Source organism: Pseudoalteromonas sp. NSLLW24, assembly GCF_015864725.1.
GTDB lineage: Bacteria > Pseudomonadota > Gammaproteobacteria > Enterobacterales > Alteromonadaceae > Pseudoalteromonas > Pseudoalteromonas arctica.
In genome coordinates this window covers 1-57,671 of sequence record NZ_JADYWQ010000002.1, presented here as the reverse complement: position 1 = coordinate 57,671, position 57,671 = coordinate 1, and the positions used below count along the sequence as shown (strand labels likewise).

Below are 57,671 nucleotides of genomic sequence, written 5' to 3'. Positions count from 1 at the left end.
TAACTATTTAATCTTAATTTTATGTGGCAATTATAACGCTAAAATTATAAATCTTTACATTTTTCTGCATCTTGTTCAGGTGCGATATTAAATTAGTTTGATATACTTGCGCCTCTTTTTTAAGCGATTTTAGGATTTGTCGTGACAAGGCGTGTTTATCAAGCAATTTTTTTAATCAGCATAGTAGCTTTTACCTTTTTATTTGCCAAAGAAATAAAAGGTGGCGTTGTAAATTTATTTCCTCATGTTGATAAAGTCGCCCATTTTGGGATTTTTTTTATACTAGCCATAATAATGGATAAAGCGTTTAAGCTTCCTTTATATGCGCAAATACTTTTATTGGCAGGTTATGGCGCCTCTATAGAAATAATGCAAGACGCACTTCCATATAGGCAAGCATCACTCGGTGATTTTTTTGCTGATTTTGCAGGTGCCGCAAGCTACTTTTTACTTAGAGTAATTTTTACACCTCGAAAAAAGAACCCATATGGCTAATATTTTAATTGTCGGCGATGGTGCTATTGGCTTATTGATGAGCCACTTTCTAAGTGCGTCGCATAATGTCAGTATTTTAACTCGTAAAAACCCAACAAACACTCGCTTTTACAGCAGAGGAAAGGGTGCATCTAAAAAAATTGACGCACAATTTATTGCATTAAATCAGCTAAATAAAGCGGCTGAATTTGATGTTGTTTTATTTACCGTTAAAGCCTTTCAAGTACTTGATGCATTTACACAAATAAAGCCATTTTTACCAAATCATTGCTCTGTTGTACTTTCGCATAACGGAATGGGTAATGTTGATGAGGTAAATAGCCAGCTAAGCACTCACCAAGCACTCTACTTTTTAACGACAAGCATAGCGGGCTTTAAATCAAACCAATACATTGTGCAGCACACTGGTGAGGGACAAAGTGTTATTGGTGCTTGTAATGAATTAGCTTTTCAAAATAGCGCGCCAATAGCTGATATTTTTAAAGTAATACCCAGCCTAAAGTTTACTAATAACATTCAGCAGCTTCGTTTTGAAAAACTACTCGTAAATATTGCCATTAACCCATTAAGCGCTTTAAGTAATGTAAAAAATGGTGAGTTACGCGCACCTAAGTACAACGCTATAATTTTTAATGCACTCACTGAAGCATGCAATATAGCAAACGTACAAGGGCTTAATATTCCATTGATTAAAGCACTTAATACCGCTTATAAAATAATGGAATTAACGTCTGACAATTACTCTTCAATGCAGCAAGACGTAGCGCATTGCAGAGAAACTGAAATATCAGCTATATGTGGCTATATTAGCCAACAAGGTAAACTTCACGGTATTCCTACACCTTACAACGATGAGTTGTTTGTTAAAATTCAGGCAAAAAAAAGCGTGGTATAAACCACGCTTATATTAATTCTTAACTTTAAGACGACAAACCTTATGGGCGGTAAACTTTTACAGTTTCAAAGCCTTGTTCGTGCAGCATAAGTGCCTGTAGTTGGCTCATTACGCCTCTATCACAATATAAATAGTAGTCAGTGTCTTTTGGTAAATCACCAAACTTAGTCGCCAGACGGAAGAACGGTAAATGAACCACTTCAACACCGTCGATTGCAAGCGGTGCAGCTTCTTCTTCCTCTGGTGAGCGAATATCAACTACCACAGAGCCTACAGGCAAATCAGCAACCGATTCAGCTTCTTTAAGTTCTTGTTTGGCTTCTACGTCAATATCACGCACGTCCATTATACGTGCGTTGTTTACAACGGTATCAAGTACATCAAAGTCGAACTTTTCTTCTTCACCAAGAATAACGTCTATTTTGGCTTTAACCGTTGGCTTTTTAGAAATAACACCACAGTATTCAGGCATTGTTTCTGCCATTTCAGCCGTACCAATTTGGCGAGCAATATTAATAATTTCTTGCTTATCGTGTTGAATAAGCGGGCGTAAAATAAGCGTTTCAGTAACACGGTCAATCACGCTTAAATTCGCTAATGTTTGACTAGATACTTGGCCAATACTTTCACCAGTGACAAGTGCCTGAATGTTTAACTTTTGCGCAACTACACTACCCGCGCGCATCATCATACGTTTAAGTACAACACCCATTTGGCTGTTTTCAACGTTTTCTAAAATTTCAGCAACAACAGGTTCAAAATCAACCGTTACAAATTTAACTTTATGTGTAGAGCTGTATTTTTTCCATAAGTAGTAGCTTGCTTGCTTAACGCCAATTTCGTGCGCTGCGCCACCTAGATTAAAGAATAAAAAGTGTGTGCGTGCGCCTTTACGAATCATTTGGTAACTTGCTACACCAGAGTCAAAGCCACCCGACATAAGCGAAAGCACATCTTCTTGAGTTGGCAGAGGAAAACCAGCCATACCAAAATGTGTATGAGAAACAATGTAAGCTTTATCGTCTTTTACTTCTAAGCGTATTGTTACTTCTGGGCGGCTAAGCTTTACGCTTGCGCCTTCAATATGCTGATTTAATCCACCACCAACATAACGCTCTAAATCAGTTGAGGTAAAATCGTGTTGCCCTATGCGCTTAGCACGAACACAAAAGGTTTTACCTACAATAGTATGACCAACTAAAGCGATGGTTTTTTGATAAATATCATCAAGAGTTTCGAATTGTGTTTCGGTTACTTCAATAAATTGAACAATGCCAGGGATGCGTTTAAGGCTATCGATAAAATCAAGGCGAACTTGCGCGTCTTCAAGTTTTGTAACAACTGAAATGTTATCCCAGTTATTTCTTACTTGTACTTTTTCGTCAACACGGCGCAATACAATTTTAATGTTATTTTCTAACACTTTAGTAAAGCGTTTACGGACTGAACGGCTTTTAATGGCTATTTCAGGATGTAGTTTGACGATAAATTTAAGCATAGTTCACTCTTAGACTGCGGGAATTCGCGCTCCCAGGCATTTGGCGCGGGATTATAGCAAAAAATTCAGCGCCTAGGAAACAGCCTATTACTATCGATTAAACTACAGCTAGGGCCTGTTTATCTTTCGAGGTTAAATTTGCAGCAGTGTGTTTGGTATTTAGGCAAGGCAGAGCCTATGTAGTGTGGTTATTCCCCATAAATAGGCGATAACGTAGCATAAATACCAAACAAGCGCTGCCCAAAGGGTTTAGCCTAGGGGCGATTAACTCTTTGTTGCTTGGTTTTTACTTAGCCCACTAGGTTACAAACCTCGCGTCGCGATTTAATCGCCTCTAGATTGAACAAATTTTAATCCTGAAAGGTCAACAGGCCCTAAGGCTTGTTGCGCTAATTCAGTATATTTTTCACGTAGCAGGTTCATTTTATCAATGCTTTTATCGGTACTGTACGCTCTAAATAATGTAAGTACTTTTAAAATGCCATGATATATATCTTGCTCAGCAAGCGTACCACTTGGCCTACGGGCTTTAATATAAGGCGTCCAAAAACTAACCGTTAACTTTAGTGTATGTGCTAAATCAATGACATCTTGCTCATCAATAGCAATCATTTCACTGTCGCGAAGTCCTAAAATAATTTTACGAACTTGCTCTAACAACTCTAACTGAAAATCAATATAAGCTTGTTTTAAATCAGCATCTCTAGAGAGAATATCCCCGAGATTATCGTAAAAAAAATGATAGCGCCACATCAGCTCAAATAACGAATCTAGGTAAGCCGTTAAATGATTAAATGCATCATCATCTTTATTAATAGGTTTAAAGTGAGTATTTAAATGATCGCGATACAGCGCAAAAATATGACGGATAATGTCTTCTTTATTTTTAAAATGATAATAAAGATTACCCGGGCTCATCCCTAAGTTTGATGCAATATGATTTGTCGTTATTGCACGCTCACCATTTTCGTTAAACAACAAAATACTGGTGTGTATTATTTTATCCTTGGTATTCATATGCTAATACTCAAATTATCTATAGGCTACATTACACTCAAAAGAGGTAAACAGTATAAACAAATATGAATCATTAAAACACTCCCACCATGGACTGACCTGTTTAAAGAAAGTAAGTGTTTATATGCTTTTTTAGCTAGGCTGCTTTGTGGCATAAACACTGTTAAACTAGCGCTAAAATAATAAATAGTGAACATTATGAAAGTTATTGCAATTTACCCTGGCACCTTTGATCCACTAACTAATGGGCACACAGACCTTATTCAACGTGCAGCTAAAATGTTTGATACTGTATTAGTTGCGGTTGCTAATAACCCAAGTAAAAAACCCTGCTTTAACCTTGAAGAACGTGTTGAGCTTGCAAACTCTATTTTAAGCCACATAGATAATGTTAAGGTGATTGGTTTTTCTGGTTTATTGGCTGACCTTGCACGCGATCACAATGCTAATGTGCTTATTCGCGGTATTAGAGCTGTATCTGATTTTGACTATGAATTTCAATTAGCTAACATGAACCGCCGCCTGAACCCCGACTTAGAAAGTGTATTTTTAACACCCGCAGAGCGAAATTCATTTATTTCATCAACACTCGTTAAAGAAGTAGCTCGCCACAATGGTGATGTAAGCGAGTTTGTAGATCCTGTAATTGTTAAAGCTCTAAAAACTAAATTGGGCTGTGGTGCCCAATAACACTTCCCGAATTAGCGCATAACTTGTATGCGCTAATTCGGCTTTTGTATAGATGATTTTAATTTTTTAATTAACCAAACAAGTTTTAGCAAATCTTTATTGATAATTAGTATTAGCGCCATAGTGATATCAATAATAGGCATAAGAAAACCATACAGCATCCACAACCACCAAAAATCCCAATTGCCATAAAGAGTATTATCAATATACATCCCCATAAACAGTGAGGCATTGATAGCAAGCCCTACAATAAGATAATAAAATCCGTACGGTATTTTACGTCCTAAAAAAATACGCCACATAAAAATAACGGCAATTGTTAGTACATCAAATATAAACAACTTTAAATGCGGAGCCGCAGTAGTTATGTCCATAAACAAACTAAATGTATACGAAGCCATCATAATAAAGCAAAGGTGAACTCGGCTTTTATCTTGCTTATTAATAGCCGCTGATAGAGTGAATAAAAAAGAAAAAACAAAAAGCCATGTAATAAATATTCCAAAATATTCGTTAACTGAATTTAATTGCCAAAATAGCTCCTCCATTTTATTCAACCTTTTTATGAGTGTTTTTTATACGATTAAGTAAATGCCGTTTTAATGCAACCAAACCTAAAAAGTCTTTATTAATTAGGAGAACTAAAAGCATCGTTAAATCAGAAATTATTTGCCCTATTACATATAAGGCCCAAAACCACCAGTAATCCAAATTTCCTAAAACAATACTGTCGTAGTGCATTCCAAAAAAAACAAATGCGTTAAAGCTAAGTCCAACTAAAAGATAATAAAAGGCTACGGGGAGGTTTTTACTAAAGTATATCCGCCATATAATCAGAAAAAACATAGTTACGATATCAAATATAAAAAGGGTCAAATGGGGTGTGTTGCTCAAGGGATCCATAAAAATACTTGAGGTGTAAGATACCATCATAATGAATGCAAGTTGTGTGCAGCTTTTGTCAGACTTGTTAATGCTTGCAGACAAATTATATAAAAAAGCGAGTACAAAAGACCATGTAGTAAAAATAGTTATATAGTCGTATAAACTAGCCAGCTGCCATAAAAAATCATGCATTGCGTGACCTTTTAAATTTTTCAGTTAAAAATTTAGTAAGCTTAACTAGACCTAAAAAATCTTTGTTAAAGATAAGCGCTAATGGCATTATCAAATCTGTAAAGTACATACCAAATACATAAACGTTCCAAAACCACCAATAATATAGAGTACCTAAAATCTCTATATCGTAATGCATAGCTAAAAATAAAGATGCATTAATACTCAGACCAAACACAAGATAATAAAATGCGTTAGGAATTGGGCTTTGGCTGTAGTACCTAAACGTAAAAATAATAATTAGAGTTACAATATCGAAGTAAAAATAGTTTAAGTGAGACACTATAACCATATCGAACAGTGTACTTAAGGTGTACGAAATCATCATAATACCAGAAAGGTACATTGTATTTTTATAGGGACTGTTTATGCTTGCTGACAAATTATAAAGAAATGCAATTACAAAGAACCATGTAATAAAAATACCTACATAATCTCTAATCGCTACCAGATCCCACAATATGTCAGCCATCATGCCCCTTTATGAATTTATTATTTCGTAACCACCCTTTTAGCTTATACAAACCTAAAATATCCTTGTTTATGATCAACACCAATGCCATTGTAAAGTCGACAAAATACATCCCAAAAATATAAACCGTCCAAAACCACCAATAGTAAAGGGTACCTGCAATTTCAATATCGTAGTGCATACCTAAAAATAAACATGCATTAATAACAAGCCCAACAATTAAATAGTAAAAAGCAATTGGTATAAATTTTTTATATATGAATCGCCAAAGTATAAGGGCGCTAATAGTAGCAAGATCATAATAGAAGTAATTTAGATGAGGATTTTCAATAAGTGGATCCATAAAAAGACTAGATATATATGAGACCATCATTATAAATGAAAGATGCGTTCTACTTTTATCATTTTTATTAATACTCGCTGATAAATTATATAAAAATGCGATTAGGAAGAACCATGTAAATAGTATTGCTACGTTATACCCTAAATCTACCAGAGCCCAAAGTATGTCAGCCACTACTATTATTCCTTTTCATAATACTATTGTGGAACCATGTTTTAATTGCAGCTAATGCTAAAAAATCTTTGTTTATAAAAAATATAGCTACCATCATAAAGTCGGCTAAATTAACAACAATTGAATAAAATGACCAAAACCACCAAGGTTCGTAATTTTCAAAAATATATACATCTAGATGCATACAAAAAAACAAAAATGCATTTACCGTTAGGCCTAATAATAAATAAAGAGATATAAAATTTTTAGTTAGGAAGTATTTAAAAGCAATGATGAAAAAAATTGTTATCACATCAAAAAAAAAGAGTTGAATGTATGATATTTGCTCTATATCTATAAAAAGGCTAGATGAATAAGAAAGCGACATAACCAACGATAACCAAACCGCTGTCTTATCTGATTTATTTATGCTTATAGCAAGTGAGTATAAAAATGCCATTAAGAAACCCCACTGTACAAAGGCACCTATGTACAATGAGACGATTGGACTAACCAAAAATTCACTCATTATTTTACGACTTTTTCAAGTTTAATTTGAAGGGTTTTAAAGGTAGCATCCGTAAAATGTTTCGATTAAGGACTAATGAAAGCATCATGAGAATATCTATAGTATTGATCCCTATCGAATAAAAACTCCAATACCACCAAGGCTCAATATTATATAAGACATATAGATCATAGTGCAGTATTAGGGTAAGTACTGCATTTATCGTTAACGAAATTATGATGAAGTGAAAAGCTGCAGAACGTTGGAGCACTTTGAAGTACTGTAAAGTTAACAGAACTAAAATTGTAATGAAATCATAAAGCGCCCAGCTTAAATATAAATTTTCTAATAAGTTTATATAACCACTAGAAATATATGAGCAGAGCATAAGCGCAGATAGATATACTGGAGACTTGTTTTCTTTATTTATACTGGAGGCCAAACAGTATAAAAGGGCCATTAAAAAGCCCCATTGAGAGAAAGCTTCTACATAATCCATTAAAGATTCAGTGACGTACATTTTAGTTACGTTGTTGGTTGTGTTTTTCTCGATTTAAACAATCGAGTTAATTTTCTTTTTATACCGTGTAGACCTAAAAAGTCTCTATCTACAATGAGAGCTACGACCATTAAAAAATCAATAATATTTACAGAAAACTGATAAACACTCCAAAACCACCAAGATTCAAGATTTTTATTAATATACACATCTAAATACATCAATAAGAAAAATATAGAATTAACAGAAAGACCTATAAGTAGGTATAAAAATGAAGGTGTAGTTTTTTTAATAAATAAAAATGCGATAGCTAAGCATAAAATTGTAGATAGGTCGTAAATTGCCCAATCAAAATAAGTCGTATCGTAATATGAAAGCCAAGTAAATATATAATCTGTTGCAGTATAGGAAATCATCATAATGAATGAGCTGAGCAATAGTGTGGTATCCCTTTTAACATCTAAGCTATATACAAAGATATTAAAAAAGAATGCCATCAAAAAAGCCCACATTGAGAAGGCTGACAGCGAAAACAAACCAAAAAACTCAGCTAAAAACATTCAATACCTTGTATTACTTAGGGCGAGTACCTGAACCACCTGAAAGGATTGCAGCGCCACCACGCTGTAAATCAGTACTCGCAGCAGTCATCGCCTCTTGAGAGAAGCTTACTGTATCAGATTGCAGGGTTTTAGGGCTAGCAGTTTGTTCCATTGCAGGCTTTAATTGTTGTGTTTTGTTGTATGCTTGCATTTGTACTTGGCTATTAGCTGAAACTTGCATGTGATTGATCCTTGTAAAAGTTTTAATTATATTTGGTGCAACTTTTAACCACATTATTATGTAGATAAATGCATCACCTGTTTAAAGTAGTGATAGCTATTTTGCTATCTACTTTATACAAAGCAACCAATGTGCCAACTTTTTTTGACACCTTAAAATTTACTCAAAACATACTTATATAATCAAACCAAACAGCTCCGACCAGTTTACTACAAACATAAAAAAACGCACAGGGATAACCGTACGTTTTTTGTATCCAGGGATTTTAAGCTACGTATTTACACGGGATCTCCGCACGTGTACTTAACTTCAAAATATATTCCATTGCTACTTCGTCACAATTTTCTTTACGAAGGCAAAGTTCACAATCTTTCATTACTTTTTCAGGCAAAGAGTCTTTGCTACAAAAAGTAAAACGTTGTTGTTCAAAAAAATCTGGTACGCGTGTTAATACAATAACTCGGTTAAGTGCCAATTTTTTGGCTTTAGTAAGTAGATGATCTACAAGCTGTCTACCCTGCCCCGACACTTTACTTTTTGGGTCTATACCCAATGAGCGTATTTCAGCAAGGCCGGTATCGTAAATGTATAACGACGCACAGCCCGACACTTTTCCATTTATTTCTGTTACTGCAAACTCGTTAATAGAGTGCACCATATCGCTTTTTGCACGAGGCAGGTTTTCACCTACCGTTGCCCAATGCTGTATAAGCGTGGCAATTGCTTCTACATCATCTAAATTTGCATCACGTACCGTTATTTGCTGTTTTTTTTTGGCTTCTTTAACAGCATTCGTTACTTGTTCAATAGACGTCCCACCAAGGGCTTTACGTGCTTTTATACATGCATCAATTTCAAGTACTGGGTAAACATCGTCTTCAAATACAGTGTTTACTGATTTGTACTGCTCAAGCGATAGCTCTTCAAGCGTTTTACCTTCGCTAATCGCAAGCTGTACAAGTACACCTACAATGTGATGCCCTTCTCTAAATGGCACACCTTTAGCAACTAAGTAATCAGCAAGTTCGGTGGCATTTGCATGCCCTCCTTTTGCTGCAGCAAGTGTCTTATCGCCATTTACTTTAACGCCTTTAATACATGCTTGCGCCATATGAATACATGCAAGCCATGTTGGCATAGCGTCGAATAGCCCTTCTTTATCCTCTTGCATATCTTTATTGTATGCAAGTGGCAGCGCTTTTAACGTCATCATCATAGCGCTAAATGCACCAAACACACGTCCGGTTTTACCGCGAATAAGCTCGAGTGCATCAGGATTTTTTTTCTGAGGCATGAGCGATGAGCCTGATGTTACGTTATCAGCAAGCTCTATAAATCCGGCTTCACCCGAATTATAAAAAATCAGATCCTCTGACATACGAGATAAGTGAATCATCGAAATAGACGCACAACTTAAAAGATCTAAAACAAAATCACGATCAGATACACCATCAAGGCTGTTTTTTGTAGCCGCTGTAAAACCTAGCCCATGCGCTAATGCTTGGCGATCAATCGGATAAGCAGTACCTGCTAATGCACCACTGCCTAATGGGCAAAAATTCATGCGCGCTTTAGCATCTTGCAGGCGGCTTTCATCACGCTCTAGCATCTCTACATACGCCATACACCAGTGGCTAAACAATACTGGTTGTGCGCGCTGTAAGTGCGTGTAACCTGGTAATATTGTGCCAAGCTCTCGCTCTGCAAGCGCTACAAACTCGCCTTTAAGCTGTGCAATAGCATCTAGTAAATGGTCAGCCGTATCACGGCACCATAATCTAAAGTCGGTGGCAACTTGGTCATTACGGCTTCGGCCTGTATGTAATTTTTTAGCTAAATCACCTACTTTTTCAATTAGAGCTGCTTCAACATGTGAATGAATATCCTCTGCACCTGAAGTAGCTACCGCTTGTGGATCTGCTTTAACTTCTTCAAGCAGCTCATTTAATGCAGCCACTAATCTTGTGTGCTCGTCACTTGAAAGTACACTTACCTGTTCAAGTGCACCAGCCCATGCCACAGAGCCAATAATATCTTGCTCTGCTAACTGGTAGTCAAAGGGAAGAGAGTCGTTAAATTGCTTAAACGCCTCATCTGGACCCGTAGAAAAACGTCCGCCCCATAATGCCATGAAATCTCTCCAAACCCTGTAGTGCCCGTTTTATAAGGGGCGTAATAAATTACTTTTTAGCGAGTGCTGAAATTCTGCTTGAAAGCGAGAATAAACGAATAAAGCCTTCAGCGTGTGATTGGTCGTACACATCATCTTCGCCAAATGTAGCAAATGCTTCGCTGTATAAGCTATTTGGTGACTGCTTTTGAACTGCAGTTACTTGGCCTTTGTATAGCTTAAGTACCACTTCACCTGTTGCCACTTTAGAAAGTGCTTCAGCACCGGCTAAAATAGAATCTTTAAGAGGCGTAAACCAACGGCCGTCGTATACTAAATGCGAGAACTCGCCACCGAGTACTTCTTTCCACTTACGGCTTGCTTTATCAAGCACTAGCTCGTCAATGGCTTGAAGCGCTGCCATAATGACTGTACCGCCTGGCGTTTCATAACAACCGCGTGACTTCATGCCAACTAAACGATTTTCTACAATATCAACACGTCCAACACCATGAGGCGATGCAATATCGTTTAATTTAACTAAACAATCGTAAGGTTTAAGCTCTACGCCATTTACAGCAACCACTTCGCCTTCAACAACTTTTAATGTTACTAGTTCTGATTTATCTGGTGCTTGCTCTGGAGAGTTAGTCCAAGTCCATACTTGTTCAGTTGGTTGACACCATGGGTCTTCAAGCTCACCACCTTCGTGCGAAATATGCCATGCGTTAGCATCACGGCTATAAATTTTTGTAGCAGATGCTGAACACGGAATGTCACGCTCTGCTAAGTAATCAAGTAATGATTCACGGCTCGATAAGTCCCACTCACGCCATGGCGCAATTACTTTTAAATCAGGGGCTAGTGCTGCAAAACATGATTCAAAACGAACTTGGTCATTACCTTTACCAGTACAACCATGAGAAAGTGCATCAGCACCTACTTTACGTGCAATTTCAACTTGTGCTTTAGCAATAATTGGGCGCGCCATAGAAGTACCTAATAAATAAGTACCTTCGTAAATTGAGCCCGTTTTAAGCGTTGGGTAAATGTAATCACTTACCATTTCATCTTTTAAGTCAACTACGTAACATTCAGATGCACCAGAGGCAATTGCTTTAGCTTCTACGCCTTCAAGTTCTTCAGCGCCTTGACCTACATCGGCAACAAACGCGATTACTTCACAGCCGTAGTTTTCTTTTAACCATGGCACGATAGCCGACGTATCAAGACCACCAGAATAGGCTAAAACGACTTTTTTAATTGAACTCATAGGTGTTCCTTAACAAAATTTGGATTTAGTAATGTAACTAGCAGAGCATTTTGCGCATGCATGCGATTCTCTGCTTGTTGAATGATTTTTGATGCTGGACCATCCATTACCTCAGAGGTAATTTCAAATTCACGGTGTGCCGGTTGGCAATGTAATACCGTAGTCGCACCTGTTTGATCTAGCAATGCCTGGTTTAATTGATAAGGCATGTATTTTTCTTTTACTTGCTCAAGCGGCGTTGTATCACCCATTGATACCCATGTATCTGCGTATACAACGTTTGCACCAACTGCAGCTTCAACTCTATCGCTCACCATGACTGATGCGCCATTCATTGCTGCAATTTGCTCTGCTTTTTTAAGTATTTGTGAATCTGGCGAACACCCTTTTGGTGTTACAGCAACAAAGTCAGTACCTAGCGTTGCGGCAAGTAACATCAATGAATGAGTCACGTTATTGCCCTCACCTAAGTAAGCTACTTTAAGCTGACTCACATCGCCATGTACTTCTTGAAGTGTTAAAAAATCAGCAAGCGCTTGGCAAGGGTGGTACAAGTCACACAAGCTATTTACCACAGGTACCGATGAATATTCACCTAACGTGGTTAATGTGCTGTGCTGATTTACACGCGCCACAATACCGTCGGCCCAAGTAGAAATATTAAGTGCAAAATCTTTAATTGATTCACGTGCACCCATAGCGCCATTTTGCTGATCTAAATAAACAGCATGACCACCAAGGCGATTAATACCTATATCAAACGATAAACGTGTACGTAAACTTTGTTTTTCAAACAATGTTACGATTGATTTACCCGATAATACTTGGCTGTATTTTTCTGGCTTTGCTTTTATATCTTGCGCTAACTTTAATAAATTAAGTGCGCCTTCTTGGTCTAATTCTAAACCCGTTAAAAAATTCTCAAACATAATAAACCTATGGTGTAATCTTTGTTCCGACATGCTCGCCTTGCAGCAGAGCAGTTAAATTTTCTGGCTTTTGCCAGCTGGAAATATACACACCGCGTCGTAAATGTTGGGCAGCGTGAAGGCTGGTCTTAACTTTGACCTCCATCCCGCCCACAATTACTCCATCTGTAATTAAAGTATCAATGTGTTTTGTGTCAAGTTGATGTAACGGTTGTTTATTTGCGTCAAGTACCGCTTCTACATCCGTCATAAAAATTAGTTCTGCATTTAAATTACTGGCAATAGCCGCTGCAGCTTCATCTGCATTTACGTTGTACCACAAGCCTTGTTCATCAAAGCCGATAGAGCTAACAATAGGTAAACGAGAAATTCTAAGTAAATCATTGATGATAGAATCGTCGTTACTTGTGCATTTACCCACTAAGCAAAGCGCTTTTAATTTTTGGGTTGCAGTCACACCCGCCTCAAAAAGACTTAAGCCGACAGGCTTATGCCCTGCGCTTATAGCTTGAGTCATTAATTGTTTATTAGCGCAACCTGCAAGCGCACCCACTATATAAGGCATTTGCTCTGCTGGACTAATACGTAAACCTTGGTGTTTAGCACTAGCAAAACCCGCTTGCTTTAGCCATGTATCTACTAAAGAACCACCGCCATGAACAATGACAAACTCATCATTTTTTTGCTCGCTTAGCACGTCAAATAACGCTTTTGCTGCATTTTCTGTATTAAGTACTGCACCACCGAGTTTAATAACCCACGTTTTTTTACTCATTTAAAACGCTCCTTTTAAGCCCGTAGTGTGATCTAAATTCATAGAAATATTAATACACTGCAAAGCTTGTCCAGCAGCGCCTTTTAATAAGTTGTCAATGGCAGACATTACAATTAACTGCGTGCCTTGTTGCTGCCAACCAATATCAACAAATGGTTGCTTAGCAACACCTTTAATTGACGGTATTTTATCGCCTAACAAACGAATTAATGGTTCGTTAGCAAGCACTTGATAAGCAGATGCAACGCTTTCCTTGGTAACGCCTGGCTTAAGTTGTACATAAATAGTTTCTAATATACCGCGCGGAAAGCTACCTAGATGCGGTGTAAATAATACTTTGTGGCCAAGGTGTTGTTCAATTTCAGGACCGTGGCGATGGTTAAACAAACCATAAGGTGCAAGCGATACCTCACAAAAATGTGTTCCTACACTCGCTTTACGCCCGGCACCCGTAACACCCGAAACGGCATTAATAATAATACTTTCGCTGCTCAATAAGCCTGCTTGTTTAAGCGGTTTAAGTGCATTGAGCGCCGCTGTTGGGTAACAGCCTGCAACAGCAATTAGCTTTGCGTTAGCGATAGCATCACTGTTCCACTCTGCTAAACCGTAAGCCGCTTCATTTAAAAGCTCTGGGTGTTGATGCTCAAAACCATAATAAGTAACGTAATCATCATTATTTGCTAGGCGATAGCCACCAGATAAATCAAATACTTTTTTACCCATAGCTAAAAATTGAGGCGCTAAATCAACACTTACTTTGTGATCGGTACATAAACACACATAGTCAGCATCACTTTGAATGTCATCAAAAGCTGATGCACTAAGAGGAAGTAAAGGACAATCTAGTAAGCCAAGGTGCTCTGGGTATAAATCACTTAGTAATTTATTTTTATCTAAGCTACCCTCAGATACATAACAGCCTGTTAAGGTAAGGTTTGGATGATTAGCAACTAAGCTTGCTAACTCTGCGCCGCTATAACCGCTTGCGCCAATAATAACTACATTCATTGATTACTCGTTATTTTAAAATTTACTGCTAAATATATATGTTGTTCGCTTAAACTAGCTAAGACGCTAAATTAAGACTTAATTTAATGAATTTGTAGATTATCGTCGCATTATTTTCATAGCTTTACTTTAATATATTTATGCTTAAAAAGTGAATTGATATTCATCATAAATACTTTTATATTGTTATGCAATTAAATTGAATAATAATTTTGGATTTTTTTATGCCTTTGCCTTCGTTTATTTCTATGTATCAACAATTGATTGCAGCCCCTTCTATTAGTGCAATTGAAGACAGCTTGTGTATGAGCAATAAAAACGTAATTGAACTCCTTGCGAGGTGGTGCGAAACACTCGGTTTTACGTGTGAAATTATTGAATTAGAAGGAGGTAAAGGCCGCTTTAATTTATTAGCAAAGCGTGGAAAAGGCGATGGCGGGTTAATGCTTGCGGGCCACACTGATACAGTGCCTTTTGATGACAGCCGCTGGAACCACAATCCGTTTGAACTTACCGAACTCGACAATAAATTGTACGGGCTAGGAAGCATTGATATGAAAGGCTTTTTTGCTTTTGTATTACAAGCGATTAGTGAACTTGATGAAAAGCAGCAAACTCAACCTATTTTAATACTCGCCACTGCCGATGAAGAAACAACTATGGCAGGTGCACAGCAAATATGTAAGCACCCTAATTTAAAACCTGCACGCTGTATAATTGGCGAACCTACTGATATGACGCCAGTATTTATGCACAAGGGCCATATGAGTACAGCAATAAGAGTGGTTGGTCGCTCTGGGCATAGCTCAGATCCCGAACGTGGCCTTAACGCCATTGAAGTAATGCATAAAGTGATCACAAAATTGATGATCTTAAAAGAGCAATTAAAGCATAAGTATTCAATAAATCACTTTAAAATTCCTTATCCAACATTAAACTTAGGTAATATTCATGGTGGCGATAATGCGAATAGAATTTGTGGTTGCTGTGAAATGCATATAGATATGCGCCCATTACCAGGTTTAAGTGTACAAGAACTACAAGCATTAGTGCTTGATGCAACAAAAGAGATAAATCAGCAATACCCAAATGCGGTGAGCGTTATTGATTTACATGAACCAATCCCGGCGTTTAGTGGTAGCACCGACAGTGCTTTAGTTAAAATGGCTGAAAAAATAGCGGGGCAAAAAGCGGTCGCAGTAAATTACTGCACTGAAGCGCCGTTTATCCAGCAACTCGGTTGTGAAACAATCGTAATGGGCCCAGGCTCAATTAACCAAGCGCATCAGCCTGATGAGTTTTTAGCGATGGAAAAAATAAAACCATCACAACAAATAATCACCAATATCATAAAAGCAAACTGCTTTAGTAATCAGAGTTACTAACTGCTTATAACAACACAAAATAATAAAGGCGCCAATTGGCGCCTTTATTAATACAAAACTAAGGCTTAATCACCTTTAACTTCTAAGTTAATAAACTTAACTAGCTCTTCAGGTTGCCCTACTAGCATCATAACTTGTTGGTTAATTTCCATCATAGTTTTACCTTCAGGTAGCTTTGCAGACACACTGAATGAATTTAAACCTTTAGCAAAGCTTGTTAAAGCCTCTGCAATATTTTCAGTTACAGGAGCCTGTTGTAACTGCTGCTCTAGCGTCATTTCCATCTGCTCTAGCGTCATGCCTTGCTTTTCAAGCTCGCTTGATAGTAAATCTTTTAACTTACCTTGGTTATTTAAGGCAAAGCTAACATTGCGCGGCTCTAACTTACTCATTGCTTGCATAACAAGTGTTTGCTGCTGTAACTCTTGCTCATAAGTAAGTGGCTGGTTACCCGCTTCTTGCTGCGCTTTACTAATCGCTAATGAAGCATCCATTAATGCTTTTGAATTAGCCAAGCCCATATCCATATTAAAACTAACAATGTCTTTTGCATCAAGCTTAACTACTACATCACTATTGCCAGACTCTTCATCGTAATCAAGTGATGAATGTAAGTCGTAACTTGCCGACGCGAGCATTTCGTTTGTATCAGCAGGTAATTTTGAAACAAAGTCTTTATCAAACTGAAAGCTTTTTACATCAAATGATGTATGCGGTGATATTTTATCTGGCTCGTAACCAGTTATTTCAATGCTTTGAATATTAGCAACATTGTCGCCCTCTGGGCTTATTACTTCCATGTTTGTTATTTCTACGCTTTTTGAAATAACACTTGCCGATAAACCAGCGTATTTAAATGTAGCGCCAGTTTGCTCGCTTACTAAAGCAAGTTGCTTATCTACTTCTGCACGCACTTCTTGTGTAGCTAAATAATTTGCATAGCTCACGCCACCAACGCCCGCAGCTACAATCGCTGCAACTATTACTAACTTTTTCATGTTATTTCCTTATTCTATTCTTTGTGTAAACCGAGTTTTATTAAGAGTAACATTACACATTAACACCCGTAAGTATTAATTAATTAAACTAAGCAACTCATGTACTGTTTTAACTGGGGTAATTTTAGCGCCCAGCCCTTCCATCGACTTATGGTAATTACGAAATGGAATATATATTTCTGTAAAACCATGTTGTGCCGCTTCTTTAACACGTGGTACGCCACTGTCAATTGGGCGTACATCGCCATTTAAGCTAAGCTCACCCATAATACACGTGGTACGAGGCACAACAAATTCGTTTAAGCTGCTAAGTAACGCGGTTACTAATGCTAAATCAATACAAGTTTCTGTTTCATCTATTCTTAGGCCACCCACAATATTAAAAAACGTATCGTGGAATATTTTGGTTTTAGTGTGTTTTCGTAATATGCCAGTCAGCATTTTTATGCGGTTCATGTTTAAACCAACGCAAACACGCTGCGGAAATTCCGCCTCGGTTTCGGTAGTTAAACATTGAATCTCAAGTAGTAAATTTCGATTACCTTTACGGATACAGGTAATTGTAGAGCCTGGCGAGTCGGTTGTAGACCCCGATAAAAATATTTCGCTCGGGTTATCAACACTCAACATACCACGTTCGCACATTTTAAAAATACCAACAGTATCAATATCACCAAAGCGGTTTTTATTTGCCCTAAGGGTTCTAATTTGCCCATCGTTGGTGTCTATGTGTAAAAGCGCATCGACAATATGTACAAGTGTTTGAGGACCTGCTATTTCGTTATTTTTATTTACATGAGCAATAATGAACATGGTTACATCATTTTGCTTACAGTATTGAGTCAATGCTTGGGCGGCACTTTTTACTTGCGAAGGGGAACCTGGGCTACCATTTGCCGTTTCGGTTACAACCGCTTGAATAGAGTCAATAACAGCAAACTTAATTTTATTTTTCTCGAGCTCTTCAATGATGGTTTCAACACTGGTTTCTGAAAGTAAATAAAGCTCGTCAGGGTTATAGTTTAACTTTAAACGATTTACCCTGTTTTTAAACTGCGATAATGACTCCTCGGCCGTACAGTAAAGTGACGGCATACGTTGTGACATTCTCGCTACTAGGTCAGATAGCAATGTTGTTTTACCAGCACCTGGATCACCCGAAATTATATTAACAGAGCCGGTAGTTACACCACCGCTTAGCACACGATCGAGCTCGCCAATTTCTGTCAGCTGTTTTTCTGCCTCTGACGTAGCAATATCATTAATTTTTTTAGAGCCGCCACCAGCACCGCCAGCATAACCACCTACATTTGCTCGAACTGACGCTTTTTTACTCTGCCCTGCTGAAGGTTTAAATTCTGCTAATGTGTTCCACGCACCGCAGCGGCATTGACCCTGCCAACGTGGGTAGTTCATGCCACATTCTGTACACACAAACTCTATTTTTGCCGCTTTAGTCATTTATAACCTTATCTACGATTCTCTAATTTTAAAAACATTTACTGTTAATAACTTATTTTGCCACTTCAAGCATTTACTTAGCAACAAACTCTTGCCTGCGTAAAAATCTAGCGTCACAATCATTAAATACACATGGTGTTTCTTTTTAGCTATAATTTAGGGCATACTTTTTGCTTTGAAATAGTTTAAAGTAACTTGCCAACAAAATGGCATATAACACATAATAACAAGAGCTAAACAGTAGTAACTAAAATAATTGTACCTATATTAATAACATAGCGCGATTTAACGTTTATTGAACTTCTAATAAATGGACTTAACAGTATACCTACTTTTTCAATTAGACGGTGATGGTTTTATAAATGGCTGATGACATAATGCTCAAACACGAAGACCTCGTGAATGAGTTAAAAACATATTTAGGCAATGCTAAATTTGACCTAATTTTCAAATCAAAAACCGCTGGGTTAACCAAACCTGAGCAATTTTTGATGAAAATGGAAATGTCACGCTTATCTCAGCCAGTGGCACGCTTTGTTGATCTTCGTGGATTAGTGACGGGCCAAGTAAAACCGTATGAGCATAACGGTAAACAGCACTTTATGGATGACACAGCCATTGAAGTGTTTGAAAAAGCACTTAAACAGCATGGTGAATATACTCTAGCCGTTTACGAAGCCGTAATGAATACAGAAAATAACCACCGCGTATTACAAAAACAAGCCGCCGAAAAATCAGAACTACAAGAATCAGAAAGTAACTTAAGCACTGAAGTAATTAAGTTTGCCTCTTACGAGAGCCGCCGTGAAGAACGGATGAATTACTCAATAAAAGTAACTATTGATTACAAAGATAAAAAGAACATTGCTGCTAGCACCTCAGATATATCTTTAAGCGGTTGTAAAGTTAAGCTTGCAACGCGCTACTCTATAAAAAAAGGTGAACTAATAGCAATGCGCTTGGTAGGCCTTGAACAAGACTTTGAACTTGGCCTAAAAAACGGTATTCAATACGAGGTTGTTGCCGTTGAAAATATCTCTCGTGAATACAACCACATTCGCTTAAAACGCACTTATATCGAAAATAACGATGCCTTTAATGACTTTTTAGAAAGCTTTATTCACGGTAATAAACGTCGTTATAAAGTAAATTTAGATAACACGCTCGATGCTGTAGTATCAAAGGGATATGAGCAATACTACATCCCTCGTGTAACGTCTTTATATGTATTTTTAAGCAAAAAAGATGAACAGTATTACCCAAGCCTTAGCCTTACTACTGAAAATAATATTTTTATCCAGCGCTATTTTACCGATGAAAGAAAAACACCGTGTTTGTACAATATACTCAATCATCAGCGCATTACACAATTACTAACCCAAATTACCGCGGTCAAAGAAGATTACCTCTATACATTTACACATATATCATCGGGTAAAATTTACTATTACTCTGCGACACGAACTGAGCTAAATAATAACCCTAAATTACGTGATCTATTTTTAGGTTTTGGTAGCCAAAAAGAAAGTTGGCAGTGCTTTAAAATACAAATAATGCCAAGTCATCCAGATGATTCTTTTATACCGCTTTCATTACCTAATAGTGCTGGCGCTAATATTGAAAAACTCAACAAGCCGCCTTCCCCTCGAGTTAAAGGCCTTATAAAAGACGTTAAATATATTGTTGTACTTACAAGTATTGGCAATAAAACAGAGCAAGCAGATTATAAACAACTTACTTTTGATAAAGCGTTAGTAAATCAGCTTAAACATTTTGGCCACGCAAAACATAAAACGCCACCTTATTTAGATATTGTGCCACTTGAATACGTAAATTTACGCTCGCATAAGCGCTACCTTTATAAAACACCGGTTAGCGTCACTATTAATGATGAAGTATTTAACGGTTATACACGTGACTTTTCTGTAATGGGTTTGCAATTAGAGTGCGAGCAACCAGTCACATTTAAAAAAGGTGATATAGTACTTTTAACATTTCCTGAGCTTCAAAAAATAACTAAAAAGCATAAACTTAGCGAACTAAAGTACGAAATAATGGCCATTAGTAAGTCATTCACTACTATTAACCTAAAAGCGAATCGTGTTGCTGATTTACCCCATGCTGGCGTGACTTTTTTCACTCAGTTAATAGAAGGGAATAAAGACAAACTTAAAGTATCTGAAGAAGCGCCAAAAGTAGAAGGCTTATCTACCGCACTTAGAAATATGGTTACAAAAAGTGTATGCCAATTTCCGCTGTATTTACACAAAGAAGCTGCACACTTTAAAACAGGTGCAATTGGTTATGGCTTATACGCCAGTCCTATGCATGTTATTTTGCAAAACTTTGGCTTATTAGGTAACAAAACTGACTTTTCGAGTATTCTTACCGAAGAGCAAATTATTAATGTAATAACGCCTAATATTAAAGATCGCAGTCGCCAAGATGCACCGCTTGCTTTTACACTCGCTATTAATTTCGACCCTCGTAAGGGTAAAATTGAAGAAGCTATTGTTAGCCAATGCGCTTTAGGTGAAGACTACTCAAGCTTTTATAAACAAATTAGTAAAGGCATTACATCACAACTTATATTTGTGATGCGTTTGTATATTTCGCGCACAGGTCGCCCCGATACTGACTACCTATCAAACGAGCTAAAATACGTAAGCCAATACGCTATGCATAAAGCAAAAGATTTAGAGGAAGCTTTATGGGCTGTTGCGGGTGTGGGGGACGTAGTAGATATAACTGAAGAAGCTCTAAGCCATTTAGAGCTTAAAAAAGAGCAAGTTGAACAAATGGGCCGCCGTAAACTAATTTGGTTAAACCGCTTACGCTAAGCGGTTTAACTTAAACAACTTTAAAGAGCGGGCTCTTTATCTAACGGAATGGCCAACATATACAACAATTGTAATAATGACCCTTCACAAATAGCCGCTTGTGCTTGCTCAACTACTTTAGGTTTGCCATGCACTGCTACACCTAGGCCAGCTTTTGCCATCATGACTAAATCGTTTGCGCCATCGCCAATAGCAACTGTTTGCGACTTCTCAAGCCCTAGTTTATGTTGTAACGACTCTAGAATAATTGCTTTTTGTTGTGCATCTACAATTGTACCCAGTACTTTACCTGTTAGTTTATCGTCTTTAAACTCGAGTACATTAGCGTGCACTTCATCTAAATTAATAAGCTCTTGAACGCGCTCTGCAAACGGTACAAAACCACCTGATGCAATTGCTAAATACCAGTCATGCTGTTTTAGAATTTGACACAGCACTTTAATACCCGGCATGAGTGGCAATACACTTTTTAGCTCTTCAATTAAGCTTTTTTCAATACCAGCCAGTTTAGCTACGCGCTGATTTAAACTCTCGCTAAAATCAAGTTTACCCGCCATTGCAAGTGCGGTTACAGAGGCAACTTCGTCGTAAACATCCGCAAGGCGTGCTATTTCGTCTATGCACTCAATAGTTATTGCAGTTGAATCCATATCCATAACCAATAAACCAGGCTCATATAAATTAGGCGCAGTAGCAACTTGCACTAATTGACAATCTAGAGTGCTTGAAAACTCTTGTAGTACTAACGGGTTTATAGCTTGATCGGAGTTTTTCGCGTAAAAACACAGTGCTGGAGCTAACCCTAAATCTGGTTGATATTGACATATAGCACTGACTGTTTGGTTATGCGTAGCTAAAAAATCAATAATGCTAACAATGTGTTTTTCTTCAAAATCACCCGCAAATGCGATGCTAAATAACCCTAATGCTTTGTTTGGTATATAATCAAGAGGTGTAAATACACCACCACTATAGCTAAACCATTTATTTAGAGTTAAGTGTTGTAATGGTTGCTCAGCAGCTTGCTGTGCCATGTTGATTTGCGACATGGGATCTCCGTGTTTATTTTTATTTTCCTGATAATTGGCATATCATAACTGGTATTCTCAACACTAAATTCGCCATCAGGTGGGGTTTAAGGTTATAGTTAGTGTAGTTGTAACATCAAATCAAAATGCTGTCAGTAGCATAAACGGTGACTATGAAAAATAACCATATTAAAAACCCTATTACTGCTTCTCAAAGAAAACGACTTGTTCGCTTAATACTAGCGGCTGGTTGTTTTGTATTACTAAGCTGGGTAGGTGTTAATAGTAGTTTTCAGAGTCATCAGTTACTTTATGATAGTGCCGATAGCACGGCAAAAAGCCTCACTCAGTTTATGGCTTTAAATGTTAAAACACCGCTTATTGAAAAAAACAAACCACAGCTCAACGCCATTTGTAACGATATAAGTAAAGATGAATTTGTACTTTCTGCGACTATTTATGATCAACAAGGCATTTTAATTGCTAGCAGTGACAATTGGCAGTCACATCATATTTATGGACAACTCCCTGACTCTACACCGGGTATTAGTAAACTAAAAACACCTTTTATGGAACCCGTGATAAGCGATGATGACCGCCCTATAGGCTTTGTGTCTGTTACTTATTTAACTCGCGCCGCAATATCCGACAGCCATAATCATTTTCATGACTTAGGTCGACAGGTACTATTAATGCTAGTGATTGCATGTATTTTTACGTGGCAGTTAGGGCGTGGATTAAAACGTTGGCAGGTAAATCGCTATATGCAAAAAACATCTGAACAAGAATCGTAAAGCTGCTTTGCAAGCGTCCCTCTTTTACTATGTGGCTTTAAATCACATAACGCGTTAAATACATCAGGTATATGTAATGGCGTGTTAACTTCACCTTGATGACCGCTTAACGGCATTGAAGGTGAGTCGGTTTCAAGCACTAAGTGCTCTGGCTCAATAGCAGCAATAACAGCGCGTGTTTTAACTGCGCGATCATAGGTAATAACGCCGCCTATGCCAAGCTTAAAACCCTGCTTAATATAGTACTGCGCTTGTTGAAGTGAGCCCGAAAAGGCATGAATCACTCCCCCGTTTTTTGGCTTACACCGCTTAAACGATTGCGCAATTAAATCATGGCTTTGCCTATGATGCACAATGAGCGGTAAGTTAAGCTCATTAGAAAGCCCTATTTGCTGCTCAAATAAATAAGTTTGTTTAGGAAGGTTTTCAATACTTCGATCAAGCCCGCACTCCCCAATAGCTACCAACTGATGCTTATTTGCAGTCGCGAATTCAAATAACGCTTCTATGTGCGATTCGTTATGTTGCTCTAAAAAGTAAGGATGTAGCCCTGCGGCTATTTTTATACTTGGGTAAGTTGCTTTGAGTTTTATGAGAGTATGTGATTGAGCAAGCGTAATACCCGGCACAACAAACTGATTAACTCCCTTTGCTACACACTCGTTTATGAGCGATTCACGATTCGAATCAAACTCGCTAAAGTCGAGGTGGCAATGAGAGTCAATAAATTGCACGGTTACTTACTCATCTATTTATTAAGGGTTTAAGCGTGTAATTTGCCAGCTGTTATCTGCTTGGCGCTGATACATAAAACGGTCATGCAAACGATGCGCCCCACCTTGCCAAAACTCAATTTTAGTGGGCACTACACAATATCCGCCCCAAAAATCAGGAAGTGGTATTTCACCTTTAGCAAACTTATTTTTCATGTTGGCGAAGGTTTCCATGAGTACTTTACGTGATGACACCGGACGACTTTGCGCTGACGCCCACGCAGCTAATTGGCTTTCTTTAGGACGAGATAAAAAGTACTTTGCCACGGCAGATGTAGGTAATGGTTTAGCCTCGCCATACACAATAACTTGGCGTTCCATGTGGTGCCACGGAAAGTGCAGCGATATTTTGTTATTACCTTTAAGCTCTTGCGCTTTACGCGAACCTGTATTGGTAAAAAATACAAAACCGTTATCATCCAAATGCTTTAAAAGCACAATGCGCTGTGAAGGCTGACCTGTTTCATCAACAGTTGCTACAACCATCGCAGTTGGGTCGGGTAACTGGCTTGCCACTGCATGCTCAAGCCATGTTTCAAACTGCTTAAACGGATCATCTTGCAAGTTATCTTCGCTTAACGCGTCTTGCAGGTATTCACGGCGGATATCTTCGAGTTTCATAACAAGTCCTTTAAATAAAGCCTTAGAAAAGAGCTTAGAGTAGCGAGCTTAAAACAATGGATGTTGAGTAGTAACAAATATTAAGATTCAGGTGTATTCGATAGCAGTAAACATAGAGTCTCAGGTGTATCGTTGGGTTTCGTTTCACTCAACCCAACCTACAACGTAAACTACACAACTCAGATATCTGCAAGTGTAGGAGTCCTAGCAAGGCGGTAAAACTATTTATGCCAAGGAGCATACGGTTTGTATGTGACTTTGGCTAAATAAACTTCTTAACGCAGCTAAAGCGAACTACACAACTCAGATATCTGCAAGTGTAGAAGTGCTGACAAGACGGAGTGCTTTTTTATGCCAAGGAGCATACATTTAGTATGTGACTTAGGCTAAAAAAGCACGACAACGCAGTCAAAGCGAACTACACGCAGCAGACGGTTCACCTAAGTAGTTTAGCCTAAGACAAGGCGTCCAACCTGACTTATCCCTATGAGCATACGGTTTGTATGTGATTAGGGTAAGTCGGATTGGATAACGCAGTATTAGGTTAAAATACGACGGTGATTACATTTGCTCCATAACTTCAATACCTAGCAAATCCAATCCCGTTTCTAATGTTTTAGAAACCAAATTACACAACACTAAACGGCTATCGCGCACGCTTGGCTCTACGCCCTCTTTAAGTACTGGGCAGGCTTCGTAAAATGTCATGTATAAGCTTGCTAGCTCATATAAGTAACCACATAGTACGTGCGGTGTTGCTTCGCTGATCATTAAATCAAGTACTTCTTCAAGCTGTAGTAGCTTAAGTGCTAGCGCTTTTTCTTGAGGCTCAATAATTGCAACATCTGAATTTAATGTAGCTGCATCAACGCCTGACTTACGGAAAATACTGCGTATACGTGTATAAGCATATTGTAAGTAAGGGGCGGTTGCGCCTTCAAAGCTTAGCATGCTGTCCCAGTTAAAAATGTAATCGCTGGTACGGTGCTTAGAAAGGTCGGCGTATTTAACTGCGCCAATACCTACTTTACGTGCAATCTCGCTGCGATCGCTATCACTTAAATCAGACTCACGTTCAGCTAGTTTTGCAGCTGCACGGTTAATTGATTCTTCTAATAAGTCAGCAAGTTTTACTGTGCCGCCAGTACGTGTTTTAAATGGTTTGTTATCGGCGCCCATCATGGTGCCAAACGGGCAAAACTCGTAACTTGTTTCGTCTCGTAATAAACCTGCTTTACGCGCTGTTAGCTCTACTTGATTAAAGTGTAGATTTTGACGTGCATCTACAAAAATTAAGATACGATCAGCACCTAATTTATTTGAACGGTAATCACATGCCGCTAAATCGGTTGTTGCATATAAAAAGCCACCGCCAGATTTTTGTACGATAAACGCAGATGGTTCACCATCTTTGTTGGCAAGCTCATCTAAAAACACAACTTGCGCGCCTTGCGACTCTACTGCAATATTTTTATCTTTAAGTAGGCTAATAATGTCGTTAAGTTCTGCGTTGTATGCGCTTTCAGCCATAATATCGGCTTGAGTAAGCGTTACATTTAAACGCTTGTATACTTCTTCAGAATGCTTAACTGAGGTAGCTATAAACAGTTTCCAAAGTTTTTCACAGTGCGCGTCGCCGCCTTGTAATTTAACAACGTAATTACGTGCTTTATCTGCAAAGCCTTCTTCGTCGTCAAAGCGTTTTTTAGCATCGCGGTAAAAGGTTTCTAAATCAGCAAGCGCTACAGAATCTAAATCTACACCTTGGCTAATTTGATCTTCTAAATGCGCGATTAACATACCAAATTGCGTGCCCCAATCACCCATGTGATTTTGACGTACAACCGTGTCGCCTCTAAATTCAAGCGCACGCACAATTGAGTCACCAATAATGGTTGAACGTAAATGGCCTACGTGCATTTCTTTAGCAAGGTTTGGTGATGAATAGTCAACAACCACTTTTTGCGGGTTAGCATGCTCGTTTACAGCAAGCTTTGCATCACTGTTAGCGGCTTGTACGCTTTGCGCTAAAAATTCAGGCTTTAAATGAATATTAATAAAACCTGGGCCAGCAATTTCAGTCTTTTGAGCAATATCGCTTACATCAAGATTATCTATAATTTTTTGCGCAAGCTCACGTGGGTTGCTTTTCATTTTTTTAGCCGCGCCCATAGCTGCATTAATTTGGTAATCACCAAATTGTGGACGTGTGCTTTGTGTTACTGCTGGGTTTGTGTCTTCAGGTAAGCCTGCGCCAGCCATAGCTGCAATAGCTTTTTCGATTAAAATAGTACGAATATTCATGTTTTTACCTTTATAAGCCCACCAAAGCAGGCTTTCTTTTAATTCTTTGAATGAGTTCTAGTTTTCGCGTGTATGGTTAAACGTTACTTCTGGGTAACGCTCTACCGATAAGTTAAGGTTTACACGGCTCGGCGCTATGTAAGTTAAGTTATCGCCACCATCGAGTGCTAAATTACTTTCGCACTTGCGTTTAAATTCTTCAAACTTTTTAACATCGCTGCTTTCTACCCAGCGTGCTGTATTTACGTTTATACCTTCGTAAATAGCATCTACGTTATATTCAGCTTTTAAACGTGCTACAACCACATCAAACTGAAGTACACCTACTGCGCCCACAATTAAATCGTTGTTTATAAGCGGTCTAAATACCTGCACAGCACCCTCTTCAGAAAGCTGTACTAAGCCTTTTAATAATTGCTTTTGCTTAAGCGGATCGCGAAGACGAATACGGCGGAATAATTCAGGCGCAAAGTTAGGGATACCGCTAAATTTAAGTTTTTCGCCTTGGGTAAATGTATCACCAATTTGAATTGTACCGTGGTTATGCAAACCAATAATATCGCCAGCGTAAGCATCTTCTGCTCGCTCACGATCGCCCGCCATAAAGGTTACCGCATCAGAAATGCTCACTTGCTTGCCAATTCGCACGTGATTCATTTTCATGCCTTGGCTGTACTTACCCGACACAATACGCATAAATGCAATACGGTCTCGGTGTTTTGGATCCATGTTTGCCTGAATTTTAAATACAAAGCCGGTAAAGTTTTCTTCAGTTGCAACAACAAGTCTGTCTTCAGTTTCACGTGGTAATGGCGTTGGTGCCCATTTAGTCAAACCATCTAAAACGTGGTCAACACCAAAGTTACCGAGTGCAGTACCGTAATAAACAGGCGAAAGCTCACCAGCTAAAAACAGCTCTAAATCAAATTCATTTGATGCACCAATAACAAGCTCAAGCTCGTCACGCAATTGCACGGCTAAATCTTCACCAATGGCAATATCTAGCTCAGGGTTATCAAGACCTTTAATAGTACGAACTTCTTGAATTTTATGACCTTGACCTGATTTGTATAAAATAGCTTCGTCATTATGAATATGGTAAACACCTTTAAACTCTTTACCACAGCCAATCGGCCATGTAATAGGTGCACACGCAATTTTCAGTTCTGTTTCAACTTCGTCTAACACTTCCATCGGGTCGCGAATTTCACGGTCACATTTGTTCATAAATGTAACGATTGGTGTTGTGCGTAGGCGTGTTACTTCCATTAACTTACGAGTACGATCTTCTACACCTTTTGCTGCATCAATTACCATTAAACACGAGTCTACTGCGGTTAATGTACGGTAAGTATCTTCAGAGAAGTCTTCGTGTCCTGGTGTATCTAGTAAGTTAACCAAAGCGTCTTTATACGGAAACTGCATTACAGAGGTAGTAACTGATATACCACGCTCTTTTTCCATTTCCATCCAGTCAGACTTTGCATGTTGGTTAGAACCACGGCCTTTTACAGTACCGGCTCGTTGAATCGCTTGTCCGAATAACAATACTTTTTCGGTAATGGTTGTTTTACCAGCATCCGGGTGAGAGATGATAGCAAAGGTACGTCGTTTATTAATTTCACTAAGGAGATTTTGATCTGCCATTAAAAAAGTTCTTTTAGTTTGTATACGGATATTATCCACTTTAAGTATGCTGAGCTTTCAAGGCTTAAATAATACCAATTGCATTAAATTAGCGTTCTATTATAGCGATAATAAAATAGCGCAATAACAAGGCGAAATTATCACATAGACTTATTCTCTATGAATAATTTTTAACGTAGTTAGTGAGTTATTTAATACGCTAGAACGATCTTGTTTTAATAAAATTGGTATAGAGCAACCTCGAAAGCTCAACACACCATCAGAAAAGCCCTAAATTGGCCCTTCACATGCGATCCGTTATGTTAATCGTAATTGAAGACTATTTTCGCTGATCTTGGCCTTATAAACAATCAATGGTTGGTTATTAGCTGATCTTTTTTATTAATATGAATTTTGGGAAGCCTAACTGCAAATGAGGTATAAAAAAATCAGTAATAAGCCAAATAAATAGAATCAGCACACAATACACCAAGCCTCTGCACACCATTAGAATTTTTAAGCCTTGCTTGAGAATATAACCTAGTGGCCCGGCTAACAGCCCTGCGTTAACCCACTGGTATTTATAACTGAGAGTAAATTAGAATATTCAATTTTAAGTGATAGCATTTATCCTTAAAAAAATGACTTTAAAAGATGTAAATTTATGTAAACTTTTTTGAACAATAAAATAACGGTTATAAGCATGTAACTTATTAAATTAAAATAACTTAATAAAATAAAAAAACACCAATACAGAGCTAAATACCATGCAACTACTGATTGTAATTTAGCCACCAAGACCGCCACAAGCTTGTGTAATAAAGTCGTAACGCATATTATTGATAGATTGCATGGAGGATAAGTCGTTTGGTCATGAAAACCAGTAAGTTAAGTATTAGATTATTATGGTATATAACACCCCTTGTTATTCTACCGCTGCTATTTTTAGGTGGCTTTACGCTCACCAATGTAACTAATTCAACACAAAAACAAGCTGATTTAATTATGAGCCGTTTTGTTGAGCAACAACAGCAAAAAATATTTAATTATATCGACTCTTTTCACTCTACAGCAAAACTACTTTCAACCTCGCCAGTACTTAGTGATTTTTTAGCAAACGACATTCGTGCCAACGGTAACTACACCCGAAAACTTGGCGCGCTTATGGATGTATTTGCCAGTTACAGTGAAGCTTATCCCGATATAATTAGCATTAATTTAGTTTCAGCCAGTGGGAAAAGCGATGCCTACTACTCTAACAACCTAACAACAGCGCCTAAAAGCTACCCGTTTTTTAATCAAGTATTGCAAAGTAATTTAAGTAAACAGCAATTTATGATTCAAAAGGATGATGGCACCACTAGTTTATATTTTATTCAACGAATTTATAGTGTTGATTACTATTTAAAACGACCACAGCAGCTTGGTTTTATTGTAATACATATAGAACCTTCAATACTAAACTCTAGTATTTTAGAAGCGCCATATAACAACACGCTTAATTTAATGTTGACTAAAGACGGGAAAATTTTATTTAGCTCCGATTATAATATGCGAGGCCAATACATAAGCGAGTACGAACTTAATCAAGTGCACGACCTCGCTGATATCGGCATGCTTTCAACTATTGAACTCTCAAGCATAGACAAAATAGAGCGAATGATTTTTGCAGTGCAAATGCCCGGCGGATATTATTACGTATCGACCATTCCCAAAGGGGTGCTTTATCAATCAGGTAAAGCCATAAGTTTAATAACAGGCTTAATTGTTATTATTTCGGTGATCACCCTGCCAATATTAATTTTTGTAGTGGTCCGCAATTTATTACTTAACCCAATTGAGTTACTCGGGGCTGCGAGTCATCGTGTTGGTGATGGCGATTTGTCGGTGCACTTACCAGCTCATACAAATGATGAAGTAGGTGTTTTATTTAACGACTTTAACCACATGGTTAATCAAATAAGGCACTACCAACAACAGCTTGAAGAATACAAACACCACCTTGAAGATAAAGTGGAAAGTCGTACCCAAGCACTTGAAGCTATGAACAGCCAACTTGAGTTAGCTATTGGCCAAGCTGAGCAAGCTAATCAACTTAAGAGTCGTTTTTTAGCCAACATGAGTCACGAAATACGCACGCCGCTCACGGCCATTATGGGCTTTACAGAGCAGTTACTACATAACGATAAAGTAGCGAATGACAAACAACACCTAAGCACTATTTTACGTAATTCAAAACACTTACTAGAGTTAATAAATAACATACTCGATTTATCTAAAATTGAAGCTGAAAAGCTGGCTGTTGATTTGTCAGCGTTAAACGTAGTGCAGCTTGTGCACGATATTGAATCAATTATTCAACCACTGGCACAAGAAAAACAATTAACCCTTAATATCGACTATCAACTGCCGCTCCCCCGCACCATTTATAGTGATGTGACCCGCTTAAAACAAATACTTATAAACATTGCTAATAACGCCGTTAAATTTACCGAAAATGGGAGCGTGTCTATTTGTGTGCATTATTTACAAGCAAGTCAAAAGCTAGAGTTTGTAATTAAAGATACTGGTATTGGTATGTCTGAGCATCAAATAGAACGTGTATTTAAGCCGTTTGAACAAGCCGATGCCACAACTACACGTCGTTTTGGTGGTACAGGTCTTGGGTTGTGTATTTCTAAAAACTTAGCACTGTTACTTGGTGGCGATGTAAATCTTGAAAGTGAAGTGGGTGTAGGTAGCCGAGTTACAATTAGGGTGGCATGTCAGCTCTCTGATGATCAACCCATGCTTGAATTTTTAACGCAAGACAGCCAGTTAATACCAGAGAAAGATCCTCTCTTATCGTTTGCAACCAATAGCTTCGACGCCAATATATTAGTGGCTGAGGATAACCCAGATAACCAACTATTAATTAAATTATTACTGCAAACCTGGGGTCTTGAACCCGATATTGCCAGTAATGGCGCACAAGCTGTAGAAATGGCGCTCGTAAACGACTACCAACTTATTATTATGGATATGCAAATGCCTGTAATGGGCGGATTAGAAGCGACTAAAATGCTTCGTCATGCAGCGTATGATGGCCCTATCATTGCCCTTACTGCCAATGTAATGAACCATGATATAGGCACTTATCTAGAAGCTGGTTGCGACAAAGCACTGGCTAAACCCATTGATAAAGATGCTCTGGAAAACGTACTCGTAAGCTACCTGCATCTTGAAAAAGATAATCAAAATAAATGGGATAGCCTATTAAAGAGCGAAAAGTTTCAGCAAATTGCCGATAATTACTTAGCTAACTTACCTACATATTTAGAAGAAGTTAAAGCTTTGCAGCATTGTGATGATTGGGAAGCATTAAGAGGCATAGCGCACAGTGTTAAAGGCAGTTCTGGATGCTTTAACTTTGATGAAATTTACCATAGCGCTGCGGCACTTGAAGAGAACTTAAAAAGTAACAATAAAGTACCAAGAGACGAGTTGGTAAATGATTTAATAGCAGCCATTGAGCAAGCAATTAGCGACAAAGTAACCTAAAAAGCAAACTTACAAAACGGTACAAATGCAGTACTTTAGCGGCTCTATATTTTAAATGCTAATTACCGACTTTAATTATGAAAAGTTTAAACCTAGCGCCATACCCATTAAAATAGCGTCTTCAAAGCCATTTTTAGCAGGGTTATCGCTTGGGTAGTAGTTTTTACGCACTGACATCTCAGCAAAGCCTGCGCGCTCGTACAGCGCAATAGCACGCGTATTTGATTCGCGTACTTCTAAAAAGAGGTTTTCAGCATTTTGCTGCTCACCATATTCAATAAACTGCGCTAACAACTGCCTTGCAATACCCTTACCCTGGTGACTTGGTGTTACACAAATATCCATAAGTGTAAAATCAGGCCCTGCTTTTTCACCAATATAAAAACCAATCATGCTCGCCTCATCAAATGCGGCAACATTAAAATAGCGCCCACCTATACATGAACCCATTGTATTTAAAGTCCACGGATGGCTATGACACGCTGTTTCGATGGCCATTAATTGAGGTATTGCAGTTTCATCTACTGATTTAAAGTTTATCAAGGTGTTCACTCATTAAAGCCCATAAAGCACGCTTCTCAGAGCCGTTGAGCTGTGGGGTTGGCAATGTAAGCTTATTGTCGTTTAATTGCATCTCACTGCCCTGCACAACGCTATTTATAATAATAGGCTCTGCACTGAGTTTAATGTCTGCAAGTAGTTGCTCATTTAGCGTTAAAGAACTAGCTATCGTGCTTTGCGATAAAGTATTAGCTTGATCATTTATTTTTGGACAATAATGCTGATTGAGTTCAAGATTTTCTATATCAAAAATAGCTGCGTAACGTGGATGCATAACAACTCAGTAGATTAGACATTTGAACAATATAAGAAGTAATAAAAACGATGTAAAGAAGAAATGGCAGGGGCGGAGAGATTCGAACTCCCAACCATCGGTTTTGGAGACCGCTGTTCTACCAATTGGAACTACGCCCCTGCAATGACGACGAATTATAGAGAAGTTTCGCCAAAGGTAAAGAGAAAAATCACTCTTTTAGTTTAACTGCTTTTTAAATAAACAAAACGGCGAATTAGCATGCTAATTCGCCGTTTTTTAATCACTTAAAATTAGTTAATTAAAACTAAAATTAATTATTCCCATTCGATAGTTGCAGGTGGTTTACCTGAAATATCGTAAACAACACGAGAAATACCATCTATTTCATTAATGATACGGTTTGATACCACACCTAAAAACTCATAAGGTAAATGTGACCAGCGCGCTGTCATAAAGTCGATTGTTTCCACACAACGAAGTGATACAACCCAATCGTACTTACGTGCATCGCCCATAACCCCTACCGATTTTACAGGTAAGAATACAGTAAACGCTTGGCTTACTTTATGGTAGAGCTCAGCTTTGTGAAGCTCTTCGATGAAAATCGCATCAGCGCGGCGTAATAAATCACAGTATTCTTTTTTGATTTCACCAAGTACACGCACACCTAAACCTGGTCCAGGGAAAGGGTGACGGTAAAGCATGTCGTACGGTAAACCAAGCTCTAGGCCAATTTTACGTACTTCATCTTTGAATAATTCACGTAATGGCTCAACAAGGCCCATTTTCATGTCATCTGGTAATCCGCCCACATTGTGGTGAGATTTAATAACATGCGCTTTACCAGTTGCAGATGCCGCTGATTCAATTACATCAGGATAAATTGTACCTTGCGCTAACCATTTTGCATTTTTAAGCTTTTTGGCTTGCTCATCAAATACATTAATAAACGTATGACCAATGGCTTTACGTTTATCTTCTGGGTCTGACTTACCCGCTAGATCATTTAAAAACTGCTCTTCAGCTTCAACTTTAACAATATTTAAGCCAAATTTATTACCAAACATGTCCATTACTTGTTGGCCTTCGTTTAAACGAAGTAAACCATTATCAACAAATACACATGTTAGTCTTTCGCCAATTGCACGGTGAATAAGCATAGCCACAACCGATGAATCAACACCACCAGAGAGGCCTAAAATAACTTCGTCATCGCCAACTGTTTCTTTAATACGCTCGATAGCATCATCGATAATTTTTGCAGCAGTCCACAATTTTTCACAGCCACAAATATCAATAGCAAAACGCTCTAATAAGCGCTGACCTTGATGCGTGTGTGTTACTTCTGGGTGAAACTGTACACCGTAAAAACGTTTTTCTTCGTTAGACATTGCAGCATGTGGACAAGTAGATGTTTTAGCTGTTGTTGCAAAACCAGCTGGAATATCCATTACTTTGTCGCCATGGCTCATCCATACGTCGAGTATGCCGTTGCCGCCATCGGTAATGCTGTCTTCAATTGCATCAAATAATGCACAGCTGCCTACTTTTTCTACTTGTGCGTAACCAAACTCTTTTTTATCAGAGCTGTGTACACTTCCGCCAAGTTGAGCTGCCATTGTTTGCATACCGTAGCAAATACCTAGCACAGGCACGCCTGCATTAAATACATACTCAGGAGCGCGCGGGCTGTTTTCAAGTGTTGTTGATTCTGGACCACCAGAAAGAATAATACCTTGTGGGTTGAACTCGCGGATTTGCTCTTCAGTCACATCCCATGCCCAAAGCTCACAGTAAACACCAATTTCACGCACACGACGGGCGATTAATTGAGTGTATTGTGAACCAAAGTCTAAAATGAGAATTCGTGAATCGTGAATATCTTTGCTCATGGAGTATCTCGTAAAGTCTGATGCTAAATGCCGTTTGTTAATGTAAACGACTAAAAAGAGGGCTTGCAAAGCAAGCCCAGTATATTAAATTAATTACGCTGCTTAACCTAAGCGGTAATTTGGTGCTTCTTTAGTGATTTGCACATCATGGACGTGCGACTCACCCATACCTGCTGAAGTAACACGTACAAATTGTGGTTTTGTATTTAGCTCTTCAATTGTTGCACAACCCGTTAAGCCCATAGCGCTTCGTAGGCCGCCCACTTGCTGATGAATAATCGTTGCAATAGGACCTTTGTAAGCTACGCGACCTTCAATACCTTCAGGTACTAACTTGTCTGCTTCGTTTGATTTTTGGAAGTAACGATCTGATGAACCTTCTTTTTGATCCATCGCGCCCAATGAGCCCATACCACGGTAAGATTTGTAATAACGGCCTTGGTATAATTCAACTTCACCTGGTGCTTCTTCAGTACCAGCAAGAAGTGAACCCACCATTACACACGATGCACCAGCAACAAGTGCTTTAACAATATCACCAGAAAAACGAATGCCACCATCAGCAATAACAGGAATGTCGCGACCTTTTAAGCCTTCAACAGCATCTGAAATAGCGGTAATTTGTGGAACGCCACAACCGGTAACAATACGTGTAGTACAGATAGAACCTGGGCCGATACCTACTTTAACTGCATCCGCTCCCGCATCAGCAAGTGCAATCGCACCTTCAGCTGTTGCTATGTTGCCTGCAATAATTTGTAAGTCTGGGTACTCTTTACGCGTTTTAGTAACACGGTCAATAACACCTTGAGAGTGACCATGCGATGTATCGATAAGTAAAACATCAATACCCGCTTCTACTAATGCAGCAATACGCTCATCAGTACCTGCACCAACACTTACAGCAGCACCTACACGTAAACGACCTTGGTCGTCTTTACATGCGTCAGGTTTGTCTTGGGCTTTTTGGTAATCTTTTACTGTGATCATGCCTTTAAGTTTAAATTCATCATCAACAACAAGGATTTTTTCAATGCGGTGTTCGTGCATTAAGCCTAAAATTTCTTCGCGTGCTGCGCCTTCTTTAACGGTAACAAGCTTTTCTTTTTTAGTCATAACGGTAGAAACAGGCTGTTCAAGCTTAGTTTCAAAACGCATATCACGACTAGTAACAATGCCTACAAGCACATTATTGCTATCGGTAACCGGAAAGCCTGAAAAACCTTTTTCGTGCGAAAGCTCAATTGCATCTGCAATTGTTAAATCGGCAGTAACCGTTACAGGGTATGAAACAATACCTGCTTCGTAGGTTTTAACTTTACGTACGTTTTTCGCTTGTTCTTCAATAGTCATGTTTTTATGAATAAAACCAAGACCACCTTCTTGCGCAAGGGCAATAGCTAAACGAGCTTCTGTAACAGTATCCATAGATGCTGAAATAAGCGGCAAGTTAAGTTTGATACCACGCGTTAAGCGAGTTGAAATATTTGCCGTGTGTGGCAAAACAGTAGAATGACCAGGTACTAAAAGTACGTCATCAAAGGTAAGAGCTTCTTTAGCGATTCTAAGCATTTTGGCAACTTCTCACATGTGGATCTAAGATAAGGAATTGCGGCCAAATTTTAACAGCGTTGTTGGCATGAGTAAATAATATTTCGCAAATATTTATGATAAAGTAGTGCAATAAATAGTTTTAGGTTGTTTTTTATGTTTTCGAAGCCTTCGCAGGCGGTTTACACCGTTTCACGCCTTAATAGAGAAATTCGCACAATCCTTGAGCAAGGTTTTGCATCTTTAGTGCTCACGGGCGAAATTTCTAACTTTATTACCCCTGCATCCGGGCATTGGTATTTTTCGTTAAAAGACGATAAAGCACAAATTAAAGCCGCTATGTGGCGCGGAAATAATCGCAACCAAAGCTACCGTCCTGTAAATGGCGCACAAGTTACAGTAAAAGCGCGTGTATCGCTTTATGAACCTCGCGGTGACTACCAGCTTATTGTTGAGCATATGGAACCCGCAGGCGAAGGTCAGCTAAAACAAGAATTTGATGCGCTTAAAATGCGTTTAGCCGCCGAAGGATTATTTAGCTCTGCTCACAAACAGCCATTACCCCAAAATATTAATCGCATTGGTGTTATTACCTCAGCAACCGGCGCTGCTATAAAAGATATTTTAACGGTACTCAAACGCCGTGCACCGCAGCTAGAAGTCATCATTTACCCTGCTATGGTACAAGGCAAAGAAGCGCACGTGCATTTAATTAACCAAATTGAATTAGCTAATGCTCGTGATGAAGTAGACGTACTTATTTTAGGGCGAGGCGGCGGATCACTTGAAGATTTATGGTGTTTTAATCACGAACAGCTCGCCCGCGCTATTTTCAAAAGTGAATTACCGATAGTAAGTGCGGTAGGCCACGAAATAGATACCACTATTAGCGATTACGTTGCTGATGTTCGTGCAGCGACTCCATCAGCCGCAGCTGAGCTTGTAAGCCCAAATACGCAAGAGTTACACAACAAAGTAACGCAATTAGTTAATCGTTTATCTAACGCGTTTAAGCACGGAATTGCCGACAAGCGCGCACTAGCAACGCAGTTACAACACCGCCTTAATTTATGTCATCCGCGTAATCAGCTTAATCAAAAATCACAACGTTTGGATGAGCTAAGCATTGCGCTGCAACAGGCGATGCGTAATCGTTTATACCAACAAGAACGCACACTCAATAACTTAACGCCGCGTTTAATGCGCCAATCACCCGATAAAAAACTCGCTACAGCAAGCCATCAACTTTCGCAATTACAGGCTAGGCTAAACCAAGCTATACAGCATCAGTTACAGCAAGCGAATAATAGCTTAGCACTGCAAGCAAGCAGGTTAGATTCAGTAAGTCCGCTTAATGTTTTAGCGCGCGGTTATAGCATCACTAAAACACAACAAGGCAAAGTGGTTAAATCTGTGGGGCAAATTAAAACAGGCGATGTTTTGATTACAGAGCTCGTTGATGGCTCTATAGAATCACAGGTTATACCTGTTACATAAAGTTGGTATTACTTAAAACTCTGTACTTAGCAACAATTTAAGCTCGCTATCGCTTGATGTGGAGGTAGTGCTTTTAAATTGTTGCCAAAACTCTTGCTTCATCAACTTGTCGTTTAGTTCTCGCCATTGAGAATTATCAAATGTGTCGTTATCAGCGGGTGCGGCTAGTTCAAATTCACATATCGTCGTTTTACATTTTGCACTAACAACATCGGGTATAATCGCTAAATCAGCTGTTAATAAAAAATCTTGTAATGCCATTTCAGTACGATAAGCCCATTCTTCGTCACGCGTTTGCTTTTCAAATTTATCACGTAAGATCTTCTCAAAATCTGAAGGACCTCTCATTTGCTTTAAAATGCTTTTAACTGTCGCTTTCTGCTCAGCGAGTTGCTGCTTAAGCTGAGTTACTTGCTCTTCTAAAGGTAGTTCATCAAGCATTTGGGTTTCTGAATAGGTTGGAGGCGTATCTTCAGCGGGCTCTATACTAGCGACTTGCTCAGGTACTGCAGAGTCTGCATTACTTAATACCTCATTACTTTGTTGTTCAGTATGAAGCTTTTGCTGTTTTTCATAACTTGGCTGCGACTTAACAGATTCTGGATGACTTGAAGCTGCATTAAAGTAGCCCCAAGTTAAACCTACACCCGCAATAAACCCAATCCCTAGAGCCAATAAACTATTCTTGTTCATGTTAATTCCTTTTAAGTTTTATGATTACTTATAGCATTGCACTCGTGTGCGATTCGTTTTCAGGCTCAGGATTTGCTAAAAAGTTTTGGTTCATACTTTGCGCCGGACACTCACAATCCGGTCGACCAATAATTTTAGCGGGTACGCCAACAGCGGTTGTGTGTGGTGGAACATTGCTAAGTACAACTGAGCCCGCACCAATTCGTGCGCCCTCACCTACTTCAATATTACCAAGTACTTTAGCGCCAGCGCCAATTAATACGCCCGCTCTAATTTTAGGATGACGATCACCCTGCTCATTGCCTGTACCGCCAAGCGTTACAGATTGCAAAATTGATACGTTATCTTCAATTACCGCTGTTTCACCAATAACAATACCGGTTGCGTGGTCAAACATAATGCCTTTACCCACTTTACATGCTGGGTGAATATCGACCCCAAACACTTCAGAGTTACGGCTTTGAATAAAGCGCGCTAGCTCTTTGCGGTTTTGTTGCCACAAGCAATTAGCCAAACGGTGCGCCTGAATAGCATGAAAACCTTTTAGATTTAATATAACCGTAAGATAGGTTTCTGATGCAGGGTCGCGGTCTTTTACCGCTTTAATATCCTCAGCAACAAAAGATAGCATACGGTCACATTTTACAAATGCTTGGTCAAACAGCTCTCGGATAGTAAATGCCGATACCACCGCATCAGCCAACTTATTAGCAACAATAAAGCTCAATGCCGAACCTAAACAATCATGATTCAAAATGCATGAATAAACATGACTTGCTAATAATGGTTCACGTGTTACTACATCGTTAGCTTCGTCGCGAAGCTGTTGCCAAATTGCATGACGCATAATACTGCACTGCCTTAAGTTGATATAAAATAGCCTTTTCCCAAGTCTAACGGATTTAAAGCCTAAGGTGTTAATCCCTTAGTTATTTGTTCTGGTTATTAGATATAACTAGGGACGATTAACTCTTTGTTGCCTACACGGATGTAGATAAGAGGCGTGAGCAGGACGCGGAAGCTTTGTTCGGTTTTTACTTATTCTTACAGGGATGTAAGTCAGTAGAATAACGCAGGAGCAGTTATCGAGCCCACTAGGTTACAAACCTCGCGCCGCGATTAAATCGACCCTAGATTGAACAAATTTCAATCCACAGAGTTCAACACGCCCTAGCACCCAGAAATGATATTTCAAATACGTACCCATTTTTTAGATTAAGTTATACGACAGTAGCTAAAATTACCAATACATACTTAAAATATAGTAAATTAATAAAAATCAAAAGCTAGCAACATACGAAAGCTCACCTGTCATATGAAAAAATACGGACTGACGTACAGCTGACGGCGTAAAAAAAACGCTAAATTAATTAGGATTTAAGCTAAGTTTGTTCATTATACCGAGCTAAGCTATATTTAGTTTTATTGATTTTTTACATAAACAAATAGAAATGAGGAATTCAAAATGAGTGATGACTCTGAATTAAAAAATAAAGAAAAGCGTGGAATAAATATATTACTTCTCATTAGTTTAATAATTATGATTATTGGTATTGCCATCAAAATATATGATGCGCGTTTCATTAATTAAAGGACCCTACTACAGAGTCCTTAAAGATATAAAGTGCCCCATAAGTTAGGGCACTTTCCAACCATTAAAAACCACTTAAATTATTGAAATACTTTTTCAACTTTTACCACTTCAATATTTTTTGCAGGAATTGCTAATTTATAATCGGCAATCACTTTATCCTCAGCAACCAACTCAGCAGGTTTATTAGTGTTATAAACCATTGGTGATGTTCGCTCAGACGCTAAACGTTTCTGCATATCAGCGCCGTCTGCGGTTATAAACACATATTGAACATTGTCTGTTTGTAAGTTTACTTTAATAACGCGATTTACATCAGCAAGCGTTAGCGTTTTAAGTTTGTTAGTTACGTAACTTACAAAGCTATCTGTGTTGTAAAATTCGCTATCAAGCGCGTAACCTAATTGGCGGTTTTGACTTGCCACCATTTGCGGCACAAAATTAATTAAAAAGTTACGCGTAGCTTCAAAGTCGTCTTCGCTCATACCATTTTCAATTAGCTTATCTAGCTCAAACAAGGCGGTACGTGTGGCAAAGTGCGCATCGTTATTAGAGCGAAGTGGGCGTAACCACACTTGAAATATTTGCTCAGAGCGCCCTAGGTTTGCATCAGGCTTGGTTTGAAACATACCACGTGGAAAGTATTCAATGTATGCGTAATCGCCATAGTTCATGCCGCGAGTTTCACGAATGCGCTCATATAAAAAGCTGTTAGAACTACGGTGCTCACCAAAGTACGAACGCACAAGCCAAAGGGCTGTCCAGTCTTCGCTACTTCTTATTGTATCAATAGGAAAACCAAACGATACCGCTGTCGATTGCGCCGACTTTTCTACAATAGTTGCATGATGACCTTTAAGCGCTGGTGCATCAGGAATACTTAAACGGCTTTGCTCACCTTTTGGTAGCGTTGCAAAATCGCTCATCATTTTAGCTTTAAGTTTTGCAGGCACAGCCCCAATTAAGCCAACCGTGAGTTTAGATTGCGTAAGCTCGCTGTTATAAAACGCTTTAACATCATCTAACGTCAACGCTTCTAAATCCGAAATATCACCGTAGTTGTAGCTTTCGTAAGGGTGATTTTTGTAAAGCGCACTGTATAGCACTTCTTTGCCTAGCTCTTCATCGTTAGATGCTTTTAAGCCTGACTTAATGCCGTCGATCATTTCTTTTTTAAGGCGTTTAAAGTCGTCATCTCTAAAACCTGGATTTAGTAATTGATCGCTCACAAGTGTATACCACTGCGCCGCATTATCTTTATGAATACGCCCTTGAAACGACAGCATTTCTTTATCTATTTGATAGCCAAAGCTACCCGCAAGCGGATAAAGTGCTTTTTGAATATCTTTATAGCTTGTCGCCTCTGAGCCACCTTGTGCAAGCATAGCCGCAGTTAACGCAGCAACACCTTTTTTACCTTGTGGGTCGGCAGCCGCACCGGTATTGAATAAAAAGTTAACATCAATTAATGGCGAGCTATTCGTTTTATCAAGCACTTTAAATACAGGTGCCGCAGGTGCTTGTTTAAGCTTTGCAGTAAGCGCATTTAAATCAACTTCTTGCTCAAAACTTGGCGCTTTATCAAGTGCCGACATCGTTAATGTGGTACGTGCGTTATCAGTAAAGTATTTATTAGCAACGGCTTTAATATCTGCGCTGGTAATGTTATCTGCCGATTTATACAGCTGGTTTATAACCTCAGGATCGCGCTCAAAATGCATGTAGCTGGCAAGGGTTGATGCAATCGCTTGCGACGAATCTAAGCCATTAATAAAGCTGTATTTAAGGTTCGATTTTAAATCACTCAACTTTTGTTCATCAACAAGCTCAGTGCGTGCTTTTGCATAAGTGCGGTTAATGGCATCGCGCGCAGTGGCTAAATCGTCTGCGTTTTCTACTTTAACAAATACGTGTAATAAACCCGGATCTTTAGTCTCAGGGTTATAGGTAAACATTTGGCTGGCAATTTGTTTGTCGACCACTAGCTCTTGATATAAATCTGAATTACTTGAAAAATAAAGCTGTGAGATTAAATCAAGCGCCGCTCTGTCTTTTTTAGCAGGCTCCCACGCAGCGCCTTTGTAGGATACAAGTAACCAATGCCCTGGTAGCGCTTCATCTTGCTGGTGCAAATATTTTGGTGCTTGTTGAACAGGCTCTGCTTTAATGTCAGCAACATAGTTACCCTTTTTCCAGCTGCCCCAATGCTTTTTAACCATTGCCATTGTTGCTTGTGGCTCTACATCGCCCACAATGACAAGTGACACATACTCTGGCTTATAAAATTTAGCAAAAAATTCTTTACCGTACGCCATTTGGTCAGGCATGGCTTCTATGTCTTTAAAAAAGCCCATAGTGGTGTGTTTATACGTGTGCTTATCAAACGCTTCTTCGCGTACAGCGCTTAATAATTTACGAATTGGGCTCGCGTTGTTTTTTAAGTACTCACCTTTTACCGTTTGTGCTTCTGTTCTAAATTGCTCTTCGGTGTAGGTTAAGTTTTGAAAAATATCAGCTTCAAGCTCAAGTACTTTATCAAGATGCTGCTTTGAAAAGTTTAAATGGTAGTTTGTAAAATCGTTTGTTGTATAAGCGCGGTTATCAACACCTGAATTTTTTAATATGTCTGAATACACATCTTCAGGGTATTTTTGTGAGCCTTTAAACATCATGTGTTCAAAAAAGTGAGCAAAGCCTGTTTTGCCCTCTTCAACTTCGTTACGCGATCCAACCGATACCGGAATTTGCAGCGACACTACATCAGGGTAATCGGTTTTAACAACCATTACACGTAAGCCGTTTTCTAGCTCTTCAATTAAATAATCTTGCGAAAAAACACGATCATCAGCTTTATTTACTTGTTTTTGTTGTGCTGTTGTTTGCGTGCTTTGGTTTTGTTGCATGGCGCAACCCGTTAACGCCAGCGATACCGCTAAGCTGGTTGCTAATAATTTAAATTTCATTGTTGTCCCTTTTTAAATTGAGCAAATTTGTTGTCAGATTTAACACTAACTCACCCTCGATTATGCCCCAAAGCCAATAAATATAAGAGCCCCAAGGGAATTTATTATGTAAACAACTGTGTCAATTATAAATAATGGGAACAAGCACTATGAATAAACATCATGTTAGTTGAAAAACTTTCACTAAATAAATCTATCTAGACGTCTAAATGGCTGCTATATTAAATCCATCAAAACAAACTTAGCTGGAATGAGGATTATGGCTTTATCACTAAAAGAGAAGATAGTGGACACCAACCAAGGTGTTTATCTTATTGGTACTACCCCGCCTAAAATTGGCACCGATAAAGCGCAATTAAAAATCATTGCAGAAAAGCTATTAGGTCGCTTACACGAAATTGAATACGACGGCGTGATAATTTACGACATTCAAGACGAAAGCAGCCGAACTAATCAAGACCGTCCATTTGCGTTTAAACAAACCGTTGATCCGCGTGAATACAGCCATTTACTTCGTAATTTATCTGCACAAGATGTAATTACTTATAAAAGTGTGGCGCAGCGTGGCGTAGGCGAATTTAAAGATTGGCTAAGTGAAACTAAAAACGACTACGATTTACAAAATGTTGTATTAGTAGGTAGCCCGTCATCAATAGGCGATATAAAGCTAAGCCTGCCAGATGCTTATAAAGCAATGGCTGAGCAATCAGATGATTTCTTTTTAGGTGGCGTTACGATTGCCGAGCGCCATTCAAGTAAACGAAATGAGCACGAACGATTAATAGAAAAAACAGCACAAGGTTGTCAGTTTTTTATATCGCAAGCTGTTTACGATGCACAAGCGACTATAGAGCTAATTACTAGCTACGCACGTACATGTAAAGCACAAGGGATTACACCTCAACGTATTATATTAACGTTTACCCCGTGCGGAGGCGAAAAAACCTTAGAGTTTATGCAATGGTTGGGTATCTCAGTGCCAGAGGCAACTAAATGGCGCATGCTTGATGCAAACAATACATTAAGCGAATCAGTCCGTATTTGCCGCGAAAACCTCGACTTAATACTTAAAAGCTGTGCGCATTTAGATGTACCGCTGGGCTTAAATATTGAAAGCTTAACAAACCGTAAAGAAGAAATTGACGCGTCAATTAATTTATACCGTTTATTAAAAGCCATTATGGAATTGAACCTTGCGGAAAAGCTAATAGCTTAAAAGCTAGGTTAGAGCTAATTAACACCCTTCTTGGCAAGCCTCATGGCTTGCTTTTTTATGTCCGTTCTTTGAAAAATTAATTAATAAATACAAGTGAAAATTTGTAGCTTAAGCTATTTATTGAAGGTGTTTTTGGTTATTACTCTCAAGCCTTTTTAAGGCAAACCCCATAGAGGAGCACATAACACCAAAAATTATCCCCTCATTAGATATAAATCTAATGCTAGGGACGTTTCAAATAAGCTTATTATTGCTAAGGAAAAAATAAAACCCATCGCAGAAGAAACCAACCAAGTTTGTGTGGCATGAGTCATGACGAACCTCCTTTTATTATTGTGCTTTTTTAGCGAGCTTATACGCTTGTTTATTTTTATACATTGCGTGGTCTGCATCATTTAATAGCGCTTCAAAGGGCTGCTTTTGTTTATTAGTAAAACTATAACCAATACTAAGCGATAAATCGCAAACGTCTTCTTTGAGTAAAGCTTTTGAATACTCAGTCGAAATTTTATCCATAATGTAGTTAATTTTACTCTTATCGCTTACTTGCATTACTGCAACAAACTCATCGCCACCTAAGCGTCCTACTATATCAGCATCTCTTAAATGCGTTTTTAGCGTATCTGCCAATATAATTAAGGCTTTGTCGCCCACCTCATGACCAAAGGTGTCGTTTAATTTTTTAAAGTCGTTTATATCAATAAACAAACAGCATACGTCAAAGCCTAAACGTAGCGCTAAGTTAAGTTTTTGCTGGGCTAATAAGTTAAGTGCTCGGCGGTTATAAATATTCGTTAATGAGTCTAACATGGCTATTTCGCGCATTTGCTCATAGCTATACACAAGCGCTAGGTCGTCTTCAATCAAATCGCGTAGTTGTTCTATGAGTTCAAAATATTCATCGGTATAGCTTGTTATTTTAGTGTCTTTTAAACATAACGTGCCAAACACTTCGCCTTCAGGCCAATGAATAGGTAAACCTAGGTAGGATTCAACACCGTCTTCAACTACTTCTGGTAGGGTATTCCATGTATCGTTATTACTTGCATCATTAACATATAATGTATTGTTAGTTTCAGCTACGTGGCGACAAAACAGAGGTGTTTGAGGAGGAAGTATAGGATTGGTCTCAAAGTTAGAGCCACCTTCGTTACTTCTAATAACAACGCGATAGCCTTTGCTTGTTGCCTGAACTATATAACCAGACGGGGCTGAAAAAAGCCCCGTTATAAGGTCGATTGTTTTTTGCCATTTATGCAAAGATATTTGGCCATCAATACCAGAAAATGCCCATTGATCAATTTCAAACATTGCTTTACCTCGGCTATTTAGTAGCTCCAGTATAGGCAAAAAAGCAAAGTAAAAGCTATTATTTACGACGTCTGCTTGGCTCTCTTTTACCAGTGATGCGTTTTTTATCGCGATCTTTTCGCGACTTGTTAGTATTTTTACGATTATCTTTTGGCTTTTTATTAGGATCTGGCTCGTAACCTTCTAACCACTGCGGCGTTAAACGCGTATCGAGTAGTACTTCAATTTCTTCTAGCAGCCATTGCTCATCAAGACTTACCAGCGACATAGCAAGTCCTTGTTCACCAGCACGACCTGTACGGCCAATACGGTGCACGTAATCCTCGGCAATGTAAGGTAGTTCAAAGTTAATTACGTATCTAAGTGTAGAAATATCTAAACCACGCGCAGCTACATCGGTTGCAACAAGTACGCGTGTAATACCTTCTTTAAAGTTTTGCAATGCACGGTCGCGTGCGCCTTGCGATTTGTCGCCATGGATTGATTCGGTTTTTAAACCGTCTTTACACATTTCTTTAGCAAGCTGATCAGCCATTTGTTTTGTGCGAGTAAAAATAAGCACTTGGCGCCAGTTTTTCATACCAATCATGTGCGATACAAGTTCGCGCTTACGATCCTCATCTACAGCGTAAATAACTTGCTCTACTTCAACGGCTGCTGAGTTACGTTTATCAACTTCAATTAGCTCTGGGTTTTTAAGTAACTTTTTACTGAGTTCAAACACGCTGTCATCAAACGTAGCTGAAAATAGTAAAGTTTGGCGATCGCCCGGGATATGTCGCAATATACGTCTAATTTCATCAATAAACCCCATATCAAGCATGCGGTCAGCTTCGTCAAACACTAAGGAGTCTACGCTTGAAAGTACCACACTGCCTTTAACTATATGATCAAGCAAACGCCCAGGTGTTGCCACTATAACTTGCGCTGTTTTAAGTGCTTTTATTTGAGGGCCAATACTTGCGCCACCATAGGCTAAAGCGCCATTGATATTAGTGCCTTGTGCGTACTTTTCAAAGCTTGCAAATACTTGCTGAGCAAGCTCACGGGTTGGCGTTAAAATTACAACGCGGGCAAGGCCTTGCTCATCTTTTTTAGGGGTATTTAAAAGCTTATGTAATAAAGGTAAAACAAAGGCGGCGGTTTTACCCGTACCTGTTTGCGCGCTGCCCATTACATCACTTCCGGCTAAAATAGGCGGAATAGTTTTAATCTGAATTGCGGTAGGTTGAGTGTAATTATTTTGCTCAATCGCTGTTAATAATAACGGGTCGAGATTAAGTGATGAGAACGTAGTGGCAGACATAGGCTTAGCTTTAAAATAACAAAGAGCGCTATTGTACGCATATTACTGTACTGCGTAAATTAACCAGTCCAGAAAAGTATTTAATCGTGGTTGCTCACTTTCACTTTAGCGCTAAAAACAATAAAAAAGGCGCTAAATAACAGCTGTATTTAGCGCCTTTTATAATTTGCTGTAGCTTTAAGCTGGCTTTAGTGTCGCTTTACGCTCGTTGTAAAACGCTATTAAATCGTCAACTGTTGCTTGGCAGTATTCGCGTATACCCGAAACTACCATATGCTTTTCACCACTACCTACTTTAACGCCGTTTTCTAACAGGTTAAAACGTAGTGTAATTTTTCCGCGCTTACCGGCATACTCAAAACTAGGCTCTGCAAACTCAAGTTCTGGTTCTGTAATATCAAGATTATCAAGGTTGATAAGCATTGATTCGTAAATAATCATTGGGCGAGCAGGGTTAATCATTACCTCTTGCTTACCCATTAATGGAATAATTACATGCGGGAAAGTAGTACCAGAAAACTCAACATAATTTTTTATTAGGCTATTAGTCAGTGCTGGGCATTGGCTGGTTTTACCTTTGCGCTTTACCTTTAAAATAACTTTTTCGCCATTGGTTACATCAAACTCATCAGCCCCTTCAGGGAAGTTAAGTTTGGTGTTTTCATCAACCATACCGGCAAAAGTAAATTCCATTTGTTCACTAATACCGTAGCGGTCTAGTACCAATGAAAAAAGTAAGTCTCCTGGCGCGCAAAACTTTTTGGCATCTTTGTCGTGAAGTGGATTGTAATCGTCAGCAACGCATTTAGCGAATCGACAACCTTGCTCACGAGAGATAGAAACATAATCAGCATGCTGCTGAAAAAAAGGACTTAACATAGTTTGTTCACTGCTTAAACTGCTTATAACCTATCTATATTACCAGAAAAAAAATACTGAGAGGTCGAATCTGTTAGATTAGTTGCTAAATAAAACAGAGCAATAAAAAACAATGACCTTTTATTTATTAGCGCTATCAATTATATGTGTTTTTCCGTATTGCAAAATATCAATAATGCGACAACCCCTTTGGCACTACTTACTAGCTTTAAGTGTTGTAAGTGCATATTTTCAAGGTTATATAAATTTATATGCTCTGCTGAGCACTGGGCTTTACGTTGTTTTATACTACTGTGTGCTAAATACAAAGCAGGCAATAATACGCGCTACTTTAAGTACTGTGTTTATAGTTTCCTCATTAGCATTAGCACTTCATTGGGTGCCTGGTTTTAATAACCTCCCTATTGTTATAAACGAGCGTATTACAAGCGATGCGATTGCATTTACTCTTTATGCTAATTTTGATAAAGCTATGGCGGGTTTATTTCTTTGTGCTTACTTTTATTCGAATAAAAAAGCTTTAAAAGCAGACTCTAATAAAGCGGGCCCATTAAACGTTAAACAAGCCAGTTTAATAATTATTGCTACTGTTTTAGCTGCGCTCACTGCGGCTTTAATGCTTGGACTTGCAAGCTTTAACCCTAAGGTTCCTGGCTTTTGGTTAGCCTTTATGGCTATTAATCTTTTATTTACCTGTGTTGCCGAGGAAGCTTTATTTCGAGGTTTACTACAAACTAAGCTTAGCAAAATAATTACACCGACCCGTTTAGCAATACTTGCCCCTGTAATTACTGCAGGTATTTTTGCTTTGGCACATTTTGCTGGAGGAATTAACTATGTATTGGTTTCATTTATTGCAGGCTTGGGGTATGGCTATGTTTTTTATAAAACGCAGCGCTTAGAGTGGGCTATTTTATGCCATTGGTTGGTTAATGTTTGCCACTTCTTTTTGTTTACTTACCCGATGCTCAATAAAATCTAAATACATTTACAAATGCTAACAATTTACTTAGTAGTAAACATTGCCCGCATTTGATTTTGTTAGTAATTTACTATTTCAAATAATAAATTAAGGGACTAATAAATATGCTACGTTTTATAACGGCAATAACAGTGCTCGCCACAATAACGGGTTGTTCAAGCATGACTTATCATACAGATATAGACAACGGCGTTTTATCTCAAGAAATTGGCACCTACATTAATAAAAGAGATTTACAGCAATTTTATAGCGATCAAGAAGCACACGAAAGTGGCGCAACACTTTTAGGCCGAATAGAAGCTGAAAGCTGTGATGGCGATGGACTGGGCAGCAATAATGTAAGCTACAATCGCTCTAAATCAAATGCTATCGATTTACTTAAAGCGGATGCCATGCGCAAAGGCGGAAATGCTTTTACTATTAATTCTTGTAGCGAAACGTCTGTATCGTATTGCGACCTATCTGTTTTATGCACCGGACAGGCCTACGACTATCAATAAGTAAAAGTGCAAATTATATATTAAGCGCAAAGCTAAGTAGTACGCGCTTTCCAGACTCGATTTTAGATACGCTGTGTTCGTACTTATCGGGTCTAAACAAATACACGCGATTAAATAAATTTATAATGCATTTTGAGCATTTAAATACCCCACCTGTTTTAGGTTTTTCTAATACAAAGTTGAGCTTGTAATAGCGCCCTTGCTGCACAGGGTCAATATGGTTCATTACGCTGTGATTAGTTGGGTAAGTAACAAGGTTTATCGAAAATGTATTACTGCTAAAAATAGCTTTGTTTTTAACGGTTGCAATCATACTGCCTCCTATGAGTTTACATGCCTTATTGTATCATTGGGTTGAGTACTAATACTTTAGTTAAACAATATCAAAATGCCATGTCATATAGCTAAACAACCTGACACAAAAAAGCCGAACTTATTTTACTAAGCTCGGCTTTTAAAAATGCATTATTTAGCAATTATGCACTTGGGTATTCGCGGTACGCACGCTCTATATTTTTAGCCTGCTTTTTAGAAATACCTAAATGAGCAAGTGCAACACGTAAACGAGCACGTGATAAGTCAGACCCCAATATTTCCATTGCATCAAGCACTGACGTACTTGACGTTTTGCCAGTAATTGCGACAAATATTGGCTCTAAAAAGTCTTTAATCTTAAGCTCGTGGAATGTTGCAACTTCTTTTGCAATTGCAAAAATAGCGGGCTTTTCAAAGCTACGTAAACCTTCAAGCTGCCATACAAAAAATTGTAGCGCTTGGCGAATCACGTTTTCGTCTGCTTTGCCGGCTGTTAATAGCGCATGATCGTAAGTTGGAATACCACCTACAAAGTGCCCTGCAAGCTCAACCATATCCGACAGCGTATTAATACGTGTTTTAACTTCTGGTAATATTTTAGCTAACATTTCGCCATTAAACTTCCAATCAACAAAGCGCTGAATTAACTGCTCGTCGGTTAGATTTTCGCGGATCCACATGCCGTTTAACCAGCTTAATTTATCTACGTCGAATACTGGACCACCAAGCGATACGCGCTTCATGTCGAAGTTTTCAATCATCTCGTTTAACGTGAACTTTTCACGCTCATCAGGCATTGACCAACCCATACGGCCTAAGTAGTTAAGCACGGCTTCTGGCAGGTAGCCCATTTCTTTATAGTAATTAATAGACGTTGGGTTTTTACGCTTAGACAGCTTTGATTTATCTGGGTTACGTAGTAATGGTAAGTGACCAAGTACCGGCGCTTCCCAACCAAAATCTTCATAAAGCTTTAATAGCTTAGGCGCTGAGTTAATCCACTCTTCACCACGGAAAATATGACTAATTTCCATATGGTGGTCGTCAACTACGTTCGCTAAAAAGTACGTTGGAAAGCCATCCGCTTTTAAAAGCACTTGCATGTCTACGTTTTCCCACGGGATCTCAATTTCATCACGTAGGTAGTCGTTAAACTTAAATGTGCCTTCGCTTGGGATTTTCATACGTATAACGTAAGGTTTACCTTCAGCTAAGTTTGCTTTAATTTCTTCATCTGTATGGTTTAAACCACGACCGTCATATTTAGGGCGTAGGCCTTCTGCCATTTGCTCTTCACGCATTTGATCAAGCTCTTCGCTTGTTGCAAAGCAGTAAAACGCTTTACCATCATCAACTAACTGATGCGCGTATTTTTTATATAAATCGCTACGCTCAGATTGACGGTAAGGACCAAATTCGCCACCCACATCAGGACCATGATCCCACTCAAGCCCTAACCAACGTAGGCTATCCATAATCGCAAGTTCAGACTCTGGCGTGCTACGTACTTGGTCTGTATCTTCAATGCGAAGTACAAATTCACCGCCTTGTTGTTTAGCAAAACAGTAGTTAAATAAGGCGATATAAGCGGTGCCAAGATGCGGGTCACCAGTTGGCGACGGGGCAACACGGGTGCGAATTGTCATGGTATATTCTCTTTAAATAAGTGAGATAATAAAAGTGGTTTATGCAGCTACTTTGTTTAAGTAAGCAATAATATCGTTTGATTCGTACAGCCATTGTACTTGGCCGTTTTGCTCTATACGCAGGCAAGGCACTTTAACTTTGCCGCCTTGTTCTAGTAGCTCTTGACGATATTGCTCATTGTCTTTTGCATCACGCGTTTCTATGTTTAAGCCTTCGCGTTTAATGGCGCGACGTACTTTTACACAAAACGGGCATGCTTTAAATTGATACAGTTTAAATTGTGAGGTTTGCTGATCAAGCTGTGCTTGCTCGTCGCTTGCACGCTTTTTACTGCGAGGAGTAAATACAAAATTAAAGAATAAGATTATACAACCTAAAAACCAACGAACTAATTTCATGTTCTGTGCTCTGCTTACAACAATTTAAGGAGCCAGATTTTAGCACAAATTTACAATCAAAAAAGTGTAATACTGCGAGAATTACACTCAAGTAATTTAATTTACTAAAAGTGCTTCTATAGCAAGACCATATCATCCCTATGAAGTACTTCTGCGCCACTATCGTAATCGAGTAACTGGCCTATTTGACTAGAATGCGCACCCTTTATTTTATTTACCTCGGTGCTACTAAAGCGCGTTAAGCCCCGTGCAATTACTTGATTTTTATTATCTATTAAATCAATTAAATCACCGCGTTCAAAACGTCCAAATGCATTAGTAACGCCTTTAGCAAGTAAGCTTGCGCCTTTATTTTGAAGGGCGCCAATAGCACCTGCATCTATAACAATTTGGCCGGTACTTTTAGGCCCAGCTAGTAACCATTTTTTACGGCCATCTTTTGGAGCGGTGAGTTTTAAAAAACGCGTGCCTGGTAACTCGTCACTCATGCATTTTAAAATAACGTTTTTACCTGCGCCTTTAGCAATAATAACTTCAACACCTGCGCGCCTTGCAATGTCGGCGGCTTGCAGTTTAGTCGCCATACCGCCGGTGCCTAAATTTGTACCACTGCCACCAGCAAGTTGTCGCAGTTCATCGTTTATATGTGTTACTTCACCAATGAGGGTGGCATCGGCGTTTGTGCGCGGATCGCTGGTAAATAGCCCTTCTTGATCGGTAAGTAGCAGTAACTTATTAGCATTAGCCAAAATAGCGACAAGTGCCGATAAATTATCGTTGTCGCCTACTTTTATTTCGCTGGTAGCGACTGCGTCATTTTCGTTAATGATGGGTACAACGTCGTAATTTAATAACGCATTGAGTGTATCGCGGGCATTAAGGTAGCGCTCTCTGTCGTCTACATCAGCGCGAGTAAGCAGCATTTGTCCTACATTTATCCCATATAAACCAAACAAGCTCTGCCAAATATGAATAAGTTGACCTTGTCCAATTGCAGCAAGCATTTGTTTATCAATTAAGCTTCTGCCACAGGGTTTTAATAGTTGTTCGCGCCCAGCAGCTACCGCGCCGCTCGATACTAAAACAACCTGGTGACCTTGTTTTTTAAGCTCGCAACATTGGCGTACTAATTCAACCATGTGTGCTTTATCTAGTTTATCGGTGCCGCCAGTAAGTACGCTTGTACCAAGCTTTACAACTATTACCTGTTCCCTTTGCATGTGCTTTTTACTAATCATTAATTAAAGATGAATTAATTTATACCAGCTCGGTATTTTTGAACAAGTTAAAAATATTCATGCTAGGATCTGATTTTATTAAATTATATAAATTACTCTCTATGCCTGCCAGTTTGTGTTTAATTATTGCCACCTTTTTATGGGGCAGCTCTTTTATAGCGCTTAAATATGCCATTGCCATTTACGACCCTGCCTTGGTAATATTTTTACGCATGCTCACCACGTTAGTTTTGTCGCTTTGTTTATGGCGCTACGTTATTCGGTTTGAGTATTTAAAAGGTGACTGGAAGTATTTAGTGGGTATGTCGCTTGCTGAGCCTTGCTTGTACTTTTTATTTGAAGGCCATGCAATGGAATATACATCAGCCTCGCAGGCGGGTGTTATTGTGTCGTGCTTGCCTATAATTATTGCGCTGCTTGCCTTTTTATTACTTAAAGAATACATAAGCAAAGCCATTGTTGTTGGCTTTACGCTATGTATTGGCGGCAGTATTTTACTTACGCTTCTTTCACCAAGTACCGACCAAGCACCTAATCCGTTACTAGGTAACTTTTTAGAGCTTATGGCTATGGTGTGCGCTGCATTTTATACCGTAAGTATTAAACATTTAGCTAATCGCTACTCGCCCCTGACTTTAATTGCACTTCAAGGTATTAGCGGCAGCTTGTTTTTTGCACCGTTTTTGTTTTTTATCGACCTACCAAGCGAAAACCAACACGACTTAACCGCGCTTATGAGTATTTTATACTTAGGTTCGTGTGTAACTCTTGGCGGGTATGGCATGTACAACTATGCAATTAGTAAAGTATCGGTATTAACCGCTGCTGCGTACTCTAATTTAATTCCTATTTTTACACTTATTTTGTCAGCTATTATTTTGGGCGAAGTGCTCAACGTTTGGCAATGGCTGAGCATATTTGTGGTATTTATTGGTGTAATGGTAAGCCAGCGCCATCAAGAACTTGTGGTTGATATACCGCTTAGTGAATCGGGCGAAGACATTTGCGCAGATACAAGCAATCTTAAATCAGTACCCGAGGCAAGCGAATCAAAAGGGTAACAGGTAAGCAAATACAGCCCAGGTGTTTGTAAAAATGTATTTTGGGATTGATGAATAACCTCAATCCCCGTTACTTTATAATTTTGTATCACCCCACTTTGCAGTTGCAAAGTAAACGCCTCCCCCACTTTGGCGTGTTGTAAAAATGCAAAATGGGTGTCGTTATGCCCTGCTATTAGCGCGCCTTTTTCGTTTCCAAATTCTTTTCCGCCAAGCTCCCCTGCGGGTAAAAATTGGCTCGGCGCAAATGCTAAATTACGACCACTCGCTCCAGCCAATACACTTAATGTTTTATTATGACTTGGCCAATCAAGCTTTGCAGTAACGTAGCTGTCGGCGTAATACCACGGCCTTACTTTAATCCCGGGTAATTTAAGCGCCTCTTGCCATGCTTGTTCAATTAATACTTGAGCAAGCCACGCTTTTGCCTGCATATAAGCGCCGTGCCCAAATAATCCAAGCCCAGCTATTAGTAAGCCCACGCTTAGCCACCTTTTCATTTACGTGCCCTGCTTAATTTAAATGATCGGTTTATTTTAAGAGCACCATAGCCGAGTAATAAAATACAGCCTAGCAATATATGTAATCTGCTTTGCCCATCGGTTTGTGGTAAACGCATTGCCATACCTTGTGGTACTGCATTACTAGCTTGCGCCGTTTGCTCTGCCGCTTCTTTTATTTGAGTTTGTTCAATTGCTATAAAAGCAGTAAACGGGCTAAGTAATTGATGAGTAAGTGCAAGCTCTTGTACTTCATCTTTAACTGTATTTTGCTCGTTGTATAAAAGTAATGACTTAATTTTTTGGCGCGCCCACAGTTTTGCTATACCTTGAGCGCTTGAGCTATTTTGTGTACTTAATTTAATACTTAAAGGCCCTTGTGCTGTTTGCCCAGCAAGTACCACACTTTTAGCATTATTAAGTTTTATAGCGACCATGATAGGCTCGCCAAAATATAAATCAGGTAGTGGTGACGGCCAAAAATCTAAGTTGTTACCGCTTTCATCGCTTAGCGCCAAATTAGTAATCGCAGGATGTGCAAGCTTATCAAACAACTGCTGCATTTTAGGTTGCACCTCGCTTGTGCTGCCTATAAACGTAAATGAGCCCTTACCGACATCTGCCGCTCGGCGCATAAAAAAGCTGTTAGGTGCGCTGCCAATACCCACTGTAAATAAGCGGCTATCACCTAATTTATTTTGAATATTTTTAAACAATACATCCTCATTACTAACGCTACCATCAGTTAAAAATACAACTTGGCGTACAAAACCATCAAACTCGCTGCCATCAAGTACGGCATTAAGCGCACCTTGTATTTCTGTGCCGCCGTCGGCTTCTAGGCTATAAATAAATCGCTCTGCACGGCGTAAATTAAAGTCACTGGCTATAAGTGGTTTATCGCTCATTGGAGTCACTATGTTGTCAAAACCAATTATGTTAAAACTGTCGTCGCTATCAAGTAATGACAGCGCATAAAACAAGGCTTTTTTAGCTTGCTCCATAGATTGCCCGTGCATAGAGCCTGACGTATCAACTACAAATACCATTTCGCGAGGTAAGCGCTGAGTTTGTGTAAAGTTATCCCCCGGTGGCATTAGCATAGCAAGCCCGTATCGGTCACCATTTTCAAACTGCTGAGTAAAAAATGCGGCTTGAGCTTGCTCTTTTTGCAGCGGTTTAAACTCAAGTACAAAGTCGCGATTAACTGCATTTGTCTCATTTAACGCTATTTTATATTGTCCAAACGCGGTGTTTTGTACATCAACATTATGAAATTTAGAATTGATATCAACCAGCTCTAAGCCTACGTCTATATCAATGTTTAAGCTAAATTGGCTGCTTGGTACGTTATCATTTTGAGTACTGCTTTTAATACTGTAAACAGGGCTTAACCATCCCGTTGGGAGCGGATTAACATGCGCTTGATTTTGAGTATTAACTTCACCACTAATCGCGTGATAACGCGGTGTAATAGTAGTAGGAAATCTAATAGCAAATGTGCCGCTGCTGTAGTCAATTATTTCTTGATACTCAAGCTCAATTACTACTTGCTCACCAGGACCAATATTTGCCACACTCGTAATAAACATATTGGCGCGTTGCTGGCGTACAAGGGCCGCTTGCTTGCCTGCTTTTTTAGCCTCCTCGTATTTTTTTTCGGCCTCTACCTTTTTATCAATTTGGCCTTTAATAACTCGCTCACCTATACGCATTGTCATGGCGTGCACAGCGCTTTCATCTGGCAATGGAAAAACGTAGCGCGCGTTAACTGCAAACGGGTTTTCGTTTTGATAGGTTTGCGTAACTACAACATGATTAATTAGGCCAGTTAAGGTCATATTGGCGTCGCTTTTTAATATTATTGCTGGGCCTGCTGGCGCACCATTGCTATCAAAAAGCTCTAACTTGGGTGATTGCGCATGGCTTTTAAAGCTAGCTAACAGCACAATCGCTATGAATATAAAAATGCTTACTTTAGTAAGCATTTTGGTTGGTTTACTCAATTTAAACATAAATCACTCCATCGAACGCTTAGCTTTACTTAGATTCAGTTAGTTTTAGTTACTCGCCGTTTGGCCATTTACACTATTCATTGAGCGAGTGGTAAGCGTTACGCGTCTATCAAAAAAGTTATCTTCCACCGTGTTGCTATTAGCCAATGTTTGCTGCTCGCCAAATGCCTGCGTGCTTAAGCGTTTATGGCTCACGCCGTGTTTTATTAAGTAGCTTTGCACGGCATTTACACGCGCTTTAGAAAGTAAAAGATTAGTTTGCTCATCGCCGCGCTGATCGGCAAAGCCACTTAAATCAAGCGCGAGTTGTGGTTGGTTGTTTAACAAGGTAACCAGTTGGTCTAACTGCAGTGCAAAATGCGGGGCAATAACACTTGAACCTGTTTTAAATTGCACCGTCATCGCCAATAAGTTATTAATTTGAACTTGAGTTAACTGCTCATTTTGATTGGCAAGCACTTCTAGCTGTTGCTCTAACATATTATTGTGGTTAAGCACGTGTTGGTAATCGCTGGTTTTTTCTTTCATAACCGTAATTGCACGCTCTTGCTCTGCAATTTTGTTATCAGCTACTTTTGAATCACCTATTAAACCACCGGCAAATGCCCCAATAAACGCACCTATTGGCCCGCCTACTACGCCGCCAATAATAGCGCCTGCACCTAGCCCAATAGCCGTTTCTTTATGGGCTTCTTTTGATGGCGTGTTAGATGTTGAGGCAATTGCTGGAGTACAAAAACTAGCAATCAGTGTTAACGCAATTAATGTCTTCTTCATGATTTGATCCTTAAACTTACTTTTTAATTTGTGATGTTTTGTTTTGATGGGTGTATTAAAACAAGTTCAAGTGGCAATAAAGGGGAGCAAAAATGGCAAACTGCTGAGCAATTGTGGCAAAAAAATGGCAATTGCCTTTTTAACCTTACTTAGGTTAAGAACTTCGATATAGTGCACAGCAGAGGCAATAGGATAATGATTAGAATGAAAAAAATAGCCATCATTGAAGATGAACCCGCAATCCGCGAAAACTACATAGAAATGCTGAGCTTACAGGGCTACCAAGTGAGTGGCTTTGCCGATCGCGCCAGCGCTGAAGCTGCATTTAAAAATGCCCTGCCCGATTTAGCCATTGTTGATATTGGCCTAGGCCATGAAATAGATGGTGGTTTTTTACTGTGCCAAACATTGCGATCGCTTTCTAAAACACTGCCTATTATTTTTTTAACCGCCCGCGATAGCGAAATAGATACCGTATGCGGCCTGCGCATGGGCGCCGACGACTACCTAACAAGTGACTATGGTGTCAATTCCTAATTTCAAACCATTTTAGGATCCCACATGACACCATCCCTCACCATAGAA

51 protein-coding genes, 1 tRNA gene and 1 pseudogene are annotated in these 57,671 nt (G+C 39.0%); 14 read left to right on the top strand and 39 right to left on the bottom strand.

All coding sequences use genetic code 11. The features are described 5' to 3' along the window. The first annotated feature begins 141 nt into the window (after positions 1-141). A complete protein-coding gene (locus I6E72_RS01895; protein ID WP_007581666.1) occupies positions 142-495 on the top strand; it encodes a VanZ family protein in 354 nt (117 codons plus the stop codon). Then, positions 488-1,390, top strand: coding sequence for a ketopantoate reductase family protein (locus I6E72_RS01890; RefSeq protein ID WP_197110881.1), 903 nt, complete (start codon positions 488-490; stop codon positions 1,388-1,390). Before I6E72_RS01895 ends, I6E72_RS01890 begins: the two co-directional genes overlap by 8 nt. A gap of 40 nt (positions 1,391-1,430) precedes the next feature. Here I6E72_RS01890 and thiI read toward each other — a convergent pair whose 3' ends face one another. Continuing rightward, positions 1,431-2,888: a tRNA uracil 4-sulfurtransferase ThiI gene (gene thiI / locus I6E72_RS01885; RefSeq protein ID WP_101164302.1), complete on the bottom strand. Its 1,458-nt coding sequence runs from the start codon at positions 2,886-2,888 to the stop codon at positions 1,431-1,433. Between the two features lie 324 nt (positions 2,889-3,212). Further along, positions 3,213-3,905: a TetR/AcrR family transcriptional regulator gene (locus I6E72_RS01880; protein ID WP_024592300.1), complete on the bottom strand. Its 693-nt coding sequence runs from the start codon at positions 3,903-3,905 to the stop codon at positions 3,213-3,215. 198 nt (positions 3,906-4,103) lie between these two features. Between I6E72_RS01880 and coaD the strand changes: the two genes are divergently transcribed. Beyond that, positions 4,104-4,595 carry a pantetheine-phosphate adenylyltransferase gene (gene coaD, locus I6E72_RS01875; protein WP_024592299.1) on the top strand — a complete coding sequence of 164 codons (492 nt, stop codon included), beginning with the start codon at positions 4,104-4,106 and terminating at the stop codon, positions 4,593-4,595. Positions 4,596-4,627: 32 nt separating this feature from the next. Here the strand turns inward: coaD and I6E72_RS01870 are convergent, their stop codons facing one another. The 12 genes from I6E72_RS01870 to argC all read right to left on the bottom strand — a co-directional run bounded on the left by I6E72_RS01870 (position 4,628) and on the right by argC (position 14,567). Continuing rightward, complete coding sequence (locus I6E72_RS01870) at positions 4,628-5,143, bottom strand: hypothetical protein (protein WP_024590027.1); 516 nt, start codon at positions 5,141-5,143, stop codon at positions 4,628-4,630. A 1-nt stretch (position 5,144) separates the two neighbouring features. Further along, complete coding sequence (locus I6E72_RS01865; RefSeq protein ID WP_169059756.1) at positions 5,145-5,672, bottom strand: hypothetical protein; 528 nt, start codon at positions 5,670-5,672, stop codon at positions 5,145-5,147. Then, positions 5,665-6,183 (bottom strand): hypothetical protein, encoded by a 519-nt coding sequence (locus tag I6E72_RS01860; RefSeq protein ID WP_024590029.1) that lies wholly within the window; start codon positions 6,181-6,183, stop codon positions 5,665-5,667. The genes I6E72_RS01865 and I6E72_RS01860 overlap by 8 nt, the downstream gene beginning before the upstream one ends. After that, positions 6,176-6,700, bottom strand: a complete 525-nt coding sequence (locus tag I6E72_RS01855) for a hypothetical protein (protein ID WP_169059757.1) — start codon at positions 6,698-6,700, stop codon at positions 6,176-6,178. The genes I6E72_RS01860 and I6E72_RS01855 overlap by 8 nt, the downstream gene beginning before the upstream one ends. Next, complete coding sequence (locus tag I6E72_RS01850) at positions 6,693-7,208, bottom strand: hypothetical protein (RefSeq protein ID WP_169059758.1); 516 nt, start codon at positions 7,206-7,208, stop codon at positions 6,693-6,695. The genes I6E72_RS01855 and I6E72_RS01850 overlap by 8 nt, the downstream gene beginning before the upstream one ends. A 504-nt stretch (positions 7,209-7,712) precedes the next feature. Next, positions 7,713-8,246 (bottom strand): hypothetical protein, encoded by a 534-nt coding sequence (locus I6E72_RS01845; RefSeq protein WP_169059759.1) that lies wholly within the window; start codon positions 8,244-8,246, stop codon positions 7,713-7,715. Positions 8,247-8,259: 13 nt separating this feature from the next. After that, positions 8,260-8,469, bottom strand: coding sequence for a hypothetical protein (locus tag I6E72_RS01840; protein WP_169059760.1), 210 nt, complete (start codon positions 8,467-8,469; stop codon positions 8,260-8,262). A gap of 265 nt (positions 8,470-8,734) precedes the next feature. Beyond that, positions 8,735-10,600: an argininosuccinate lyase gene (gene argH / locus I6E72_RS01835; protein ID WP_007581654.1), complete on the bottom strand. Its 1,866-nt coding sequence runs from the start codon at positions 10,598-10,600 to the stop codon at positions 8,735-8,737. 49 nt (positions 10,601-10,649) lie between these two features. Continuing rightward, positions 10,650-11,852 carry an argininosuccinate synthase gene (locus tag I6E72_RS01830; RefSeq protein ID WP_007581653.1) on the bottom strand — a complete coding sequence of 401 codons (1,203 nt, stop codon included), beginning with the start codon at positions 11,850-11,852 and terminating at the stop codon, positions 10,650-10,652. Further along, complete coding sequence (locus I6E72_RS01825; protein WP_024592295.1) at positions 11,849-12,781, bottom strand: ornithine carbamoyltransferase; 933 nt, start codon at positions 12,779-12,781, stop codon at positions 11,849-11,851. Before I6E72_RS01825 ends, I6E72_RS01830 begins: the two co-directional genes overlap by 4 nt. Positions 12,782-12,788: 7 nt before the next feature. Continuing rightward, a complete protein-coding gene (gene argB / locus I6E72_RS01820; protein WP_165727586.1) occupies positions 12,789-13,556 on the bottom strand; it encodes an acetylglutamate kinase in 768 nt (255 codons plus the stop codon). Continuing rightward, positions 13,557-14,567 carry an N-acetyl-gamma-glutamyl-phosphate reductase gene (gene argC / locus I6E72_RS01815; protein ID WP_197110879.1) on the bottom strand — a complete coding sequence of 337 codons (1,011 nt, stop codon included), beginning with the start codon at positions 14,565-14,567 and terminating at the stop codon, positions 13,557-13,559. Between the two features lie 224 nt (positions 14,568-14,791). On the opposite strand from argC, the gene argE reads away from it, so the two are divergent. Further along, positions 14,792-15,952 carry an acetylornithine deacetylase gene (argE, locus tag I6E72_RS01810; protein ID WP_197110877.1) on the top strand — a complete coding sequence of 387 codons (1,161 nt, stop codon included), beginning with the start codon at positions 14,792-14,794 and terminating at the stop codon, positions 15,950-15,952. 65 nt (positions 15,953-16,017) lie between these two features. Here argE and I6E72_RS01805 read toward each other — a convergent pair whose 3' ends face one another. Together I6E72_RS01805 and radA are read right to left on the bottom strand one after the other, a co-directional pair. Continuing rightward, positions 16,018-16,950 carry a hypothetical protein gene (locus I6E72_RS01805; RefSeq protein ID WP_197110876.1) on the bottom strand — a complete coding sequence of 311 codons (933 nt, stop codon included), beginning with the start codon at positions 16,948-16,950 and terminating at the stop codon, positions 16,018-16,020. Between the two features lie 75 nt (positions 16,951-17,025). Beyond that, positions 17,026-18,411, bottom strand: coding sequence for a DNA repair protein RadA (gene radA, locus I6E72_RS01800; RefSeq protein WP_024590039.1), 1,386 nt, complete (start codon positions 18,409-18,411; stop codon positions 17,026-17,028). Positions 18,412-18,773: 362 nt separating this feature from the next. Here radA and I6E72_RS01795 point away from each other — a divergent pair, with 362 nt between their 5' ends. Further along, positions 18,774-21,251: a PilZ domain-containing protein gene (locus tag I6E72_RS01795; protein WP_010553175.1), complete on the top strand. Its 2,478-nt coding sequence runs from the start codon at positions 18,774-18,776 to the stop codon at positions 21,249-21,251. A gap of 20 nt (positions 21,252-21,271) precedes the next feature. Here the strand turns inward: I6E72_RS01795 and serB are convergent, their stop codons facing one another. Further along, a complete protein-coding gene (gene serB, locus I6E72_RS01790; RefSeq protein ID WP_197110875.1) occupies positions 21,272-22,300 on the bottom strand; it encodes a phosphoserine phosphatase SerB in 1,029 nt (342 codons plus the stop codon). 152 nt (positions 22,301-22,452) lie between these two features. Here serB and I6E72_RS01785 point away from each other — a divergent pair, with 152 nt between their 5' ends. Beyond that, positions 22,453-23,073, top strand: a complete 621-nt coding sequence (locus I6E72_RS01785; protein ID WP_007581635.1) for an AhpA/YtjB family protein — start codon at positions 22,453-22,455, stop codon at positions 23,071-23,073. On the opposite strand, the gene I6E72_RS01780 is transcribed toward I6E72_RS01785, so the two are convergent. The 4 genes from I6E72_RS01780 to prfC all read right to left on the bottom strand — a co-directional run bounded on the left by I6E72_RS01780 (position 23,040) and on the right by prfC (position 28,418). Next, positions 23,040-23,807, bottom strand: coding sequence for a TatD family hydrolase (locus I6E72_RS01780; protein ID WP_197110874.1), 768 nt, complete (start codon positions 23,805-23,807; stop codon positions 23,040-23,042). The two genes, I6E72_RS01785 and I6E72_RS01780, sit on opposite strands and share 34 nt — an antisense overlap. Before the next feature lie 21 nt (positions 23,808-23,828). Continuing rightward, positions 23,829-24,467 carry a pyridoxamine 5'-phosphate oxidase gene (pdxH, locus tag I6E72_RS01775; RefSeq protein ID WP_002958774.1) on the bottom strand — a complete coding sequence of 213 codons (639 nt, stop codon included), beginning with the start codon at positions 24,465-24,467 and terminating at the stop codon, positions 23,829-23,831. Between the two features lie 561 nt (positions 24,468-25,028). Then, positions 25,029-26,771, bottom strand: coding sequence for an arginine--tRNA ligase (gene argS / locus I6E72_RS01770; RefSeq protein WP_007581630.1), 1,743 nt, complete (start codon positions 26,769-26,771; stop codon positions 25,029-25,031). A gap of 57 nt (positions 26,772-26,828) precedes the next feature. Further along, positions 26,829-28,418: a peptide chain release factor 3 gene (gene prfC / locus I6E72_RS01765; protein ID WP_197110873.1), complete on the bottom strand. Its 1,590-nt coding sequence runs from the start codon at positions 28,416-28,418 to the stop codon at positions 26,829-26,831. Positions 28,419-29,270: 852 nt separating this feature from the next. Between prfC and I6E72_RS01760 the strand changes: the two genes are divergently transcribed. Next, positions 29,271-31,937, top strand: coding sequence for an ATP-binding protein (locus I6E72_RS01760; RefSeq protein WP_007581624.1), 2,667 nt, complete (start codon positions 29,271-29,273; stop codon positions 31,935-31,937). Between the two features lie 75 nt (positions 31,938-32,012). On the opposite strand, the gene rimI is transcribed toward I6E72_RS01760, so the two are convergent. The 5 genes from rimI to guaB all read right to left on the bottom strand — a co-directional run bounded on the left by rimI (position 32,013) and on the right by guaB (position 36,218). After that, positions 32,013-32,480, bottom strand: a complete 468-nt coding sequence (gene rimI / locus I6E72_RS01755) for a ribosomal protein S18-alanine N-acetyltransferase (RefSeq protein ID WP_007581622.1) — start codon at positions 32,478-32,480, stop codon at positions 32,013-32,015. Beyond that, on the bottom strand, positions 32,467-32,772 hold the full coding sequence (locus tag I6E72_RS01750) for a hypothetical protein (protein ID WP_197110872.1): 306 nt from the start codon (positions 32,770-32,772) through the stop codon (positions 32,467-32,469). The genes rimI and I6E72_RS01750 overlap by 14 nt, the downstream gene beginning before the upstream one ends. 64 nt (positions 32,773-32,836) lie before the next feature. Then, positions 32,837-32,913: transfer RNA gene (locus I6E72_RS01745), tRNA-Trp, on the bottom strand. Between the two features lie 155 nt (positions 32,914-33,068). Further along, on the bottom strand, positions 33,069-34,646 hold the full coding sequence (guaA, locus tag I6E72_RS01740; RefSeq protein ID WP_024606053.1) for a glutamine-hydrolyzing GMP synthase: 1,578 nt from the start codon (positions 34,644-34,646) through the stop codon (positions 33,069-33,071). A 102-nt stretch (positions 34,647-34,748) separates the two neighbouring features. Continuing rightward, positions 34,749-36,218: an IMP dehydrogenase gene (guaB, locus tag I6E72_RS01735; RefSeq protein WP_002958783.1), complete on the bottom strand. Its 1,470-nt coding sequence runs from the start codon at positions 36,216-36,218 to the stop codon at positions 34,749-34,751. Between the two features lie 135 nt (positions 36,219-36,353). Between guaB and xseA the strand changes: the two genes are divergently transcribed. After that, positions 36,354-37,694: an exodeoxyribonuclease VII large subunit gene (gene xseA / locus I6E72_RS01730; RefSeq protein WP_024608988.1), complete on the top strand. Its 1,341-nt coding sequence runs from the start codon at positions 36,354-36,356 to the stop codon at positions 37,692-37,694. A gap of 12 nt (positions 37,695-37,706) precedes the next feature. Here the strand turns inward: xseA and I6E72_RS01725 are convergent, their stop codons facing one another. Both I6E72_RS01725 and cysE read right to left on the bottom strand, forming a co-directional pair. Beyond that, the gene (locus I6E72_RS01725; protein ID WP_007581614.1) at positions 37,707-38,387 is read right to left on the bottom strand and encodes a hypothetical protein; all 681 of its coding nucleotides are present in this window, start codon (positions 38,385-38,387) and stop codon (positions 37,707-37,709) included. 28 nt (positions 38,388-38,415) lie between these two features. Next, complete coding sequence (gene cysE / locus I6E72_RS01720) at positions 38,416-39,234, bottom strand: serine O-acetyltransferase (protein ID WP_007581613.1); 819 nt, start codon at positions 39,232-39,234, stop codon at positions 38,416-38,418. Between the two features lie 618 nt (positions 39,235-39,852). Here cysE and I6E72_RS19835 point away from each other — a divergent pair. Continuing rightward, positions 39,853-39,978, top strand: coding sequence for a hypothetical protein (locus I6E72_RS19835; RefSeq protein ID WP_007581611.1), 126 nt, complete (start codon positions 39,853-39,855; stop codon positions 39,976-39,978). A gap of 80 nt (positions 39,979-40,058) precedes the next feature. Here the strand turns inward: I6E72_RS19835 and I6E72_RS01715 are convergent, their stop codons facing one another. Next, positions 40,059-42,941 carry a M16 family metallopeptidase gene (locus I6E72_RS01715; RefSeq protein ID WP_197110871.1) on the bottom strand — a complete coding sequence of 961 codons (2,883 nt, stop codon included), beginning with the start codon at positions 42,939-42,941 and terminating at the stop codon, positions 40,059-40,061. A 259-nt stretch (positions 42,942-43,200) separates the two neighbouring features. Here I6E72_RS01715 and I6E72_RS01710 point away from each other — a divergent pair, with 259 nt between their 5' ends. Further along, a complete protein-coding gene (locus I6E72_RS01710; RefSeq protein ID WP_197110870.1) occupies positions 43,201-44,157 on the top strand; it encodes a methylenetetrahydrofolate reductase in 957 nt (318 codons plus the stop codon). Between the two features lie 330 nt (positions 44,158-44,487). On the opposite strand, the gene I6E72_RS01705 is transcribed toward I6E72_RS01710, so the two are convergent. The 3 genes from I6E72_RS01705 to I6E72_RS01695 all read right to left on the bottom strand — a co-directional run bounded on the left by I6E72_RS01705 (position 44,488) and on the right by I6E72_RS01695 (position 47,653). Beyond that, positions 44,488-45,468, bottom strand: coding sequence for a sensor domain-containing diguanylate cyclase (locus I6E72_RS01705; RefSeq protein ID WP_197110869.1), 981 nt, complete (start codon positions 45,466-45,468; stop codon positions 44,488-44,490). A gap of 58 nt (positions 45,469-45,526) precedes the next feature. Further along, positions 45,527-46,774 carry a DEAD/DEAH box helicase gene (locus I6E72_RS01700; RefSeq protein ID WP_024593280.1) on the bottom strand — a complete coding sequence of 416 codons (1,248 nt, stop codon included), beginning with the start codon at positions 46,772-46,774 and terminating at the stop codon, positions 45,527-45,529. A gap of 177 nt (positions 46,775-46,951) precedes the next feature. Continuing rightward, positions 46,952-47,653 carry a DUF3581 domain-containing protein gene (locus tag I6E72_RS01695; RefSeq protein WP_101217536.1) on the bottom strand — a complete coding sequence of 234 codons (702 nt, stop codon included), beginning with the start codon at positions 47,651-47,653 and terminating at the stop codon, positions 46,952-46,954. Positions 47,654-47,765: 112 nt separating this feature from the next. On the opposite strand from I6E72_RS01695, the gene I6E72_RS01690 reads away from it, so the two are divergent. Both I6E72_RS01690 and I6E72_RS01685 read left to right on the top strand, forming a co-directional pair. Then, positions 47,766-48,635, top strand: a complete 870-nt coding sequence (locus tag I6E72_RS01690) for a CPBP family intramembrane glutamic endopeptidase (RefSeq protein ID WP_197110868.1) — start codon at positions 47,766-47,768, stop codon at positions 48,633-48,635. A 104-nt stretch (positions 48,636-48,739) separates the two neighbouring features. Further along, positions 48,740-49,135 carry a hypothetical protein gene (locus I6E72_RS01685; RefSeq protein WP_197110866.1) on the top strand — a complete coding sequence of 132 codons (396 nt, stop codon included), beginning with the start codon at positions 48,740-48,742 and terminating at the stop codon, positions 49,133-49,135. Positions 49,136-49,148: 13 nt separating this feature from the next. Here I6E72_RS01685 and I6E72_RS01680 read toward each other — a convergent pair whose 3' ends face one another. From I6E72_RS01680 to proB, 4 genes are all read right to left on the bottom strand, one after another. Then, on the bottom strand, positions 49,149-49,448 hold the full coding sequence (locus I6E72_RS01680; protein WP_197110864.1) for a 2OG-Fe(II) oxygenase: 300 nt from the start codon (positions 49,446-49,448) through the stop codon (positions 49,149-49,151). A gap of 163 nt (positions 49,449-49,611) precedes the next feature. Next, positions 49,612-51,096, bottom strand: coding sequence for a glutamate--tRNA ligase (gltX, locus tag I6E72_RS01675; protein ID WP_197110862.1), 1,485 nt, complete (start codon positions 51,094-51,096; stop codon positions 49,612-49,614). Between the two features lie 39 nt (positions 51,097-51,135). Beyond that, the gene (locus I6E72_RS01670; RefSeq protein ID WP_007581591.1) at positions 51,136-51,495 is read right to left on the bottom strand and encodes a glutaredoxin family protein; all 360 of its coding nucleotides are present in this window, start codon (positions 51,493-51,495) and stop codon (positions 51,136-51,138) included. Positions 51,496-51,611: 116 nt separating this feature from the next. Beyond that, on the bottom strand, positions 51,612-52,715 hold the full coding sequence (proB, locus tag I6E72_RS01665) for a glutamate 5-kinase (protein ID WP_197110860.1): 1,104 nt from the start codon (positions 52,713-52,715) through the stop codon (positions 51,612-51,614). Positions 52,716-52,834: 119 nt separating this feature from the next. On the opposite strand from proB, the gene I6E72_RS01660 reads away from it, so the two are divergent. After that, entirely contained in the window at positions 52,835-53,794 is a 960-nt protein-coding gene (locus tag I6E72_RS01660; RefSeq protein ID WP_165734565.1) for a DMT family transporter, read from the top strand. Here the strand turns inward: I6E72_RS01660 and I6E72_RS01655 are convergent. From I6E72_RS01655 to pdsO, 3 genes are read right to left on the bottom strand one after another with little or no spacing between them, the layout of a single operon-like run. Further along, complete coding sequence (locus I6E72_RS01655; RefSeq protein WP_197110858.1) at positions 53,689-54,294, bottom strand: class GN sortase; 606 nt, start codon at positions 54,292-54,294, stop codon at positions 53,689-53,691. The genes I6E72_RS01660 and I6E72_RS01655 overlap by 106 nt on opposite strands. Then, the gene (locus I6E72_RS01650; protein WP_197110856.1) at positions 54,291-56,309 is read right to left on the bottom strand and encodes a marine proteobacterial sortase target protein; all 2,019 of its coding nucleotides are present in this window, start codon (positions 56,307-56,309) and stop codon (positions 54,291-54,293) included. The genes I6E72_RS01655 and I6E72_RS01650 overlap by 4 nt, the downstream gene beginning before the upstream one ends. 45 nt (positions 56,310-56,354) lie before the next feature. Further along, positions 56,355-57,086 (bottom strand): sortase-associated OmpA-like protein PdsO, encoded by a 732-nt coding sequence (gene pdsO, locus I6E72_RS01645; RefSeq protein WP_197110855.1) that lies wholly within the window; start codon positions 57,084-57,086, stop codon positions 56,355-56,357. Between the two features lie 204 nt (positions 57,087-57,290). Between pdsO and I6E72_RS01640 the strand changes: the two are divergent. Continuing rightward, positions 57,291-57,605, top strand: a pseudogene (locus I6E72_RS01640) (response regulator); the annotation flags it as partial. Between the last annotated feature and the right edge of the window lie 66 nt (positions 57,606-57,671).

Bases quoted from the DNA above. Each gene is read 5' to 3' on its own strand.
- I6E72_RS01890 (WP_197110881.1), top strand. From the start codon at position 488: ATGGCTAATATTTTAATTGTCGGCGATGGTGCTATTGGCTTATTGATG.
- thiI (WP_101164302.1), bottom strand. From the start codon at position 2,888: ATGCTTAAATTTATCGTCAAACTACATCCTGAAATAGCCATTAAAAGC.
- I6E72_RS01880 (WP_024592300.1), bottom strand. From the start codon at position 3,905: ATGAATACCAAGGATAAAATAATACACACCAGTATTTTGTTGTTTAAC.
- coaD (WP_024592299.1), top strand. From the start codon at position 4,104: ATGAAAGTTATTGCAATTTACCCTGGCACCTTTGATCCACTAACTAAT.
- I6E72_RS01870 (WP_024590027.1), bottom strand. From the start codon at position 5,143: ATGGAGGAGCTATTTTGGCAATTAAATTCAGTTAACGAATATTTTGGA.
- I6E72_RS01865 (WP_169059756.1), bottom strand. From the start codon at position 5,672: ATGCATGATTTTTTATGGCAGCTGGCTAGTTTATACGACTATATAACT.
- I6E72_RS01860 (WP_024590029.1), bottom strand. From the start codon at position 6,183: ATGGCTGACATATTGTGGGATCTGGTAGCGATTAGAGATTATGTAGGT.
- I6E72_RS01850 (WP_169059758.1), bottom strand. From the start codon at position 7,208: ATGAGTGAATTTTTGGTTAGTCCAATCGTCTCATTGTACATAGGTGCC.
- I6E72_RS01845 (WP_169059759.1), bottom strand. From the start codon at position 8,246: ATGTTTTTAGCTGAGTTTTTTGGTTTGTTTTCGCTGTCAGCCTTCTCA.
- I6E72_RS01840 (WP_169059760.1), bottom strand. From the start codon at position 8,469: ATGCAAGTTTCAGCTAATAGCCAAGTACAAATGCAAGCATACAACAAA.
- argH (WP_007581654.1), bottom strand. From the start codon at position 10,600: ATGGCATTATGGGGCGGACGTTTTTCTACGGGTCCAGATGAGGCGTTT.
- I6E72_RS01830 (WP_007581653.1), bottom strand. From the start codon at position 11,852: ATGAGTTCAATTAAAAAAGTCGTTTTAGCCTATTCTGGTGGTCTTGAT.
- I6E72_RS01825 (WP_024592295.1), bottom strand. From the start codon at position 12,781: ATGTTTGAGAATTTTTTAACGGGTTTAGAATTAGACCAAGAAGGCGCA.
- argB (WP_165727586.1), bottom strand. From the start codon at position 13,556: ATGAGTAAAAAAACGTGGGTTATTAAACTCGGTGGTGCAGTACTTAAT.
- argC (WP_197110879.1), bottom strand. From the start codon at position 14,567: ATGAATGTAGTTATTATTGGCGCAAGCGGTTATAGCGGCGCAGAGTTA.
- argE (WP_197110877.1), top strand. From the start codon at position 14,792: ATGCCTTTGCCTTCGTTTATTTCTATGTATCAACAATTGATTGCAGCC.
- I6E72_RS01805 (WP_197110876.1), bottom strand. From the start codon at position 16,950: ATGAAAAAGTTAGTAATAGTTGCAGCGATTGTAGCTGCGGGCGTTGGT.
- radA (WP_024590039.1), bottom strand. From the start codon at position 18,411: ATGACTAAAGCGGCAAAAATAGAGTTTGTGTGTACAGAATGTGGCATG.
- I6E72_RS01795 (WP_010553175.1), top strand. From the start codon at position 18,774: ATGGCTGATGACATAATGCTCAAACACGAAGACCTCGTGAATGAGTTA.
- serB (WP_197110875.1), bottom strand. From the start codon at position 22,300: ATGTCGCAAATCAACATGGCACAGCAAGCTGCTGAGCAACCATTACAA.
- I6E72_RS01785 (WP_007581635.1), top strand. From the start codon at position 22,453: ATGAAAAATAACCATATTAAAAACCCTATTACTGCTTCTCAAAGAAAA.
- pdxH (WP_002958774.1), bottom strand. From the start codon at position 24,467: ATGAAACTCGAAGATATCCGCCGTGAATACCTGCAAGACGCGTTAAGC.
- argS (WP_007581630.1), bottom strand. From the start codon at position 26,771: ATGAATATTCGTACTATTTTAATCGAAAAAGCTATTGCAGCTATGGCT.
- prfC (WP_197110873.1), bottom strand. From the start codon at position 28,418: ATGGCAGATCAAAATCTCCTTAGTGAAATTAATAAACGACGTACCTTT.
- I6E72_RS01760 (WP_007581624.1), top strand. From the start codon at position 29,271: ATGAAAACCAGTAAGTTAAGTATTAGATTATTATGGTATATAACACCC.
- I6E72_RS01750 (WP_197110872.1), bottom strand. From the start codon at position 32,772: ATGCATCCACGTTACGCAGCTATTTTTGATATAGAAAATCTTGAACTC.
- guaA (WP_024606053.1), bottom strand. From the start codon at position 34,646: ATGAGCAAAGATATTCACGATTCACGAATTCTCATTTTAGACTTTGGT.
- guaB (WP_002958783.1), bottom strand. From the start codon at position 36,218: ATGCTTAGAATCGCTAAAGAAGCTCTTACCTTTGATGACGTACTTTTA.
- xseA (WP_024608988.1), top strand. From the start codon at position 36,354: ATGTTTTCGAAGCCTTCGCAGGCGGTTTACACCGTTTCACGCCTTAAT.
- I6E72_RS01725 (WP_007581614.1), bottom strand. From the start codon at position 38,387: ATGAACAAGAATAGTTTATTGGCTCTAGGGATTGGGTTTATTGCGGGT.
- cysE (WP_007581613.1), bottom strand. From the start codon at position 39,234: ATGCGTCATGCAATTTGGCAACAGCTTCGCGACGAAGCTAACGATGTA.
- I6E72_RS19835 (WP_007581611.1), top strand. From the start codon at position 39,853: ATGAGTGATGACTCTGAATTAAAAAATAAAGAAAAGCGTGGAATAAAT.
- I6E72_RS01715 (WP_197110871.1), bottom strand. From the start codon at position 42,941: ATGAAATTTAAATTATTAGCAACCAGCTTAGCGGTATCGCTGGCGTTA.
- I6E72_RS01710 (WP_197110870.1), top strand. From the start codon at position 43,201: ATGGCTTTATCACTAAAAGAGAAGATAGTGGACACCAACCAAGGTGTT.
- I6E72_RS01705 (WP_197110869.1), bottom strand. From the start codon at position 45,468: ATGTTTGAAATTGATCAATGGGCATTTTCTGGTATTGATGGCCAAATA.
- I6E72_RS01700 (WP_024593280.1), bottom strand. From the start codon at position 46,774: ATGTCTGCCACTACGTTCTCATCACTTAATCTCGACCCGTTATTATTA.
- I6E72_RS01695 (WP_101217536.1), bottom strand. From the start codon at position 47,653: ATGTTAAGTCCTTTTTTTCAGCAGCATGCTGATTATGTTTCTATCTCT.
- I6E72_RS01690 (WP_197110868.1), top strand. From the start codon at position 47,766: ATGACCTTTTATTTATTAGCGCTATCAATTATATGTGTTTTTCCGTAT.
- I6E72_RS01685 (WP_197110866.1), top strand. From the start codon at position 48,740: ATGCTACGTTTTATAACGGCAATAACAGTGCTCGCCACAATAACGGGT.
- I6E72_RS01680 (WP_197110864.1), bottom strand. From the start codon at position 49,448: ATGATTGCAACCGTTAAAAACAAAGCTATTTTTAGCAGTAATACATTT.
- gltX (WP_197110862.1), bottom strand. From the start codon at position 51,096: ATGACAATTCGCACCCGTGTTGCCCCGTCGCCAACTGGTGACCCGCAT.
- I6E72_RS01670 (WP_007581591.1), bottom strand. From the start codon at position 51,495: ATGAAATTAGTTCGTTGGTTTTTAGGTTGTATAATCTTATTCTTTAAT.
- proB (WP_197110860.1), bottom strand. From the start codon at position 52,715: ATGCAAAGGGAACAGGTAATAGTTGTAAAGCTTGGTACAAGCGTACTT.
- I6E72_RS01660 (WP_165734565.1), top strand. From the start codon at position 52,835: ATGCCTGCCAGTTTGTGTTTAATTATTGCCACCTTTTTATGGGGCAGC.
- I6E72_RS01655 (WP_197110858.1), bottom strand. From the start codon at position 54,294: ATGAAAAGGTGGCTAAGCGTGGGCTTACTAATAGCTGGGCTTGGATTA.
- I6E72_RS01650 (WP_197110856.1), bottom strand. From the start codon at position 56,309: ATGTTTAAATTGAGTAAACCAACCAAAATGCTTACTAAAGTAAGCATT.
- pdsO (WP_197110855.1), bottom strand. From the start codon at position 57,086: ATGAAGAAGACATTAATTGCGTTAACACTGATTGCTAGTTTTTGTACT.